The organism is Chryseobacterium sp. 2987, from assembly GCF_031456375.1.
In the GTDB taxonomy this organism is placed as follows: domain Bacteria; phylum Bacteroidota; class Bacteroidia; order Flavobacteriales; family Weeksellaceae; genus Chryseobacterium; species Chryseobacterium vaccae.
The window spans coordinates 1-57,671 of the sequence record NZ_JAVDUN010000014.1 but is presented as its reverse complement, the minus strand read 5'-3'; the positions used below and the strand labels follow the sequence as shown (position 1 = coordinate 57,671).

Sequence of the window (57,671 nt, the reverse complement as noted above, 5' to 3'; positions counted from 1 at the left end):
GTGAAAAATATAAGGTCCAACGATATGAATCTATTGACATGCTGATCAAGGCCCTGAAAGAAAAGACAGAATAAAAAAAATATAAAAAACCGGAGCATTTCTGTTCCGGTTTCTGTATAGTCAAACTAAAGGATTATTGTTTTGGTTTTGCAGCCAATTCTGTTTCTTTAGCTTTCATTTCTTTTACTTTCTCCATATTTTTAGTTACTACATAAATTTCTTTTAAAGCAGTAACAGCTTCAATATTTTGCGGAGATGCTTTGTACCATGCTTCTGCATAAGGTAAAGCTTTAGCAAATCTTTCTCTTCTTGCATCGATAAGTTTCGATGCTTCGTCCGGCTTATCTTTTCTTAAAGCATTGATCTGCTCTACCGTTTTAGAATCATCTCCAATTACTGTATAAACAAGGTTCTGGTGAGCATTATTCATATCAGGCTTAAGCTCAATTGCTTTTTTGAATGACGCAATAGCATCTTCTGATGTTGCAGGATTTTTAGACTGCATTACCCCAAGGTTGTACCAGTTTGTGGCATCAGTCGGGTTTTTAGCCAGCTGCTCTTTAAGGGTAGAAATAAATTTATCTGTATTTCCTGATGCATAATAAGCAGTTCCCTGAGCATCTTTCAGTTTCGCGTTATTAGGGTATTTCGCCAATCCTTTCTCAATGATTGCTAAAGCCTCATTCGGTTTTTTAGCATTTAAGAGAAGAGTGGTTAATGTTTCATACAAATCCGGTTCAACACTTGGAGTCTGTTCTGTTTTAAAATCTGAATAATCAGAATTTTTCTTCATAAGATCCCAGGTTGTTTTATCCAAAGGAACAACGTTTCCTGTTTTCTTTTCTTTAGCAGTATAAGTTGTCTGGATACCTGTAAAGCCTGAATTAATTAAATCTGTATAAATTTTAATCGCTTCATCGCTATTGTTTGCCAACGCATAGCTAAGCCCTGCATAATACATATAAATCTTGTCATCCTGCCCGCTTCCTTTCAGTAAGTTGTAAACTTCTACAAATTTAGGAGCTGCTGCGGTATAGTTTTTTGCGTTATACGCATCCATAGCAGCCTTATTAGCCGCCTGCAGTTGGGCATTTACATCGCCTTTCTGCCCGAAAACGAATGCAGAAGCAACGATAGCAATACCTAAAATGAGTTTCTTCATAATAACTATATTATATTAATTGTACAATTTATTCTTCAGAGTCAGAATTCTCATTTCCCTCTGCTGGTGTTTCATTTTCAGCCTGAGGCTCTGTATTATCGTTTTCCTGGTTATCGAAAAGACTTCCTGTTCCTTCTTCATTTTCTTCAGAATCTTCTTCTACATCTTTATCCATGGCTACTTTTGCAATGGCTGCAATTTCGTCATTTTTCTTGAGGTTGATCAGTTTTACTCCCTGGGTATTTCTTCCCATTACTCTCATTTCATCCATACCCATTCTGATGGCAACACCCGATTTATTGATGATCATCAATCCATCTTCGTCTGTCACATTCTGAATAGCAATCAGATTTCCGGTTTTTTCGGTAATGTTAAGGGTAATAACTCCTTTTCCTCCTCTATTGGTGATTCTGTAATCTTCTACAGCTGTTCTCTTGCCGTATCCTTTTTCAGATACTACAAGAACGGTTTCTTTCTCTACATCGTTCACAACAATCATACCAATAACCTCATCATTGTCTTCCATGGCAATACCACGTACTCCGATGGAACCTCTTCCTACTTCTCTTACTTTTTCTTCAGGGAAACGGATACACTTACCATTTTTGGTAGCAATCATAATCTGGGAAGTCCCGTTAGTTAGGTAAGCTCCCAATAACTGGTCATTATCTCTGATCTCAATAGCATTTACCCCGTTTACTCTTGGTCTTGAATAGGCTTCAAGTGATGTTTTCTTAATGGTACCATTCTTAGTCACCATTACTACACTCATTTGATTGACATATTCAGCATCTTTTAAGTTGTTGGTTCTGATGTATGCTTTGATCTTGTCGTCCGGTTCAATATTAATCAGGTTCTGTACGGCTCTTCCTTTAGCAGTTTTGGAACCTTCAGGGATTTCAAATACCCTTAGCCAGTAACATCTTCCTTTTTCTGTAAAGAACAGCATATACTGGTGGTTGGTTGCAGAAACAATATATTCAAGGAAATCGGAATCTCTTGTTGTTGCGGCTTTATTTCCTACTCCTCCTCTGCTCTGAATTTTATATTCGGAAAGGGAAGTTCTCTTCACGTATCCTGCATGCGAAATTGTAAGAACTACTGCTTCATTCGGGATGATATCCTCGATGGACATTTCACCTCCTGAAAAATCAATTTCCGTTCTTCTTTCGTCGCCATATTTTTCTTTGATCTCAATAAGCTCTTCCTTAATAATCTCGAATCTTCTGCTTTCATTAGCCAAAATCTCTTCCAAATTCAGGATCTCTTTCATGATCGCATCATATTCGTCGCGGATCTTATCAAGCTCCATTCCTGTAAGACGTGCCAATCTAAGATCAAGGATTGCCTGTGCCTGAATATCAGAAAGCTCAAATGCTTCAATCAGGCCTTCTTTTGCTGCCTGAGGGTTTGCACTGTGACGAATGATAGAAATTGCCCTGTCTAATGCATCCTGGGTTCCGATTACTTTCATGAAACCTTCAAGAATGTGGGCTCTTTCTTTTGCTTTTTTAAGCTCAAACTTGGTTCTTCTTACGATCACCTCATGTCTGTGCTCTACAAAATGATGAATGATATCTTTTAAGTTCAGCTGTTCCGGTCTTCCCTTAACTAAGGCAATATTGTTAACACTGAAAGACGTCTGAAGCGCTGTATACTTATATAAAAGGTTCAGAACAACGTTAGGAATCGCATCATTTTTCAGTTCATAAACAACACGCAGACCATTTCTGTCCGATTCGTCTCTGATCTCATGAATCCCCTGAATTTTGTCATCTTTAACCAATTCAGCAGTTCTGGCAATCATATCTGCTTTATTGACCTGGTAAGGAACTTCTGTAACAATGATTGCGTTTCTGTTTCCGATTTCTTCGAAATTCACCTTCGCTCTCAGCACTACTCTTCCTCTTCCGGTATGGAAAGCATCTCTTACCCCGTCATATCCATAGATAATACCTCCTGTAGGGAAATCCGGTGCTGTGATATGATGCATTAACTCATCAATGGTAATTTCTTTATTATCAATGTAAGCACAAATTGCATCAATTGATTCAGACAGGTTATGTGGTGCCATATTGGTGGCCATCCCTACTGCAATTCCTGAAGTACCATTTACCAGAAGGTTAGGAACTTTGGTAGGAAGAACGGTAGGTTCCTGTAAACTATCATCAAAGTTATTCTGAAAATCAACGGTTTCTTTATCAAGATCTGCAAGCACCTCATCAGAGATTTTTTTCAGTCTTGCTTCGGTATAACGCATTGCTGCAGGCGGGTCTCCATCCATTGAACCGAAGTTCCCCTGTCCGTCTACCTGCGGGTAACGTAAGCTCCAGTTCTGAGCCATTCTCACCATTGCATCGTATACAGAAGAGTCTCCGTGCGGGTGGTATTTACCCAAAACGTCCCCAACAATTCTCGCAGATTTCAAGTATTTTCTATTTGAAAAAACCCCTAGTCCATACATACCATACAGTACTCTTCTATGAACGGGTTTCAGGCCGTCTCTTACATCCGGAAGTGCTCTTGACACGATAACGGACATCGAATAATCGATATAAGACGACTTCATTTCATCAACAATGTTGATAGGAATCAGTCTTTCTCCTTCTTTTTGCATAAACAAATTTTATTATAATGACAGTCAGACCTTTAGCTGTGCGTCTGAAAATTATTTATTTCCAATTTTTATTAACGGGCTAATTTACGAAATTTTTACCGATTTTTGCCCTAGAATTTATCCACAAAATCTTAAAAATTCATAAAATATGAGCCTATTAAGTATAACTTTCCACTGCACGAAAAACAATATTGAAGAATGGGAAAATTATATTGATGAAACCCTGGTCCTGATGGCAGAAAACCTGATGGATGTCAATAAGTATATCCTGTCGGAAGTACACAGCGATTATATTGAAGAAGGCAAGAATTACAATCTTCTTCTGATGTTTGATAATGATGATCTTCGTGAAGATTTCATTAAAAGTGAGATGGTAAACATCGCTGAGAGGGTTGAAAAGAAATTCGGACAGGAGATTATGATCTTCAATACATTCCTGAATCCTAAAAAATCCAGAATGTAATACATATCAAAAGCCCTGAAAAATCAGGGCTTTTTAATTTTTTTTAATCTCTGTGATGTTTGTGGCCTTTGTGCTTATGACGGTGACCTCTATCGTCATTGTCATAGTAGTACACTCTTTTTTTCACATGTCCCGGTGCATAGTACCTTGCACTTCCCCCATACATTTTTTTAGCATGTCCCGGCGGAACTCTTCTTACCTGGTGGTCGTGAACAACACACGATGTCAGCATCAACATTACTGTTACTACTCCAGCCATTTTAATCAAACCTTTCATTTTCTCACTTTTTCAAATTTCGTAGTGGAAATAACAATGTTAATGCCAAAGTAGTTCAATTATTGAGATATTAAAAGAATTAACAATTAAAAAATTATTATTTACTACTTATAACTCATTTTCAAGGCATGATTATGATCTTTCTGCGACTCTTTATCATTTATCCGATATTTTCACTTCTTTTCTCCATCATGATCACGTCTTTCCATTGCCCATTGAGCTTTCCTATTTTCTTTCTTACTCCCACCGTTCTGAAGCCATTTTTCTGATGAAATCTTATGGATGCTTCATTTTCAGGGAAGATATTAATCTGCAGCGTCCAGAAACCATGATCTTCACTATCCAGAATCAGTTTTTTTAAGAGAACCGATCCTAAACCTTTTCCCTGATAATTATTATCGAAATAAATACTTACTTCAGCAACTCCTTTAAAGCATTCTCTTTTGCTGACAGGCTTTAAAGCGCACCATCCAACCACTTCATTTGTTTCATTCTCCAATACCCAACGGCAGTCATTGAAATATTCCATATTCCAGGCTTCAGCAGTAGGGATTTCTGTTTCAAAAGTAGCAATCCCTCCGTTTACACCCTGTCTGAAAATTTCCAGCACTTTAGCTTCATCAGCGGGAAGCATTTCTCTTAATTCGTAATTCATCTGTTTAATGGTATTTTCTTTTATTCTTTCTTTTGATTCTTGAATAATGGGTCTGTTTTTCCTGTTCATCTTCTGAAATCACACTGATGTTGCCATCTACTTCTAAAATAGACAGCTTTACATTCTTTATTTTTTCAACACCGTGCTCACGGATGGCTTCTTCAAGTTCATCACGGGTAATTTTCACTCTGTTTAAAGCCACCTGATCAATAATCCCGTCTTTAATCAGAACCACCGGATCTTCTTCCATAAATGTTTCAAATTTATGATTGGCAAACATGAAACGTTTTAAAATAAAGTTGGCAACGAACAGAACAAGCGCAGCAATTAGGCCGCCCTGAAGGGATGTATCGGGACCTACCATTGCATTCTGAACGGCATTAGAGATCAGAAGCAATAAAACAACATCTCCGGCATTCAGCTGTGAAAGTTGATTTTTCCCAAAAAGCCGTATCGCAATCACCATAAAAAGGTAGACGCACAGCGAACGGACAACTACGTTAAGAATAGGATCCACGAAAAGTTTTTTATATAATCAAATGTATTGATTTTTTGTTATTATACGGACGTATTCATGCAAAATACATTCATCCTAAAAATAAAAGTAAGAATGGTACTCTCCACGCTCTTTGGTACAGGTTTTGGAATTGAGTTTAAGTAATAAGCACTCTATGAGACGACTATTCTTCTTATCATTAAGTATGATCCTCTTTTTCACAGCATGCAATAAAGCCGGACCTTCACCTTCATCAGGCAATGGGAATGACGCAGTTACTGAAAAGGTGAATGATCTTTATACTCAATATGGAACTTCTAATGAAGCTTTATATCATCAGTCTTTTTCTGACAGCCTGTTTTCTCCTGATCTGAAAAGAACCCTGGAAACAGCGATCAATACATCAAAAGCAGATATTGAGAAAGTAAAGAACAGTGATCATCCGGATGAAAAACCTTTGCTATTTGAAGGGGCTGTTTTCTCAAGTTTATATGAAGGATATACCGGCTACAGGATCAAATCTACAAATATAAGTGCTGATAAAGCGACTGCTGATGCTGCCGTGGAGTTTGAATATACTGCAAGTCCGCCAAAAATGATCTGGACAGACCATATACATCTGGTTAATTCAAAACAGGGCTGGAAGATTGATAATATTATTTTTGATACCATTGCTCATTCTAAAGATCTTAAAACCACACTGAATGAGTTTATTAGAAACGCTCAATAAATATAAAGCCCTACCTTCTCAGAGCGAGATACTTAAAAAAAACCGCCTTATGATAAGGCGGTTTTTTTAAGGGCACTGAGAGAGACGAATTTCACTGCATATTGTTCTATTATACCTTTCACAATAAAAGCAGTAAATTTTAGGCTGTCCTCCATACACGGCTTTCAGATCTGTTTTTGTCAATTTTTTTAAGTTTTTCATATTTTAAAATTTTATGATTGTTGAATTTAAAACGAATATCATTATTAATTATTACATGATACTATTCAAAAATTTCATTATTTATAGATTTTAATAAAAAAAATGTAGCATTTAAAGCATAAATCGATGATAAAAAATCATTTGGTTTTAATTCCCTATCTTTAAAGCACCTAACAATCACATCAATACAAAATTAATATGGAAATTATTACACCCAAGGGAGCTCATATCGGGCAAATGGACTCTATCAGTAAAGCCAGGATCGGAAATTCTCTTATTGAAGGCAGCGATGACATCATCCATTACAATAAGGGAGTATGCCACGATGCCGTAGGTTATACAATGTATATGCTGGGAGCCAAAATTACTCCAGATGAACTTACGATGTATAGCGGACAGGGCTGGCTGAAGAAATTCAACTATCCTGAAGGAGAAAAATGGGACGGCTACTCTGTTATTCCCAAAGGAAAAGCAATCGGTTTTTACAGATTAAAAGATAAAACATGGTTTCATTCTGCTTTAAGTACCGGAAACGGAGCCGAAATCCGGTCTGTAAATGGTTTTAAACTGGGAACAACCTGGTCGGTTCCGGCCGATATGAAATGGGTTCTGGGCAAACGCAATACTGAGGATGGAACCTTTAATTATGACGGTACAAAAATAGAGGTTTATATTTCTTCTTTGTAACTTCAGAATTGGATATAAAAAAAGAATCTGCCCTGAAAAGCAGATTCTTTTATATTTTAAGTGAGACCTTCTACAATTCCCTTTTCAGAAACTTCCCAGTCAGACTTTTCTTAGACTTCACAATTTCCTCGGGAGTTCCCTGGGCTACGATCTGCCCGCCGTGTTTTCCGCCTTCAGGACCTACGTCAATAATATGGTCAGCTAATTTGATCACATCCATATTATGTTCGATGATAATGAATGAGTTTCCTAATTCCACCAATTGATTAATAGCATCCATCAGGATCTTTACATCTTCAAAATGAAGTCCGGTTGTAGGTTCATCAAGAATGTATAACGTATTTCCGGTCTGTCTTTTGGAGAGTTCGGTAGCCAGCTTGATACGTTGTGCTTCTCCTCCTGAAAGCGTTGTAGACTGCTGTCCCAGCGTAATGTATCCTAAACCAACATCCTGAAGAGTCTTTACTTTAGCAAAGATCTTAGGAATTGGCTGGAAGAATTCTACAGCTTCATCAATAGTCATATCCAGAACATCAGAAATTGATTTTCCTTTGTAACGAACTTCGAGAGTTTCTCTGTTGAAACGTTTTCCGTTGCAGGTTTCACAGTGTACATACACATCCGGAAGGAAATTCATTTCAATGACTTTAAGTCCGCCCCCCTGGCATGTTTCACATCTTCCGCCTTTCACGTTGAAAGAGAACCTTCCTGGCTTATAGCCACGGATCTTACTTTCCGGAAGCTCAGCAAAAAGGTTTCTGATATCGGTGAACATTCCTGTGTAGGTTGCAGGATTTGAACGTGGTGTTCTTCCGATCGGCGTCTGGTCTACATCTACAATTTTGTCGATATTCTCAAGACCTTCAATTTTTTTATACGGAAGAGGTTCCTGAACAGCTCTGTAGAAGTGTTTATTCAGAATCGGGTACAATGTTCCGTTAATCAGGGAGGATTTTCCGCTTCCTGAAATTCCGGTTACCACCACCAGTTTGCCTAAAGGAACATCCAGGGTTACATTTTTCAGGTTATTTCCTGTAGCTCCTTTTAATACTATATTTTTTCCGCTTCCTGCTCTTCTTTCAGCGGGAATTTCTATTTTTCTTTTTCCATTGATATACTGTGCGGTGATGGTATCTGCCTTCAGCAAATCTTTCGGTTTCCCCTGCCAAAGTATTTCTCCTCCGAATTTTCCGGCCCTTGGACCAATATCCAGTACCTCATCAGCTTCAAGGATCATATCTTTATCATGTTCTACCACCAACACGGAGTTTCCAATATCTCTAAGGTTTTTCAGTGAGCTGATCAATCTTTCATTATCTCTCTGGTGCAGCCCGATACTTGGTTCATCCAGAATATACAGTACGTTAACCAGCTGAGAACCGATCTGTGTAGCAAGACGGATCCTTTGGGATTCTCCACCGGAAAGGGTTTTAGAGCTTCTGCTTAAGCTCAGGTAATCCAATCCTACATCCAGAAGGAACTGAAGGCGGGTTTCTATTTCTTTTAAGATCTCGTGGGCAATGATCTTATTTTTTTCTGAAAACTTATCCTTTACATCAGCCAGCCAGTCTTTCAGATCTGCTAAGCTTAAAGCATTAACCTCAGCAATATTTTTTCCATCTATTTTAAAACTCAGACTTGAAGGCTGAAGACGTGTCCCATGGCATTCAGGACATATTTCCTCTGTCGTGAAGTGTCTTTCTAACAATACGGCTTCATAAGATTCTCTTTCTTCAATGATCTCTTCCATAAAAGAAATCAAACCATCAAAGCTGATCTTTATTTTCTTGGTAATTCCTGCGTATTTAAGATCTTTGTTGAATTCCTTATGACATCCGTTATAGATATAATCCAGCGCTTCTTCAGGAATATCCTGCATAGGCGTTGTCATACTTAAGCCAAAAATTTCAAGGATATTTTTAATCTGTGACAGGATCCATTTGTTCGATTTAATATCTTCCAGCGGCAACAATCCTCCCTGATTAATGGAAAGCTTAGGATTTTCCACAAAGTAATCGGTATTGATCTTTTTGATCATTCCCAGCCCTTTACAATCTGGGCAGCTTCCTTTCGGAGAGTTGAAAGAGAACGTATTCGGTTCCGGCAGTGCCAGTGAATGTCCTGTTTCTGCATCCATCAGGTTTTTTGAAAAATATTCAATATCTGTGCTTCCCAGTTTCTGAATACCAATAATCCCCTCACCCATTTCCATAGCGGTACGGAGAGATTTTTCCATCCTTCCTTCAGAAGCATTTTCACCGATAATCCAACGGTCTATCACAATATCAATATCGTGGGTTTTATAACGATCCAGTTTCAGGTCGTATTCTATATCCTGTAATTCTCCGTCAATTCTTGCCTGCCCGTATCCTTTTTTGGCCATCTGAACAAAAAGTTCGTGGTAATGTCCTTTTCTGGAACGTACAACAGGAGCCAGAAGCATTATTTTTTCACCTTTATAGTTTTCCTTGATTGTTTCCAGAATCTGTTCTTCCGTATAGCTTACCAGTTTCTTTCCTGTAGATAAGGAATAAGCATCAGAAACTCTCGCATACAAAAGACGCAGAAAATCATAAAGCTCAGTAACTGTTCCTACTGTTGAACGTGGATTTTTATTCGTTGTTTTCTGTTCAATGGCAATTACGGGAGAAAGTCCTTCAATTTTATCTACATCAGGTCTTTCCAGCCCGCCCAGGAACTGTCGTGCATAAGCCGAAAATGTCTCGATATAACGGCGCTGCCCTTCTGCAAAGATGGTATCAAAGGCCAATGAAGATTTTCCGCTTCCGGAAAGCCCGGTAATAACAACCAGTTCATTTCTCGGAATTTTGACATTAATATTTTTCAGATTGTGTTCACGTGCTCCGTAAACTTCTATATATTCTGTTGATTTACTCATAATCTGGTGTGATTCTACCTGAAAATCACGATGTGCAAAATTACGGAATTTTATGCAATTGTATAAACCGGAAAGTTTTATTAAAGTTTAATTTTAGTTAAATTTTTTAAGTTACAATTTCTATCTCACGGAATCACGCCTGTAAGGGATAAATGGAGTTATTTTTCAGTTTCCGTTTAATATACTTTGATCAGGCATACGTAATTTTTTAATACTTTGACCTGATCCTGTAGTTCACTGGTTGAAAGTTTAGAAGGAGGCTGTACAGCCTCTTTTTTTGAAATTTTTCTATATAAATTGAGTAAGTAAGAAGATTTTAAAGCATAATTTACATTCTCCGTTTTGGTTCCGGCAGCTTTTAATTTAGCGGTTGTTATCCCCACTATATTACCATCTTTATTAAAGAGCGGACCTCCACTGTTTCCGGGCTGCAGCGGAACGGAAATCTGGTAATAACGCTCATCATCGGCAATACCGGATGTGGCACTGATAATACCGTCGGTAACTTTATAATTGCTTCCCATGATATCATTTAAAGGATACCCCAGCGTAAAAACCCTTGAGCCGACCTCCTGGGTCTGTGCAATGCTGTATGGAATGGTTTCCATGTTTTTAAATTCACTGTCTGTTATCTTCAGCAATGCAACATCATTAGGTGAATCAGCGATTAATAGTTGGGCTTTATAAGTGGATACCCCGGATTTACCGTTTACCGTAACTTCAATATCAGACGCGTCTGCTACAACATGGGCGTTGGTGGCAATAATCCCGGTTGTGGTTAAAAAAAATCCACTACCCGATGCTATTGAATTATCTTTTTTAAAAATAGTCTCGTTTCCGGCAACAGGGTATGTTTTAATAAAATAATCGAGGCGTTTGCGCAGCGTTTTGGTATCTTTTAGTTCTATTGAAAGTAAAGTTTCGCTTTCCATATCTACACTCGAAAAGGTTTCGTAGGGTGTTTTATCACTCATATACCATTTAGTAGAATACATTCCCTTTACAGCACCGGGTTCAAATACAGCTTTAACCTCTCCGGTTTTCCATCCGGGTACTTCGGTTTCAAGAATAATGGCTTTATATACAGAACCATCTTTTATAATTCCTATTTTGTAATGCGGCATACCATCCCGCTGATAGCTTTTATAAATACCTTCTATTGGGTCAAACTTTCGGGATGACATCGCAGTTCTGATGGATTCGTCTGTCCATTTCGTAAGTTCTGTTATGTTCTCTGCAGGCTGAGCTGATATCACAAATGAATAAAGCAGGAACAATAACAATAGAGTCTTATTTTTCATTCGTAAATTTTTAGTTTATACTTTCGTAAGACAAAGGATAAAATCCAAAACAACTGCTTTTTGCTAACGGGTCAGAATATAAGTCTGTTTGTAGGTAGTATTTCCTTCAGTTGCAGTATTGCTGAATGTAAATTTGTTTTGGGTCAGTTCCAGGATTTTATGTTCCTTTTCCCATAAAATCATCGTGTTATTGACCTTCAATTCATAGGAGTATTCTGCTTCCCCTTCGACATTCGTCTTTACTCTTCCGTTGGCAAAAAATTCAAAATAAATATTATGAGGATCATTGTTGATGATTTCAGGAGGCTGGTTGCCCACTGTTGTTTCTTCTATAAATTCCACTAAATTCCAGTAGCCCAGTATTTTTTGCTGCGTCACTGATATCATGTCATCTTCATCATCTCCTGAACTGCTTTTCTGACAGCCAAAAGTGGCCATTAAAACGGCTAGTAACAATGGCAGGATGGGTAAAAATTTATTTGTTTTCATATCTGTTCAATTGTATGTTCATATTATCTGCCCAGGCTATAGGTTTGTTTACTGGTATAATTGGCATTTGCTTTTACAAATTCAAAAACCAGTTTTTGCTGGGTAAGTTCTTTTATAACACAGACATCGTTATTAATTTTAAGGGTGGTTTCGTTTTCAATGCTGTACGGTTCTATCTGCTCTTCATTTCCACCTAAAGCATAGTATATATTTCCATCATTACGAAAATCAAAATAGTCGCCTTCCGCACCCGGTTTCGTGACGATCTCAACAGGTTCCGAAGGTCTTGTGGTTTCAGTTACTAACGAAATGAATTTCCATTTAGCCAGTATTCTTTCTTTTGCGGGGGCTTCTGAAGAATCTTCTCTGGAACAACCTGCTGTAATAACAAGTGATATTATTGTAAGCAGGATTAATATTGCTTTTTTCATAGTGTTAAAATTTAAAATCAGGACTATTATTTCTCTTACAAAGATGATGTCTGATGGATAAATTTTCCAATAAAAGAGATCTACAAAACATCTACAATCACAGATAAACGCTTTATAAAGAATATACAGCCCTATTTTTACTCTCATTCAGGATCATTTCAACGATGGAAACATACCTGTAATTAAATGAACAAATTGTATTTTTGTTTTATTCAGTATGATGAAATTCATTGAATCTGAATTAAGGTTAAGGTATAGCTTCCTTAAACCACTACGCCAAATCAAGCATTATGAAGCATCCTATAAAGTTCATAATTATTCTGTTCCTGTTTTTCGCCGGATCTGATAAGGTTCGCTCACAATCTATCATGGTTGATTCTTTGAAAAGCCTGCTCCGAAACCCGGGACTGAAACCGGAGAAGAAAGCAATGGCTCTTTCTCATCTTGGCCGTAACATCTATGAAACAGATCTTCCATCTGCCTTGAACTCCGCCAATGAAGCACTGAAACTAAGTCGCCAATTTTCTGACGGCCAGTACAGCGCTTTCGCTCTGGCTACATTAACGTACCTGAATGTACAACGGGACAGTTTGGTGCTGGCTCAAAAAAATATTGACAGTGCTTTAATTTATACGGTAAAATCTACAAACAGGGTCGTCAACGGGTATGTGTGACTCCGAAAAGGATGGCTTGAATACACGGTTAATAATACTCCGAAAGCTACGGCCAGCTTTTTTAAAGCCCTGCAATTACTTGAAGGCCAGAAAGCATATGCTTATGAGAGTCTTGTCTATCATTATTTAGCGAGTATTTATGCCGATTTAAAAGATCCTGAAAAATTGAAGAAATACACCCATCTGAGCCTGAAATTCGCTAACCAATCCCGGGAACCGGATATCATCTGCAATGCTTACCTGGCCACAGGGTCTTCATTCTTACAGGGTTTCAGAAAAAATCCCTCAGAAAAAAAACTGCTTGATTCTGCCCTTTTCTACAATCAGAAAGTGCTGCAGCTTGCACAGGCACAACCCAGAAGGATTGTTAACCATATCAACATAGCCGCTGCAGCTTTAAATACAGCCAATATTTATTGGGAGTTCTTTCCAAAAGAGTATAAAGACAAAGCTCAAAATTATATTAATCAAGCTTTAACCATTGCCCGAAAAACCAGGCATGAAGAAGTGATTGCCAATTGTTATGGTATCTTAAGCGAATATGCCCTGGCAGAAGGTAATTATGCAGAGGCAGAAAGACTGTTCCTGTCTGGATTTTCTGAGGTAGAAAACAGTCTGGGCAGCAGTATTGGGGTGAAAGCTTCCATGATGAAGGGGCTTGCAACCGTAGCTGAGAAAAGCGGTGATCAGATCAAAGCATTAAATTACTATAAGCGGTACATGCAGTACGAAAAGGAAGCCTACAATGCTGCAAAACTGTCTATAGCCCAAAAGCTTGAAGTACGATACGAAGCAGAAAAGAAAGAAAAAGAACTTGCAACGCTGCAGGAAAGGGCCACTTTTAACAGAAAACTTAATTTTATTTCTATCGGCCTGATCATAGCGGGTTTTCTTACCCTTGTATTCATTTTCCGTTCTTATCATTTCCGTTTAAAATCCTCTATTCAACAGCAGAAACTGCGTGCTGAGGAAGCCGCCCGCCTAAAGGCTGAGCAGGAACTGCTGGAGGAAAGACAGGATAAATTACAAAAAGAACTGCTGGCGGGCAGCTTACAGATGGAACAAAAAAATGATCTTTTACAAACGATGCGGGACAAATTAGCAGATCAGCAGGAAAACGGGATGCTCAAAAACCAGATAGAGCGCATATTAAAAGAAGATCTACGGATGGACGAAGATTTTGAGCATGCCAAAGCCAGCCTCACCAACATACACCCGGAATTTTTTAACCGATTGCAGCAACAAGCCAATAATAAGCTTACCCGGCTGGATTTGAAACACTGTACTTACATACTCATGGGGTTTTCCAATAAGGAAATTGCCAATCGTTTGGGTGTGGACCCTAAAAGCATTATCATGGCAAGGTACAGGATAAAACAAAAATTAAATCTCGACAAAGAAGCCAGCCTGGATCTTTTGATACAAAAACTAAGTTGAAAATACCAGGCCAGGTTTTCAGATAAAAAAAGACTGACACACAGCGTCAGTCTTTCTATAAGTTTTCTTTGATCTTTATTTCACAAATGAATTGTAGGCATTCAATACAGATTCATAAGAGGAATCAATCTGCTGGATATCAGTGTCTGAAATTTTCCCGGATGCTTTTGAATCCCGGATTAGTTTTCTGTAATTATCCAAAAAGCCGGATGCATTTTTATTAAATTGGTCAAACTGAGATTTTTTGTAAGAATACTGTGGATCTTTAACATTGAATTCCAGTTTTGCATTGGCTTCTGCAGCTTTAGCAAATTCATCATATTTTTTCTGGGCTTCAGCTTCGTCAAATTTTCCTGCGTATTGCTTATCAAGAACATCCAAAACAGCATCCAGTGAACTCATCACACTTTTTGAAGAAATGATGTATTCTTTCATTGGATGATCTTTAAGAACGACTGCTTCAGCTGCATCTGTTGCCGGTTTTATTTTGGTTATAATGTTTTCTCCAGCTGTAAAAAAAGCCTGTGCTTCTGTCTCCAGATCCTTTTTTATCGCTTCAGCTTTCGCTCCTTTGTCGTCTTTATAGTCTTCGGAATTCATATAAGACTGCAATTCTTCAAATTTTTTCCCTATGCTCTCTTTTTTAGCTTTATAGGTATTAAAATCAGTTTCTATAGCTGCTTTATCCTTATCAAAACCCGAAGGCACTTCTTTGATTTTTGAAAAGCTGTGATCCATTGAACTTAATACAATGGGCATTATCAGCACATTTTCTCCTTTTGATTTGGCTACAGCTGCATCAGCATAGTTAAGAATTCCATCAATATGCTTGGATGTGCTTTTATAGGAATCTAAAAAATTATTATTGAAATCAATAATAGCGTTTGCATTGTCTGTACCTCCCACATCCAATACTGATTTGCCCAGTTTACTGAGGTCCTTCTTGCAGCTTATAACAGTGACTGAGGTGAAGGTCAGTGCCATGGCAAGTACGATAATCTTTTTCATATTTTTTTGTTTTGGTTTACATATCCTGGTAGTCTGTGTCTTCATTGCTGATTTTCACAACATATTCAATACCGTCTATGGCTTTTGCTATGATCTGATTTCTGAGAATATTGGCCATGTTTTCCCAATACGCTCTTCCATAGAACGAATAATTCTGTGGAATAATCTCAACTTCCACAGTTCTTACAAAGCCTTCTTTTGGTCTGTTGCTGATCATGGTTCCTCTTCTTACCCTTACTTCCTTCAGCTCATCCTTAAGAATCATTCTGCAGTAGTTTTTTACATCTTCCAAAGAAATTATTTTGTCTCTGGTTGTTAATGCATATTTATACGCCTGAATACTGTCTGTTCCTTTCTGCTCTTCGGAACCTCCGATGGCTTCGGTAAGCAGGATCACGGTCTGGGATTTTAGCTGATTGGAAAGTTCTGTTCCTGAACGCATATGATTGGCCAGTGTGCAGTGAGTGATCCAGAAAGAAGCATAAGTATGATCTGTTTTTTCTACAGGCTCCATAATTACATAATTCAGTTCCTGTCTGATGCTTCTTTTGGCATTGTTCACTTTCTGCACCATCGATTTCATTTTATCGGACATCTCGCTTAATACCCCTTTCACATTATCCCTGTTTAAAAGGGAAAAAGCAGCAATCTCATCCCTTGTCAGTTCCAGTACATTGGCAATCATATCTACTGCATTTCTGTTGGTGAATCGCTCCATACCTCCTTTTCTTACGGTATACAAGCCTTTTTTAAGATCATCCGCTGGAGTGAATGGAATTTCGGTGTATTTTCTCCCGTCTCCATCCTGAACCTCATCTACATACAGAAAATGTTCACCTTCATCAGTTACCAGAGGAATGTTATTTCCCATGATATCAAGGCTATATTCTGTTTTCTTCCAGCCTCTGTTATAAACAGGGAAAGCATTCATTACGAATGAAAAGTTATCGAGAATCTCTGCTGAAAACTGTGGTGGAAACTCGAAAGTAAGCCATAGATAACGCTTATCTCCGATCTGTTTTGTAATTTCTTCTTTTCCTGCCAGAAAATCAAGATTCTGCGGAAGTTTTCCAGGTTCTGAAAATAAGCTGCTTGAAATACCTGTAATTTCAATGAATTTATGACGGTAAATACTTTTTATGTCTTCAATAACTTTATTTCGGATAGACTGTTCTCTGAACATCTGCTCATATCCGTCCTGCTGATTATTGGAAAGATAACTTAACCCTTCTCTCACAAACAACGGATTCCCATTACTGGAAACGGTAATATAAGGTAATAGTTTATAGACGAAATCCAAATGTTCAAAAGCTGGGTTTGAGCAGAATATGCTAAGGTATTTAGGAAAGTTTTCACTGGCGTATTTACTTACATCCACCCCTATTGTAACCTTTCTATAGTCTTCCGGTCTTCCCTGAAATCTTGCGACAGGTATTTTATTCAGTCTGTCATCAACACTATAACATGTATTTCCTACAAACATCACCGCAGTCTGCGCTTTATTAATACGGACATTTCCAATGGGGGTAAAAGGAATATTCAGCTGTTTATCTGATTCTGATTTCACCGTGGAAGTCATCTGCTTACGGAAGAAAAACTCGGAATGTTCTAAAAGAATCTCCGAAGATTCATAAGGCTGGGTATAAGCAACAGCATGAGCCGGAATTGGATGGGTATAAATAGAAGGGGTCAGAAGTTTAGCCAGTTTTTCAAGAATTCTGGCATTAACGGTCTGAATTTCATTATTAGCTTTAAAAACTTCCGTACTGAATGCATCAATCAGAAGCTTTACAAAAGGATCCAGAGACTGCGGACTTTTCAGCCCCCATACTTTGGTTGCATTCTGAAGCATCCTGGCCTTTACAGATTCTTTGGAATATATATTTTGATCTAAGTTCATAAGTTTTGTGGTGGTTAAAAGATTTAGTCAATAGACATCGGGCTTAAGAATAGTTCTGTGGAAAAGCTGAAGCGCTCTCCTGTTTCCTCCATTTTGGCATTAATGGCAATTCTTACTTTCTTTTTGATTTCTGTATGTTCTTTGGTATCGTAGCTATGTTCTACAATCTGGATATGGGCATCAATCTGAGGCTGCACAATCCGTGGTTCATATTCCAGGATCTGTCTTCTGAGACTTTTAACAAAGACGTTCTCCCAAACGGCGCTGGTAACTCCATTATCGAATTCCAGGTTCCAAACGTCGTTTCCATAATTTTCATCATATCGGTTTTCGCCTTTTTTTGTGGTGATCAGCAGCATGATATTGTGGGCAATGCTTTCCCCCATATCGCATGTATCAATGCTTCCGCCCTCCGTCATTAATGTAGACGGGACAAAAGGCATTCTGTAATTTGGTGTATCCATAATCAGCTTCTTAATTTTTTTACTCCATGGTCTGGTTTACGTAAAACGAAATACCAAAATACACATTTTCACTAAATAATTGTTACAAGATTTTAAAAATATTATTCGAATTCATGGTTGGAAGCAGGAAGACGGGGACCTAAAGTTGCTGTTGGACTGTTATTTCTTATTATTATAGCAAAATTTATATTTTAGGGACAAAAAAGGCTCTTCAACGAATTGAAAAACCTTAGATTACTGTAGATATTATTTATATTATTCCTGTTGGCTCTCTGTCTTATTTTTCCGGTTGATAAAATAGTATACCGGAAGTCCTAGCAGAACCATGATAAATCCTGGCCAGGTATACTGCTGTTTATAGATCAATAGAAGTACACAAAATCCTGTTCCTATCAGCAGATAGATAACGGGAGTTACCGGATATAACCATGTTTTGTAAGGTCGTTCCAGATCCGGTTTTTTGAATCTCAAATAAATTACCCCGAAAACAGTAATCATATAGAATAAAACGATTACAAAAGAAATCATATCCAACAGGTTGCCGTATTGTCCGCTAAGACATAGTAAGGAAGCCCAAACTCCCTGCATCCATAAAGCATTGGCAGGTACCTCATTTTTATTATTTTCAACTGCTGATTTAAAGAACATTCCGTCTTTTGCCATCGTCTGGAAAACACGTGCTCCAGCCAGAATCAGTCCATTATTACACCCAAAAGTAGAAACCATGACCAGCAAAGCAATAATAATAGTTCCTGCGCTTCCGAAAATATTCTGAGATGCTGCCACCGCTACTCTATCATTGGCTGCAAAAGCAATACTTTCCCTGTCCAAAGCGTTCAGATATACAAAATTAACGGCCAGATAAAGGATCATTACAGCTGAAGTTCCGTAAATCATTGCTTTTACTACATTTTTCTTAGGGTTTTCAATTTCTCCGGAAACAAATGTTACACTTTCCCAGGCTACAGAACTGAAAACGGAACCTACCATGGCTGCTGCAATTCCGCCCAGAAGGGTCATTCCGCTAATCGATTCCCAGCCTTCTTTAAGAAAATTACCACTAAGATCTTTTTTAAGATTGTTAAATGATTCCATCCCCAAACTGAAATTTTCGGATAAATGAGAAATATTCACCAGAATAAATCCAGCTGCAATCAGTCCGGCCAAGGCAATGATTTTCGATCCTGTAAATACATTCTGGAGCAATTTTCCACTTTCCACTCCTCTTGTATTGATATAAGTAAGAAGAAGAATAACCGCTATCGCCAGAATCTGTATCCAGGTAATTTTAAATTCTCCACTCTGAAAAATGGGTGCTGCATCATTTAATGAAGGAACGAGATAGGCTGTAAATTTACCAAAAGCCATGGCTACTGCTGCAATCGTCCCGGTCTGAATCACTGTAAAAAGTCCCCAGCCGTAAAGAAATCCCATCTTTCGGCCAAAAATTTCTTTAAGATAAGTGTACTGTCCCCCGGCTTTAGGAAACAGAGCCGACAGTTCGCCATAGCTGATTGCTGCTGCTACCGTCATAATTCCTGTAATAATCCATACGACAATCAACCAGAACCCGGAGCCTAAATTCCGCATCATATCTGCGCTTACAATAAAGATTCCGCTTCCGATCATAGACCCCATCACAAGCATAATGGCGTCCCAAAGTTTCAGTTTTTTCTGCATAGTCAAGTATAGGCGTCAAATATAAACAAATATGCTATTGATTTTGAAATTTGTTTATAAATTCCCGAATGACCTGTTTTTTATCAACTTTTTATCCTTATTATATTCAATTTTAATTAGTACTTTTGAAAAAAATATTAAAAATGAAATTCAAAGTTATATTATTGGCTGCTGCTGTAAGTGTATCTACTTTAGCTTTTGCACAGGAGACAAAAAAATTTGGTCCACCTGCAGGAAATGCTGTTGTTGGTGATGCTTACGGAGCAGGAGTTGCTTCTTCTTCTGAATCTAAGGCAATATCTGTAGAAAAATTAAGCAAAAAGCTTAAAAAAGATAATAAGAAAGTAGAAAACGTAGCCATTAAAGGTAAAGTAACTGATGTATGTGAGAAAAAAGGATGTTGGCTTACCATCCAGACTGAGGATGATTCTCAGTTTTTCGTAAAAATGAAGGATTATGCTTTCTTTGTTCCTACTGCTTTAAAAGGAAAGAATGTTGTGCTTGAAGGTAATGCAGAAAGAAAAGTAACTTCTATAGATGAGCAGAAACACTATGCAGAAGATGCTAAAAAACCACAGGCTGAAATTGATGCGATCACTAAACCTAAGGAAGAGATCAGATTTGTAGCCAACGGAATCAAAGTGGTTAACTAGTTCTCTTTGAAATATATAAAATAACGTCCTCAAGCTTTTTGAGGACGTTTTATTTTATGTCTTAGATACATGAATGATTTTTATTTGCTGATGGCGCAGAGTTTTTTTAAATTTACTTTTGTTGGATTTGCGCAAAGACGCTATTTTTCCATCAGCTTTATGGGCATAAGGCGCAATGATTTTATCACTGATAAAATTTCATACTGGAAAAGACTGCTGAAAATCTTTGATTTTCTTGCGTCTTAAAAGTGGCATACTTTGTTAAAAACCTTGCAACATTGCGTTTTCCAACATCATCTTTCAGACAAAAAAAGAGAAAGTCAACTTTTCTGATTATTTAATCTTCAATCGTAAATTCCACGGGTGCATCCAGCTTCGGGTATTTGGTGTCTGCTATAAATTTTTTTCCTGTACAGTCTATTTCCAACCAGCCTTTTCTTTTTTTCACATCGCCTACTTCCATAACGAAAGGTACAAAGGAAATTTCATCTTTACCATCTTCAATAACCTCTCTATACTGAACCGCAACATCTAAGATACACTCATGTTCGGTATCCAGTTTTACATTTCTGTAGATGATATCATAATGGGTTTCCTTATTCTCCGGAATTTCGAGATAGTTCTCCCATCCTTCGATATCTGAATTTAGGTCGCTTATCGCTTTTAAGGCATAATACAAGGCTATTGTATAATATTTTCTTGTTCCTTTTCTTGTATAGTCATCTATGAAATGTCCTCCTTCAAATAAAATAGTCGGCATTCCGGCTTTGATAAAATTATCTCCCGTGGAAGTCGGATAGAATTCATCTGAGTATCTGCCAATCTGGTCAGGGATCATTTCCTTTAAGTGTTCATATACTTTACCAATGACAGCCATACACTTTTTTCTGTTGTCTGTTACGGTACGCTCTACATTTTCTGAAGGTGCCAGAAATGAAAGTGTTGCCGGATGAATTCCGTCTGTAGTAAATATGGTACGCTGTTCATGGAGATTTAATGCATAATCATATTTTTTTCCGGCGACGGCAGCTTTCAGATATTTGATCTCTTTACTCGCTTCATTATGAAAATCTCTGTTCAGGTCAACATCTGATGCATTAAGTCTTGTCCATCTTTCTGAACCGTCCGGATTAAGCATAAAAATAAAATCGAGGCTGATCTTACTGAACAGCTCATCCTTCATTTCCGGAGCCTTATCTAAAGTTTCCAATAAGTCGAGTATGGCATGAGTAGCATTGGATTCATTTCCGTGCATCTGTGACCAGGCAAGAACATTAATATTTCCGGAACCGATGCTTAAACGGTAAATAGGTTTCTCTAAATATGACCTTCCAATCTCATGAATGTAATTGCTGAGATTAGTCTGTAGGTAAGAAAATAATTTTTCGGGGGAAATATAGCGGTTTGGGAAATCAGGATTCGGAATATAGATTTGTTCAAAGTTCATTATGAAGTAGTTTACAAGAGTCAAATTTAAGCATTTTTGACTAAAAAATAAAATTAACATAAGTAAACCAGCTAAACATTGTAAACTGTCATTTTGTCTGTGGATAAAATTGTGGATTGCGAATAATTCAAAACGTATATTACATTTTATTTATTTTCAGCTAGTTACATATTTTATTTCAACTATATTAGTAATATAACTTTAAGTGTTTAATTAAGAATTTTTCGGGAAAAGCGTATAGTTTTATTAAACAGTACTAATGTGGATAACTTTAGAAGTTACTAATATATACAAATGTAAATTTGTTATTTTGTTAGAATTTTAGTGAAATAGAGGTTTAAAAAGACAACATCCTGTACAAAATACTCCTCTATGGTATTTACAATTGAAAATAAGCTGATAATTAGCTTAAAATACAAATAAAGTATTGATAATTAGATTATTACGCTTTAATTTACTTTTGTATAACGTTAAAAATATTGATATTTAACGATAAAAGCTGTTATAAATCAATTGATCTTTAACTATGTAATCTAGTTAAATATATTACTGATAATTAGCTACTTATATTGTTTACAAACTTAAATTACCTATATCAGAAAGGATTTCTAGCAAAATAATACTAAGGTCAGATAATTAATGATTCAGAATAGCATAAAAAAGAAAATTTACTTTAGTTAATTGTACTTTGCCTTCTAAAAATGTAAATATATCATTGGTATTTAGCACATTACATTTATTTACATTTGTATATTCAAAATAATCACTCCCATTTACTTTTGTAATTTGCATTTGTAACTTTATTTATTTACATTTGTAAAATAATTAAAGACTTGTTTTTATGAGTTTGAACGAAAGAATTTCCAAAGTGATAGAGTATTCTGCTTTTACTCCTTCTGAATTTGCTGATGAGATTGACGTACAGCGTTCTTCTATTTCGCATATTACCTCGGGAAGAAATAAACCCTCTCTGGAATTTATCATCAAGATAAAATCCCGTTTCCCGGAAATCCTTTGGGATTGGCTGATTACGGGTGAAGGAGAAATGTTGAAATCTGAACTTCCGGAAACCATAGAAATTCAGACAGAAAAATTGGATGACCAGCCAAAGCCCACTCCGCTTCCGGATCTGTTCACCATGATGAGCGATGATGAAGATCCTGAACTTACAGAGGTTGCTTCTGAATCTCCAAAACTCAGCCCGCGAGAATCGTCTGTACCTGCCCAAAGTACGGTCCAGGAAAATTTAACCGATTCTCGGCGATTAGAAAATTCTAATGAACAGATAATAGCGCAAGCTACTGGAAATCAAAGCAATAAGATAAAACGTATTGTCCTGTTTTATGAAAATGGAAAATTCGAAAGTTTTGAGCCATAAAAAACCTGACTAAAGAAAATAGCCAGGTAAAAAATATTTGAAGAAGAAAACTAAAGCTATTGCTTTATTTAGTTTTTAATGGATAGGGATCTGCTTTTCCTTTTTAGCAGATAACGGATTGGATTCATAAGTTTGCTTTCATCCTATTTCTATTTAAAACTTATTATATAACCTGGTCACTTTATAGTAAAACCTGTTATGTATTAAATACTTTTATGATATTATCAAATATAGCAAAACACAATTAAATTAGCAATAATTTTTAAATAAATTTAAAAATTAATTAATATATAAAGGAACAATATAGATAATTGTTAATTTCGAAAAAATAAAAATCGCTGTCAGAGTGACAATAAAAACGGTTTTTCACCAATAAATGCATAAAAAAGACCTGCAGAAAACTACAGGTCGCTTTATATTTTGGATAAGAATCTTATTTCTTTCTTCTTTCCAGTTCCTTTTTAATAAGTCCTAGTTCTCTTCCGGTCTGTCCGGCCACAGAAGTATTCTCCTGAGCTCTTCTCGTAAGATATGGAACTACATCCTTCACAGGCCCGTATGGAAGATATTTAGCCACATTATAGCCTTTATCCGACAGGTAGAAGGTAATATTATCACTCATTCCGTAAAGCTGTCCGAAATAAACATGAGGGTTTCCGTTTTCAAGAGACTTGGCTTTCATTTTATCCATTACGAGTTCTGATGAAACCTCATTATGCGTTCCAAAGAATGCTGAAACCTTATCCAGATGATTCATTACAAAATCAATTCCGGCATTATAGTTTTTATCGGAAGCTTCCTTGTTCGGCTGGATAGGATCTGCGTATCCTTTCTCTGCTGCTCTTGCTCTTTCTTTCTCCATATAAGCTCCGCGAACAATCTTATACCCGATAAAATAATTCTTTTCTCTTGCTCTCTGAAGGTGCTGTTCCATGTACTCAAGTCTTCCCGTTCTGTACATTTGAATGGTATTCCAAACGATAGGTTTTTCCTGGTTGTATTTCTCCATCATTTCTTCACACAAATAGTCAGCCGCCTCCTGCATCCAGGTTTCTTCGGCGTCTACCATTACTTTTTTATCATTTTCGTGGCACAGGCTGCATACTTCATCAAATCTTTTTACCACTCTTTCCCATTCTTCTTTCTGGCTGGATGTCAGCTCTGCATTTTTGCCAACCGCCTCATACAGATCAATTCTTCCGAATGCTGTAGGTTTAAACACAATAAAAGGAATAGCCGGATTTCCCACTGAAAATCTTACGATATCCTTGATCTCTTTACATACGGCATCAAAGGTTTCTTCATCTTCTTTTCCTTCAATGGAATAGTCAAAAATACTACCTACTCCCCTTTTGAAAAGCTGTTTTACCACCTTCATACTTTCTTCGCGGGTTTCGCCTCCGCAGAACTGCTCAAACAATGTGTTTTTAACAATTCCGGTAACGAAAGGAAAATTATGATGTACGGTAAAATTAAGGACAGAGGTTCCAAGGCTTGTAAGAGCAGGCTGTTCAATCATTTTAAACATCCAGTACGCCTTTTTCAGTTGTGCATCAGACTTGTCTGCAAATGCAACTTTAGTATCATTAAAAATGGGCATTCCTTTTTATTAAATTTAGTTCTGCAAAGGTAATGAATACCTCAGTTTATTTAAAGAAATTTTTTCTATAATTTGCTTTCAATTCCATTCAAAAGCATTGCAATAATTCCTACAAAAACCCAGAATCTTAAAATATTGAGGGTGAGAAAAATTCTTCTTCGTGAGAAGTTCAGAAGGAGGTAAATACACAGAATCATGATGAAAAGTCCTCCTGCAAAATAGTACGCCATAAATCCGGATATTCCGGTTTTAATAATGATTTTCATGGATACTGCCATTGTTACAAGCAGCAGAGAGATAATGATAATCCTTGTATTTCTATTTTTAAAATAGTTCGGGATGGTGGTATAACCAAAGGTCCTATCAACACTTTTAGTCAACATATCTTTTACAATATCAATACATAAAAGAATCAGGAAAAGGAAAACAGCCATCAGCAGTACTTTCCATGAAAAGGTCTCGTAATAGACCATCATTCCGAAGAAAGGATATAAGGTAAGGCTAACGAAAGTAAGGTTATTAAGAATCAGAATCCTGCTCAGTTTATGACTGTAAAACCACATAAAAAACTGGTATACAAGAAAGAAAACAAAAACCCTGTGTGAAATCATCCACGCTACGCCCAAAGAAATGGCACTTAATGTGAGATAAGCATACAGGAAATATTTCTGCTTGATGAAACTCTGTATTCTGGTCCGGAATGGCTTTGCAATATGATCTTTTCCCAGATCATAGAACTGGTTGATAATTCCTCCTGCAAGAATGGTAAGAACGGTACAAAAGATGATCCCGTGAACTTTGAAATCGAAGACAAATTTTCTGAAGGTTTCATCCTGATTAAACAGAAAGAAAGTCGAAACATATAGGGCAAAAGTCAGAAGAACAGCTACGAAGAACCGCGCTCCGAGAAGAAAGCCCACCAGTTGTGAGAATCTGTAAAATATAGATTTAGAGACATCGTTTTTAGATTGGAAAGTTTCTTTTTCAGAATTCATTCCAGTGTGTTTAAAATCTGTAGATCACTTCTTTCTGGAAGCCGTCAAGCATTTTTTCTGCCTTTTCATAATCTTTGGTAAAGCCCAGAATATACCCTCCGCCTCCGCTTCCGCAAAGCTTAAGATAATAGGCATTGGAATCCAGTCCTTTTTTCCAGATCTTAAAGATACTTTCAGGAATCATTGGACGGAAGTGTTCATACGCCCAATGGGACAGTTTTTTCAGGTTTCTGAAGAATGGGTTCATATCTTTTTTCAGGAAAGCGTCAATACAAGCGTTGTTGTAACGGATAAACTCTTCTTTCAGTGTTTTACGGAAACCTTCTGTTTTCATTTTTTCAAAGAAGATCTGGATCATTGGACCTGTTTCTCCGGTGATTCCGCTGTCGATAAGGAAAATTGCTCCTTTTCCGGCTTCTCCTTCCGGGATATTTACCCTGTCTAAATTTTCTTTGTTCTCAATAAGAATCGGCAGGTTCATGTAACAGATCAAAGGATCCATTCCTGAACTTTTGCCATGGAAATAGCTTTCCATTTCTCCAAAAACGGTTTTTAATTTTTTCAGATTGTCTTTTGAAATATGTTCAGAATCTAGTTTACTGATTGAATATTTTTCAAAAATAGCCGCTACCAGAGCTCCGGAGCTTCCTACTCCGTATCCCTGAGGAATATTGGAATCAAAGAAGAGCCCTTCTGCAATATCACTTTTAAAGCGATTGATATCTAATTCAAAATCATCAGAAAGATCAAGCGTTGTAAGGAAATCAGCATATTTCTGCAGATGTCTGTTGGAATTAAGTTCAAATTCAGAACCGAGATCTGAGAATTTCAAAGTTCCTTTATAGAAGCTGTAAGGTACTACAAGCCCTTGGGAATCTTCAATCATTCCATATTCTCCAAACAGGATTATTTTTGCATAAAATAGAGGGTTGGTCATTTTGACAATAAATCTTTTGACAAAGTTAAAAATTATTCCGCTGAATATAATCAAAATTCACGCCGAATTCCATATTTAATGTAAAAAGCAGACTTTTTTATCGAATCTCAACCGGATGACCCATAAAAAAGCTGTTTCAAAAGTGAAACAGCTCTGTATATTTTACAAGGTATCTCTGTCTTTCCGCATCTGAACTTTCAGGAACCGGATCAATATTAATCCGGTTGCGAAGAACAGTGTCATGGAAAGCGCTGCAATACGCATATTGTTGAAATGCTCAATGAGTGTTGCAAATATAAAGGTTCCGATGATGATGGCAATTTTTTCCAATACATCATAGAAACTGAAAAATGTTGTATTTTCCATAGAATCTTCAGGAAGCAATTTGGAATAAGTAGACCTGGACATCGCCTGAAGACCTCCCATTACAAGTCCGACAACTGCTGCCACACCATAAAACTGGTATTCCACTGTAGGATTTTCTTTATTTAGGAAAAACGCCCAAAGACAGGCAACAATCCATAGTATAATGGCTATAGAGATTACATTTCTGTTTCCGATTCTTTTTGATAATCTTGAGAAGATTACCGCTCCGATAATGGCTTCGATCTGGATAACCAGAAGCGTGGCTATCAATTTATCCTGAGCCAGATTGATTTCACTTTTTCCGAACAGGGTAGCCATCAGGAAAATAGTCTGCATTCCTACACTGTAAAAGAAGAAACTGGAAAGGAAAAATTTCAGGTTTCTGTCTTTAAACAACTCTCCTCCTACTTTGAATAATTCATGGAAACTTTCTTTAGCAATGTCTTTATAAAAGCTTAGATTATCTTTCAGAACTTCAAAGAATCCGCCCTGCTCTTCATGCTTTTTAAAAATATTTTTATAGTTTAAAAGTACCAGATCTTTTGGAAGTTTATCTTTAACATCTCCAAACTGAGGAAGGTGCTTGAAGGTATACTGTGAGAACCCGAACCACCATGCTCCTGTCAACAAGAAGCTGATTCTTGTGAACAACAGCTGCTGGGCCGCTCCTTTGGCAAATACCTGAATCAATACTAAACAGATCACCACCAATACTACCGATCCGATATATCCATAGACATATCCTTTAGCCGAAAGGGCATCCTGCTTATCCCGGGTTGCAATATCCGGCAAGAAGGAGTTATAAAATACAAGACTTCCCCAAAACCCGACACTTGCCGTAATACTGAAAAGAAGCCCCAGAAATACATTATGCATCCCTGTAAACATAGCAAGCCCCATACATGAAGTTGCTCCCAGATAACAAAAGAACTGAAGGAATGATTTTTTATTGCCTATGGTATCTGCCAATGATGATAAAAATGGAGACAGCAGTACCACAATAAAGAAAGAGATGGTGAGTGAATATCCATATACCGCATCAGGCTGGTATTCTTCTCCGAAGATTTTAATCATATGCCTCACCGGGACATCAATCCAGGATTTGGTTTCTTCTACATATTCTTTTTTCTCATACGCTGTGGTAAGAATGGAATAGTAAATAGGAAAAATGGTGGAGGTGATTACCAGCGAATATACGGAATTCGCCCAGTCATATACCGCCCAAGCCTTCATAATCCTTGGATTATTTTTTATATTTTGAGGCTGTTGATTCTCAATTTCAGACATTTCAAATAAATATTAGTAGCACAAAAATAAAAAAACCATTAAGAAATGGATAAGATTTTAAAAAAATTATCGATTCCTTAATGGCAAATACTCTCAAAGAGAATATTATATGTTTTCAATAACGATCGCTGAAGCACCACCGCCACCATTACAAATGGCTGCAGCACCATATTTTGCGTTATTTTGCTTCAATACATTAATCAGGGTAACAATGATTCTTGACCCTGAACTTCCCAGCGGGTGCCCAAGGGCTACCGCTCCTCCGTTAACGTTTACTTTGGAAGCATCCAGCTTTAAGATTTGGTTATTAGCCAATCCCACTACAGAGAAAGCTTCGTTAAATTCGAAGAAGTCGATGTCTGAAATCTCAAGACCTGCTTTTTTAAGAGCAATCGGAAGTGCTTTTGCCGGAGCAGTCGTGAAGTTTTCAGGCTCCTGGGCTGCATCAGCATAAGAAACAATCTTCGCTAAAGGTTTCAGTCCTAATTCTTCCATTTTTTCTTTAGATACAAGGATCAGGGCAGAAGCACCGTCATTCAGTGTGGATGCGTTAGCTGCAGTTACTGTACCGTTTTCTTTTTTGAATACAGTAGGAAGTGTTGTAATTCTATCGAAATTTACAGCTTTGTATTCTTCATCTTCAGCGAAAATAACAGGTTCTCCTTTTCTTTGTGGAATTTCAACAGGAACAACCTCATCATTGAATTTTCCTTCGCTCCATGCTTTTGCTGCTTTCTTATATGATTCAATAGCAAAGTTATCCTGATCTTCTCTTGAAATGCTGTAATCTGTTGCACATTTTTCTGCACATACTCCCATATGCACTTTGTTGTACACATCGGTAAGACCGTCCAATACCATTCCATCCTGCATTTTGATATCGCCTAATTTGGTAGCAATTCTTGCATTATAGTAATGAGGCACTGAAGACATATTTTCCATACCTCCGGCAACGATTACTTCAGCATCACCGGCTTTAATCGCCTGTGCAGCCATAGTAACCGCTTTCATTCCTGAAGCACATACTTTATTTACCGTAGTAGACGGAGTTTCAATAGATAATCCCGCTCCAAGGGCAACCTGACGTGCCGGCGCCTGGCCTTCTCCTGCCTGAAGCACATTCCCCATATAAATTTCCTGAACATTTTTAGGATCAAGACCAATTTTATCTAATGCTCCTTTTACTGCTGCAGATCCCAGTTTGGTAGCCGGAACTGTTGAAAGGCTTCCCATAAAGCTCCCCATAGGAGTTCTTACTGCGGAAACGATGAATACTTCTTTCATGTGTATTATATTTTACTTTTTTTAATGGATGAAGCCTTCCGGCTTCGTATAATATCTGTTCTATTTTACTTTTACGTAGGTAAGTTCAAACTGATTGTTGTCAATCTTTGTCTGAACTTTCAGGAAATTATCCTGAGTTTCCATAATTTTAACGCTGAAAACATCTCCTATCTGTACAGGATCGTTTTTATCTGATTTTTCAATGACAATTGCCTTATAGTTACAGTCGTCCACAAAAACCAGTGTTGATTTTATAAAATCTTTTCCGTTATTGAAATACTCGGTCTGAACATTATCTTTCACGATCATATACCAGATGCCTTCCGGATAATTCTCACGTAGGAATTTACCTTCTTTCAGACTTTTACATTTAGCTGGTTTATCCGGTTTGCTGAAATCTGTGCTCTGAGCTTCGGCTTTTGAAAATGCTAACATCAGTATTCCAGCGCAAAATACTTTTATTAATTTCATATCTGTACTCTGTTGTTTACTTTTTTACTGCTCCTGGCCAAAATCATCATGAATGCACCCAGAAACTCTACAGCCCAGCCCCATTTAAGCTTTACAACCCCTGCGAAAGTTTCCCGCCAGGATTTAAAAGGCAAAAAGCTGAAATACTCCAGCGACTGCATTTTGACAGCTACCAGGGTAAATGCAAACAAAATGATCAGCAATACTCCAAAAAATCTTACGATTTTCGCACTGTTATTAACAATACCAAAAACGGCACATGCAGCAAAGATCCAGCACGCAATGGCCAAATAGTGGTCCAGTTTCCAATAGTTCCAATTTCCAATGATGGGAACATGAACAAGGGGCAGAAAGCTGCCTACAACCACTAATAACAATCCTAATAACTGAATATTTCTCATATTTACTAAAGTGCCAAAATACAAAAAAAAACACACTTAAAAAAAGCGTGTTTCAAATTCAGATTATTACCGAACAAACGTTAATAAGTTTAAAAAAAATCAATTCAAATTAGCAATATAATAAATAATCATTATTTTTATTAACAATTTAAAAATAGATACTTGCAATCTCCAGACCGATCTGAAGTCCGTATTTCTTTGTAAACTGTGCGTTATTGTTAAATGTCGGCGTAAAATCTTTCTGAACAAATAAATTGAAACCTCCGTAACCGATCCCGAATTTGCCACCAACCACAAGATCGTTCATTCCATATCCTACTCTTTCTCTTTCTACAATCCTTGATGAAAATTCATTGGAGTACTTATTATAAATAACGGTTCCAACCCTTACCCCTCCATATACTCCTAAAACAATGCTCAGCTGGTCTTTTTTGTTATCTAAATAGGTATTTCCTTCAAATTCAACATATTTAGGATTCAGAACAAACCGGAGATCTACCGGAACAAAAATATAGGTATTATTAAATCGGGTCTGTTTCAGATTGCCTTTGGTAAATTCCTGTACAGACAGCGTATGCCCTTCCTGTGAATATACTTTTCCGTATTTTGCAGAAAACTGATCTGAACGGAATCCCAGTCCGAATCTGTAAAACAACGGGCTTTTAAAACCACCGACCTGGCTTTCGTATCTGAGCGTAAAATTATAGGAATTATAGACTGTATTTTTCACTTCAGAATCTTTGCTGTAAAACCTGAACGGCTGATCTTTAGAGGTCATATTGGTACCAACAAAGCTGAACGTCATGGCTAAAGAATTTAAAAGCTCTTTAGGTGTTGTTCGCCTTCTCGGAAACATTTCCATTTTGAATCCATTAGAGCCAAGCTGTAACGAATATCTGCTGGGAGGAGCAGGGTTTTTCCCTTCAAAAACAGCGTCTCTTACCATTTCTTTGGTAGCAGTTTCCAATTCTGATTTTTCTGCGTCTATTTTATCGTTAATGATCTGCTGATATTTTGAAGCTGTTTCGGTACGTTGTTTCTGCTTTTCATCGAATGTGATTTTATTTTCACTGAAGCTTTTATCTATGGCATTTAGTTCTGTATTCAACTTTGATTTTTCAGAGAGGACAATGCTGTCCACTTTTTTTGAATACAGTTCCATTCTTGGATTTATCGGCTGATTTTCCTGGGCAAAACTGCAGGTAAAAGCTGTTACTGCAGCCATTAAGGTTATTTTAGTTCTCATATTCTTATTCATTTTCAGACATTATTTATACTCTGTCCTCGTTCAAAGGGCAGTATTTTTTTATATTAAAGACTGGTTTTATTTTGAATCGATGTAGACGGTCACACCCAGAACGGTTACGTTCCCAACATTCGGTACCATTCTGTCAAAGTTGAATGTTCCTACTTTCTTATCATTTTTAGCTGCTTTTGCACGATTTTTATCATATTCATTTCCCAAAAGAAGATCATCGGTGCTGATGTAGCTTGTTTTCGTCTGCTTTACTTCTGCTATAACAGGAAGGTTAGCTGTACTGATTTCTGTTTTTTCCGGGGTCTGCGTTACTTTTTCCGGTTGTTTTACTGCTATCTGAGGTTCTTTATATTCAATGGTTTCAATACTTTGTGGCTTTACTTTTTTTGCAGGCGTTAAAACTTCCTGTGAGTTTACTTTTTCATGAGATTTACTCACTATTTTTATTTCATTTTCCTGAACTGGTTCTTCATTTGGATGTACAGGAAGATCCTGAGTATCGGAGTTTACAGGTTTGGCCACCTGTTCAAGCGTTTTTTTAACGATATAATCTGTTTTATGATTAGGTTTACTTTCCCGGCTGCTATAAAAAATAAATGTTCCCGCTGAAATCAACAGTAATGCAACAGCTGCATACTTCCACCACTGAAAAGAGGGTTTTACTGCCGTTTCAGGGTTTCCGTCCAACTTCTGGTCCAGTTTTGCCCAAAGATCTGCAGAAGGCTTTATTTCGAGCCTTTCATAGTCAGATTTTAGCTGTTTCAGTATTTCTTTTTTCATTGTTTTCGGTTTTTAAAAATTCTGTCAGCCATTTTTTTGCCTTGCTAAGCTGGCTTTTGCTGGTTCCTTCTGAAATATTGAGCATTTCTGCAATCTCATGATGTTTCTTGTCTTCAAAAACATACAGATTAAAAATCAGTCTATATCCTGCAGGCATTTGGGAAAATAGGTCTTCAATATTGATTTCCGCCATCCTTTCATCTATATCTTCTTCCGGGTGATCATCTGCAATTTCTATATCTGCATAAAGAATATTCCGGTTTTTTCTGAGAAAGCTTACAGAATCATTCACGACAATTTTTCTGAGCCAGAACGGAAAGCTTTTCCAGTCTCTGCATTCATCCAGTTTTGTAAAACATTTCAGGAAGGCACTGCTTAAAATATCTTCCGCATCATGAAGGTTGTTGACATAAGAATTTGCAATGGCAAGCATTTTAGATGAAAACATCTCATACAATGCTTTCTGGCCTCTCCGGTCCCGTTTTTTTGCCAGTAAAAAATTCTCTTCTAAATTCTTCATGTATTGGTTTCTATCTATAAGACGGAAATTCTTTAAAATGGTTGCCTGAAAATAAAAAAAACTGCACTTTTTTCCAAAGTGCAGTCTAATATTTTAATTTTCAGTATGATAAATTTAATGATTTACTGAAGAAACCTCATCAGGATTATGTTTATGCCTGAATAGAATCGCAAAGAATATAGCAAGAACCAGAGCATAGATTGCAAAAGAAAGCCATATCTGATGCCAATCTTTTACCATAACAACAGATGAAAGGGTCCCATCCGGATTTACTGCAGCATTAAAACCGCTTTTCAAAATCTCAAGGAATGTAGGATTATCCGGTGTTGTTTCCAGGTAGGTGGAAAGATCCGAAGCTGTTGTAAACTTGTGTGTAAAAAATTTATCAATGGCCCAACCTGCTATATAACTTCCGAAAACAGCTCCAAAACCATTGGTCATCATCATAAATAACCCCTGAGCAGAAGAACGTATTTTTTTATCAGTAGTTGTTTCTACGAAAAGAGAACCTGAGATATTGAAGAAATCAAATGCCATTCCGTATACAATACAGGAAAGAATAATCAGTGAAAGCCCAAATCCGTCCGGCACACCATAGGCAAAGAATCCGAATCTTAAAACCCATGCAAGCATAGACATCAACATTACTTTTTTGATCCCGAATTTCTTCAGGAAAAAAGGAATCGCTAAAATGAACAAAGTCTCTGAAACCTGAGAAATTGACATAATAATGGTAGATCTCTGAACAACAAAAGAGTCTGCATATTTTGGAAAATGTGAAAATTCACTTAAGAAAACATCTCCGTAGGCATTAGTTAATTGAAGTGCAGCTCCCAAAAGCATTGAAAACAGGAAGAATAAGGCCATTTTGTAGCTCCCGAATAGCTTAAATGCATTCAGACCTAACTGCTCTGATAATGGAGCGCTTTTATCAATTAGTTTTTGTGGCGGACATTTCGGAAGCGTCAGTGCATAAATTCCCAATAGGATCGCTACCGCTCCTCCAATATAAAACTGTCCTTCGGTTGCTTTGTTTCCTGTAAGATTGGTAATCCACATGGCTACAATAAATCCAATTGTTCCCCATACCCTGATTGGCGGGAAATCTTTTACCACATCCAGATTACTATTTTTCAAAATAGTATATGAAATAGAGTTGGCAAGGGCAATGGTAGGCATATAAAAACACATGGCTACAAGCATTACCGAAAAGAAAGAATTAGGATCTGCCGAATGAGGCAATATGAAAAGAACAGCACCATAAAGAATGTGCAGCACCGAAAAAATTCTTTCAGCATTTACCCAGCGGTCAGCAATAATTCCGGTGATGGTTGGCATAAAGATAGAAGCAATTCCCATTGTTCCGAAAACGGCTCCGAACTGGGTTCCATCCCAGTGCTTTGTACCGAACCAAAAATTAGCCATCGTAATCAGCCAGGCTCCCCAGACAAAAAACTGAAGAAAACTGAGGATGGTCAGTCGTAATTTTAAATTCATAGTTTATATAAAGTATCTCTTTTAGTCAATTTTCTTTTTCCTCCTTTTAATTTCTTCCTGAATTTCCAGAGCGGTGTCATAATCTTCTTCTCTTACGGCTTCATCCAGCATTTTCTGAAGTTCTTCCATAGACACAGATTTTAAGTTATCTTCAGCCTGTACTGTTTCTGAAAACGATTGTTCTTCTTTTGAAACATCTTCCAGCTCAAGAAGGATTCCTGCTTCATTCAGCACTTGTTGTGTAGTAAAAATCGGTGCATCGAATCTTACAGCCATTGCAACAGCATCAGAAGTCCGGGCATCAAGGATCAGCTCTTCGTCATTGGCTTTATTCTTAAAGTTGATATTGGAGAAAAATACACCGTCTACAATTTGATAGATAATTACTGAAACCAATTCGTAATGGGTAGAAACTATAAATTTGGTGAATAGATCGTGGGTAAGGGGTCGCGGTGGATGGATATCTTTTTCCAGTCCGAGAGAGATGGACTGTGCTTCGAAATTTCCAATGACAACAGGTAATTTTATGTGTGTCTCTTCATGTTCCAGTAATAGGGCGTACGCGCCTGATTGGGTCTGGCTGTACGATATTCCGCGAATAATTAGCTGTTTATAATCCATAACTACAAATATAGATTAATTTTTTATTGTGATTTCACTTTTTTACGCAAAAATAAAAGCCCGGAAAGCCGAGCTTTTATTTGTATTATGAAGAATTGTAAATGGCTGATCGTCAATGGTACTCCGTAAGTGAATTTTTAATTTATCAAAGATTGACAAGCGAAGCGAACTGACTGCTCACCATTAACTTTTTTATCCTTTTATTGCTTTGATTTTCTCTGTTAAAGCCGGGATGATCTGGAAAGCATCTCCTACTACTCCATAATCAGCAGACTTGAAGAATGGTGCTTCAGCATCATTGTTGATTACTACGATTGTTTTAGAAGAGTTTACCCCTGCAAGGTGCTGAATAGCCCCGGAAATCCCTACTGCAATGTAAAGATTAGGTGCAATTGCTTTACCGGTCTGTCCTACGTGCTCTGTGTGAGGTCTCCATCCGATATCAGAAACCGGCTTAGAACATGCGGTAGCAGCTCCTAAAACGTTAGCCAGTTCTTCAATCATTCCCCAGTTTTCAGGACCTTTCATCCCTCTACCTGCAGAAACAACCACCTCAGCTTCTTTAAGATCTAATTTACCTGAGCTTTGCTCGTGAGAGATCACTTTTGTATCTTCGTTAGCTACTGAAAGATTTTTCACCTCTTCTGAACCTGATACTCCGTTTTCTTTAACACCGAAAGCATTTTGAGAAACAGTAACAATTACTCCGCTACCATCTGCTTTTGCATGCATGAATCCTTTTCCTGAGAATGCTTTTCTTTTTACCTGGAATGGAGAAAGGTTTTCAGGAGCTTCCAAAGCGTTTGTAATTAAAGAATAGTTCTTCATTACAGCCAGCATAGGTGCAATAGAAGAAGCATCTGTTGTATGAGGGAAAACAATAATATTTCCGTCTGCTACTTCATTTACTGCCTGTGCATATGCTTTTGCAGAGAAATTCTTAAGACCCTCGTCTTTGATATTGATTACGTTTGACGCTCCATATTTGTACAATACATCTGAAGCATCTGTAGGGTTTACAGAGATTGCCGTAACGGTATCTCCTGCTTTGTCTGCAACAGCTTTAGCATAAGAAACTGCCTCAAAAGCTGCTTTTTTGTAAACTCCGTTTATATTTTCTGCGTATACGAATACTGCCATTTTTTTAAATTTAAAGATTAAAAAATTAAAGGATTAAAGAATTAGATCACTTTAGCTTCTTCGTGAAGTAATCTTACCAATTCATCAAGGTTATCAGGAGAAACCATTTTTACAGCAGCTCTAGGCGGCACACTGTCATAAGATACACCCTGAACTTTTACTTCTGAAGAAACTGGTTCTACAACCTGCAAAGGTTTTGTTCTTGCAGACATAATCCCTCTCATGTTTGGAATGATAAGGTCTTTTTCATCCACTAATCCTTTTTGTCCTGCAATGATGGCCGGAAGTTTTACAGAAATAGTTTCTTTCCCTCCTTCAATTTCTCTTACTGCAGTCGCCTCGCTTCCGTTTACGTCTAAACCTACCGATGCATTTACGAAAGGCTGGTTCAATAACTGAGCTACCATTCCCGGAACAGAACCTCCGTTATAATCGATAGATTCTTTTCCACAAAGGATAAGATCATATCCCCCATTCTGAGCTACTGCAGCAATTTCTTTTGCTGTTGAATAGCTATCCTTAGGATCAAGGTTTACTCTTACTGCATCATTAGCACCAATTGCCAATGCTTTTCTGATAACAGGTTCTGTAGCTGCATCTCCTACATTGATCACAGTTACTGTTGCTCCCTGAGATTCCTGAAGTTTAACCGCTTTTGTTAACGCAAATTCGTCTAAAGGGTTGATTACCCACTGAATTCCGTTTTTGTCGAAAGCAGACTTATCTGCTGTAAAGTTAATTTTGGAAGTAGTATCCGGAACACTACTAATACAAACTAATATTTTCATGTGTACTATTTTATTATTTCCCTTTAGTGCCTAAACCCATGATGATTTTAGCAGAGATTTTGTTTGAATTAATTTTTGCTAATATAAGCAAAAAATATATTATGCATGCATAATATATATTGATTTGTTATTCAGAGCATTAAAATTAACAAAATGTCCTAAAACAGAGCGTTTTTGTATTAATAAAGAGATCATTAATCTTATTTTCTGATGAATTTTTTAGAAAATTTGTTTCCCTTAATTTCCATGCTAATGGTATAAATTCCGGGGGTAAGATTTCGAATATCTATTTTATTGTGGTCAGGCTGGGTATTCATGCTTCTTCCTGTATTATCAAAAATTTCAACTTTGGAGACTGGTGATGCAGATTGTATATTTATAAAATCAGTCGCGGGATTCGGATACACTGAAATATTACTTTCTTCCTCAATAGTTTCTTTAGTTCCCAATGTTGAACTATTTACGGCTGTCACCATATAATCATCAAAAGATGTGATATGAGCTACTGTATTCCCTGCACCAACTACTGAAACAAAATCCAATTCAAAAGGATCTACACCTGCGGCGGCTGGTGTATGTGTTGAGGCAGGACTGTAAGCAGTACCTCCAGGGGTTATCCATGTAACAATTCCTGTCGTTTTGTTGAATGTACAGTTCAAAGTAATCCATGTATTGGGTGGATAAGTATTTGTAGCAGGTTCAAGATAAAAAAGATAATTTCCGGTTACCGCTGTTGATACTTTAGTATAATATGCAATTCCTACAATTCGTTGTGTATCATATTCATATCCGGCTCCCAGCAACGTTTTATGGGTGGTCCCGTCATAAATCAATACGGTTGCTCTTCCCACACCGCCTATGACGCTTCCTGTGTATAATTTGAAGCTTAGTTTAAGGATATCATTTCCAGCAGTTCTTGCCGCCCAGGATGTTCCCAGCCCGTTCTTCCACATATACTTTGTGCCCGTAGATCCAGCACTTCCGGTAAGCTGTAAAGATTTTCCGTGGGAAACATCTACATTCACAATCTGTGCTTCCGAATTGGAACCTCCGGCAAAATCCGTATAAAAGCCACCTTGCCCGGGAGTTGATGCAGTAATATCCGTTCCAATATTTCCTATAGTATAACTATTAAAATTATCACTTTCCAGAGTCTGGGCATTCAAGGTTTGAAATAAAACCCATAGAAATGCATTAATTGATAGAAAATTTTTCATAATATATTTTTAATTCAATGTCAAACTTACTTCAGTTAAAAAGTGGAATCAATACCAGTTATTAGGTAAATTTTATACTTTAAAGAAAATTGATTCTTATTTTAACATCAATTGAAGAAGGATTAGCTCCTGTTAATAAGACAGCAGAAATCCTGAAAGGTTGTCTGTGAAATAAAAATATCTATTGATTACTACATTAAAATTTAATTGATTTTTGAGATTTATAAAAAAATATTCAATCTGGATTCCCAAAAAGCATCATTTATAAAGGCTTTGTTGCCCTGAATTCTATTTTACTCGGCAAAACTCTTGGATTCATTTTCAAAATATCCAGTACAAGATTTCCCATATCTTCGGGCTGGATCTTCCAGCTGTCTTTTTCTGAAGGAATATTTCCGTTGAAATGAGTCGCCACTGATCCGGGCATAATCACGGTAGATTTGATATTGTATTTTCTAAGATCGATCATAGCCGCTTGGGTAAACCCTACAACACCAAATTTTGAAGCGTTATATCCTGTTCCGTTCTCAAAGAAGTTGGCACCTGCCAGACTGGAAATGGTGATATAATATCCTTCCGTTTTCTTTAATTCTTCCACGGAGGCTTTTAAAGTATAGAAAACACCGGTTAAGTTTGTTTCGATCATATCATTCCATTCCCCGGCTGTGAGCTCATCCACCGGTTTAAATATTCCCAGTCCTGCATTGGCAATTACAAAATCCAGTCTTCCAAATTTTTCTACTGCATATTTTATGGCTTCCTCTTCACTTTCTAGGCTTCTTACATCAGAAACAATTCCCAGAACATTTTCCGAATACTTCCTAAGCGTTTCTTCAGCTTTCTCTACCTCTTCTCTTTTGCGTCCCGAAAATGCTACGGAAATTCCGTTTTCAAGCAATATTTTTGCGATCCCGAAACCAATTCCTTTGGTCCCTCCCGTTATATAGGCTACTTTATCTGACATGTTCCTTAATTTTAATTCCCTAAAATAATAAAAACGCTCCAATTGGAGCGTTTTATATAGCCTAAGATTTTGTCAGGTTATTTTTTGATGAATTTTTCGGTAAAATTTCTGTCGTCAGTTTCAATATTAAGAAGATAGACTCCTGCAGATAGGTTTTTTACATCAATCTTGTTTCCGTTCAGCTTAATTTGAAGTTCCTTCCCCTCCATATTGTAAACCTTAACTGCTTTTACCAAATGTGAATCAGTCAATTTGATAAAATCTGTAGCCGGATTGGGATAGATGATGATCTTTTTCTTAGGACCAGTTGTCTCTTTTGTAGATAACCCGCTTTGATTATTTAACTGAATATTATCAATATAAGCTGATCCTTCTGCATTATTATGCACAAAACGCACCTGATCAATATTAATAGGCTCTATAGTCCCTGTATAGATCAGGATATTATCCAGATAATATTTGACTTCTGAGGAGGAACCTATTATTGAAAACCTGTGCCAGACATTGGGCTGCCATGATCCGGAAGCAGACATTAACTCCGGACTTACAAGCTTATCTAAAATTTTAACTGAGCCTGTATTTTCAAAATCAACACGGATGACAAATTTTTCTTCTGCATTATTTACTCCCTGAAAGCCGAATATTGATCCGTTAAGCTGAGACATATTAATATCAAATGAAACAGAAAACCCAGTGGATGGCTGAATCTGAATATTATTAAAAGCTCCAATGATGGGAACTGATTGAGTTCCGTATATATTCTCTTTTACAATCCTGAGAGAGTTGTAGCCATCTGTCGCATCGTCGATACAGATTGTCTGGTTTAATATGTTGGGGGGCTCATCACCGGTAGGCGTACTTATCCAAGTCCCCTGAGCGTGAATATTTCCTGTATAAAATCCTTCGTAGTCCTCAAATGAGGTTCTTTGCTGAGCAACAGAAAGCACTGATAACAAACAGATTGTGATTGAGTAGATTTTTTTCATAGTCTTTTTTTTAGTCAGAACTAAAATTAAAAACATCTGAGAGTTAAAAAAATATCATTCGTCAAGCAGAAATCCGATTATTGTTATTAACTTGAAGCCGGACTGGCAATAAAAAAGACCTCGCGCACAGGATATACCCAAAAGTTGAGACAGTCCAAAAATAAATCCAGCGCTTCTTTTCAGAAACGCTGGATGGTAAGGTATATTAATTTCAATTATTTTGAATAATTTTCAAAAAACAACGGAATACTTTCAATTCCTTTATAGAAATTAAATAATCCGTAATGCTCATTCGGTGAGTGAATTGCATCAGAATCAAGACCGAAGCCCATCAGAACTGATTTTGCTCCCAACACCTTTTCAAACATCGCCGTAATAGGAATACTTCCTCCACTTCTATAAGGTAATACCTCTTTTCCAAATGCGGTTTCCATCGCTTGTTTTGCAGCTAAGAATTCTTTTGTATCACTTGGCAAAACATATGGCATTCCTCCGTGATGTGGTGTAACTTTTACTTTTACATTCTCAGGGGCAATTTTTTCAAAATGCTTTGTGAACTTTTCTGTAATTTCCTCTGGTGTTTGATAAGGAACCAGACGCATAGAAATTTTAGCAGAAGCTTTGGAAGGAATTACTGTTTTCGCTCCTTCTCCTGTATATCCGCCCCAGATCCCATTACAGTCTAAGGTAGGACGAATAGAGGTTCTTTCCAGTGTTGTATATCCTTTTTCGCCTTCCACTCCGTTCAGTCCGATTGATTTTTTGAATTCTTCAGGATTATCTTTCAGTTTATTCATTTCTGCTCTGTCTACATCAGACACCACTTCCACATTGTCATAGAATCCGTCAATCGTAATATGTCCGTTTTCGTCAATGAGCTGGGCAATCATTCTTGACAGCACATGGATCGGGTTGGGAACAGCTCCTCCGTAAAGTCCTGAATGTAAGTCTCTGTTAGGCCCTTCCACTTCTACTTCCACATAGCTTAATCCTCTTAAACCGGTAGTTACCGTTGGCTGCTCATTGCTGTAAATATGGGTATCTGATATTAAGATACAGTCGCAGGCTAATTTTTCTTTGTTTTCATTAACGAAATCACCAAGACTTACCGACCCTACTTCTTCTTCCCCTTCCAAAATAAATTTCACGTTGCATGGAAGCGCATTGGTTTTCATCATCGCTTCAAAAGCTTTCAGATGCATGAAAAACTGGCCTTTATCATCTGCAGAACCTCTGGCAAAGATGGCTCCCTCCGGGTGAAGTTCAGTTTTTTCAATATAAGGTTCGAAAGGAGGTTTTCTCCATAACTCCAACGGATCTGCCGGCTGTACATCATAATGTCCGTATACTAAAACCGTAGGAAGGCTTTTATCTAAAATCTTTTCTCCGAAAACGATAGGATAGCCTTTTGTTTCACACACTTCCACATTATCTGCTCCTGCATTCTTAAGGTACCCTGCACAAACGTCTGCACACTTCAGTACATCATCTTTATAAGCCGGATCTGCAGAAATAGAAGGAATTCTCAGTAACTCAAATAATTCATCCACGAAACGCTGTTTGTTTTCGTTGATGTAATTTAATGTCTCTTGCATTGTAAAAATTTATTTTGTTAAAAGTAAAAAAAATGGTCTGCAGACGCAAACAAAAAGGGAGAATTTTCTGAATAGCTTATCATTTTAAATCTATACGTCTTTAACAAAAAATGTCCTACACAATGGCAGGACATTTTATATGGTATACTCGTAATTAATGTTCAGCTTTTGGAGCTTTTTCAGCTTCAGCAGGTTTTGCCGCGGAAGTACTGTCTTTTTTAGGAGCTTCAGCTTCATGTTTTTCAGCCGGAGCCGCTTCTTTGTGACCTTCAGCAGCGTTATGACCATGTGCTTCACCTCCGCCCTGTACATCATCAGAATATCTTTCTACTCCTTCTTCCAGTTTCAGTGTATTTTTGTTTCCTCCTGCCTGGATCTTTTTACAGCTTACAGCTACAGCAGCAATAGCTAAACATATAACTAATTTTTTCATATGCAAAATTTATTTTTTTAAAGGTCATATGGAATCGCATTATTTTAGTCTGTCCTGATTATCCAAACAGCGGGCGATTTCATGCTTACATTTTTAATTGCCCAAAATTAAGAAATCCTGCTTTTTTCGGCAACATTTTTATACTGATTTTAAAATAATTTTCCCTTTTTTGGATTGTGTAAAAATAAGGTAGTCTTCGCCTCCATCTTTTATTCCGTATTTCTTTCTGATCTCTTCCGGTTTTAACGGATAGTTTTTCGAAATAATATTGAATTGTTCTTTCTTTTTAATACTCTTAGATTCAACAGATTCCATCTCTAAGATTCTTCCCGGAAAGTCATCCTCTCTTTTATCCGAGGTATAAATATGGGTATTGGGATGAAGCTTTTTTAACTCAAATCGTTGAGAGATCAGATTGAATGTTCCACCTTTTAAAATGGAATTATTTGGGATATAAATGAATTTTTCCGGCTCAGCGTATAAAGCCTCCGCATCATCTTCCTCTCCAAATCTGAATATAAACACAGGTTCGCTGCTATCCAGATTAACGCAGTTGCAGGTAATTCCTTCATGAGGTTTACCGGAAAGGAAAGCAACCACTTCCTTAACATCATTTTTTAAGGCTATAATTTCTATTCTGAAAATACCGGGAAGCACCGAAACCAAATATTTAAGATCAATCAACGGAGAAAGCTTGATGACCACCTGATCTGAAGATGTCATAAGTGTGTCCTGAATTTCGAGAATATCGGGCGACAGGTCTTCCAAAAGAAATACTTTATTTTTACTACTGTCTCTTCTTGCCGGATCTAAGTAAATAACATCGAAATGCTCTTTATTTGAATTTAAAAAGTCTTCCAGTTTCTGATTGACAAAGACGGCTTTACGTTTCAGGATATTCCAGTTATGTTCTACAGTATTTAAAAGTTCAGTATTTTGCTCTACCAGTGTAATTTCCTCAAAATTCTGTGAAAGATAATAGGCATCAATCCCGAATCCACTTGTCAGATCTGCAAACTTTCTGCCTTTTAACATTTCTGATTTATAGGCAGCTGTCTTTTCTGATGACGACTGCTCCAGACTCAGCTGGGGCGGAAAAACAATTCCTTCTTTCAATAGGAACGGAAATTTCTTTTCGGCTACCTGTTTTCCTTTGATCTGCTGTACAATTTCCTGTATAGAAACATCAGGAAACGGGGATTTTTTCAACAGTAATGCGTGTAAATCTGTATTTAGATTTGTATTGATGTACTTCTGAACTTCTTCATTTAAAATTTTACTTACCACGAATCTCACTGATTTTTTTATATGCTCGCTGATTTTGCAGATAACGCAGATTTTTTAAATATAAATATCATTAATTAATACTCAATAAAGTAATCTGGTAATTTATGGAAATGTTAAAATGGCTTCCCAGAGATCTCACAAATTTCACAGATGATAATTGTACATCATCTGTTTAAGATGATAACGACTTAAAAATTCCGAATTTGTGGGAAATTAAAATTATTCAAACATTTCAGCCCAACGTACGGGCTTTATTTCATTTTCGCTGTAAAGTTCTTCCGCTGACTTTTTAACGTCTAATTTAGGGTATAAATTAACCCCGATCAGCTTTATTTTTCCTTCTTCCACCCATTTCTGTTCTTCAACAGCATGGTTATAGATCTTTTTTTGTACTATTCCCTGCTTTAAAAGCTGCAGATAACCGCCGGCCTCTTCTATTTCTACAAACAGATCCCATGATTTTTCTGCAATCTGGCGCGTGATATCTTCAATGTAATAACTGCCGTTTGATGCATCTTCAAATACATTGATGATACTTTCGTAGGCTAAAACAATCTGCTGTTTGAAAGAGATCTCTTCTGAGTTTTCCGTGCTTCTTTCCACCAGATAATTGTTGCTGAAAACAGCGTCTGCACCGCCTATCATGGCAGAAGCCAATTCTAAAGTGGAACGGATCAGGTTATTTTCATTATCAGCAACAGCTTTATTTCTAAGGGAAGTTTCTGCAAAGATGTAAGGAATCTCATCCAGGCCATATTCTTTGGAAAGCTGGTTGAAAACAATTTTAAAGGCTCTTAACTTGGCCATTTCAAAGAAATAATTTCCACCAACAGCAATTCTGAAGATCAATTGATTTAAAATTTCAGCACCATAAACTTCAGTAAGTTCTTTTGTCTGAGCCAATGCTATTCCCAACTGCTGGTATATAGCTGCTCCGGCATTCTGATGAAGGGAAATATCAATACAAATATTTCTTTTGAAGTTCTTTGCCAAAAGCTCTTTAGCCAATTGATCGTTTATAACAGACTGTTTTTCATCAATAATACTGATCAGTGAAAAATACTGGTCTTCTTCTTTAGGGCTGATATGCCCCGCAAGATCTTTATTATTAACAAACAGGGCTTTCTGTTCAAGATTCTCTACATTATGTTCCAGAACAAATGCAAATACATCTTCTTCCAGACTTTCGTGGTAAGTAGCTACCAAATGGGTATTTTCTTCCACTTTCGGCAGGTTGGCCAATGGTTTCCGAACTTCGCTGTAAAACGGTTTCACTTCAATTCCTTCAAGGTTTTCCTTTTTTAAAATTGAATAAATATCTTCTGTTTTAAGCTGTTTCTTAACTAAATTTTCCCAGTTTGGAAGTATTTCTGACATTGGAGATGGATTATTTGTGAATTGTGAATCGTCAATAGTGAATTTTAATTTAGTTTAAGATTCACTATTGACGAATTTTATTCAATTTGTATTATTTTTTCGCAATATTACTGCTGTCTACCACCAGAATAAAGATCTCTTCATCCGGTTTTTTCATAAAGTAATTTTCTCTTGCGTATTTTTCTTTTTCCGATTTATTGTTCATCAGTTTTTTATAAAAGGCATCATTTTTTTCATATTCCTTTTTATAATATTCCAACTGATCTTCATATCGGCTGATTTCGCCGTTCAGTTCATTGATTACGAGAAAAGAGGTTTTATCAAAGAAAATCATCCAGACCAGAAACAGGCAAATGGTAATGGTATATTTATTCAGAACATATTTCTGAATGAGTTTGAGTGTTTCGGACTTCGGCTGGATGTCTTTAATAAGTTTGTTTTCTTTCATTTTAATGTTTTCTCAACGAATTTTTTATAACAGTAGTTAAAAAATCAATCGCTACGGAATTCTGCTTCATGTTCGGAATGATAAGATCGGCTTCATTCTTTGATGGTTCTATGAATTCCTGATGCATTGGTTTTAAAGTAGTCTGGTAACGGTGAAGAACTTCATTTAAGTCTCTTCCCCTTTCCTGGGTATCTCTTCGGATCCTTCTGATGAGTCTTTCGTCTGAATCGGCATGAACAAATACTTTCAGGTCAAATTCTTTTAACAGTTCTTTATTGGTAAGAACCAGAATTCCTTCTACCACCAATACATTCTTAGGTTCTACAGTGACATGATCTCCTGTTCTGGAATGGGTAACAAAGCTGTATATCGGCTGTTCAATAGGCTCGTTATTTTTTAAAGCTTTTACGTGTTTCAGCATCAATTCAAAATCTATGGACTTTGGGTGGTCATAATTTAACGCCTCCCGTTCAGTCAGGGTAAGATTCGGGTTGTCATGATAATAATTATCCTGTGAAAGGATGTTCATTCCTTCAATATCAAGCTGCTGGAGTATCTTGTCAACAACTGTAGTTTTGCCGGAGCCTGTACCTCCTGCAATTCCTATTACAAGCATTCTTTTTTGTTTCTTTATAGTTTGTACAAATATACTATTTTAGATAAAAATATGACAGCACAGACCAATAAATTGAACAATTAAGGGGACAAAGATATTCTAAGGTGAAAAAGATAAAACCGTTTTGCCGGCAAATCCCCATTATTTCAAATAAAAAATCCGATGCTTAGCACCGGATTTAAAAGTTTTTACTATTTATTTTTTTATAAATTTTGTGGATATTTCCAATCCTTTTATAGTTAAGATATAATCACCCGTCTGAAGACCTGAAACGTTGATCTGGCTTCTTCCGCTTCCTACTGTGGCATCCATCACTTTTCTGCCCTCCATATTGTAGATTTCTGCTTTTTGCTCTTTATTTCCTTTCAATGATATGTTTAATATATCAGAAACCGGGTTAGGATAAACTGAAATCTGCTGTTCTTTAGTAACTTCTTTGGTACTTAGCTGACAGGTATATGCCGGAAGTGTATACCCTGCAGCCGTAAACTCCTGGGTCATTATGGTAATATCATTACAGGTAAACCCAAACTGGCCTACCATATCTATTGCAGCCTGTCTTACCGCAATAGCTGCATTCTGTTGATTAGTTGATGAAGTAGTTAAATCAAGCCCTTCTAAAAATGCCCTGTCTGTTTTTTCTCTACCTATTCTGTCATAGATTCTCATCAGAGCCGATGCCCAGATCTGGCCTTTGGTATGGATAGCTCCAGAACCAGGATACAAAACGGTATAATTGGTGATTCTTCCGGCCCAGATGGGGTTATGCCCATCCCAGCTAAACATCCAATTGTATTGAGGGGATGAAGAAGGCCATTGATTAAGGCTTCTGCTATAAGACTGTGCCCAGTAATCACCACTTCCTTCACTTAATCCATCAGAATTTGATACACCTCCTGAAAGCCAGTGATGAATTCCATGTCCTAATTCATGAAGCACAACATCGGCATCTTCAGCATCGTCTACACCACCCTGGCCGAATTCTAAAGTTCCGGCTGTAGTATATTGTGAATTATCGTCTCCGTTTAGTGCATGAGGATCATAAATAACCGCACCTCCGTTAGTAGTAGGTTTACAGACAATTCCTAATGTCTCATTGATATACCTTAAACTTTTATCGATGTGCCAGAAAGCATTTACTGCTTCAAATCCCAACTCGCTTCTGTTGAACAAAAACTGGTTGGTAGCCTGTGTAAACAAACCTGTATTAGGATTGCTGATATTTCTTATTTCAACATAAGAATTCTTCAGTTTGTAAACATTATTGGCAAATTCTATATCTGATAATGTTACCAAGCTTCTGGCATTATCCAGGCTGGCATTGGTGGCATCATTACCATCTACATAATTACCCCCATATGTTGATCCTGTCTTTGATAGCGGATCCGGATCGAATACATAACCAGATCCTGAGGCTTTAAAGCTGACGGTTTTATTCAGCTTTTTTGCTTTCTTTTTTGGAGATCGGGAAGTGTCACCTTCATGCCTATGGTGTACTGCGATGTTTTTAACGCTTATGACCTCTCCTGTTTTGGCATCAACAATGGTTTCCCAGCTTCCGGGATTGTCATAGGAGTTAATAACAGCTCTGTAAACAAGTTTAGTATTTCCTTCATCTGTAATATAGACAAACAACTTGTTTTCCTGATATGTGATCTCTCCTTTTGATTTAGATGCTTTGTATGCCTTATTAAATGCATCAGACGCAGAAACAGAAGGTACTATATCTATTTCTTTCAGGTTTTTCCTGAAACTTTCTGTACCCGTATAGCTTATTCTGCCTTCTTTATTGAAATGGACCAGAATTTCTGACTGAAAAACCGGTACATCTTTAATAAACTGCTGAAAACGGAGTGTTTCTCCTGTATTTCCTTTACGTACAGAATTTAAAGTAAGCTTACTAAAGCTCTGAATTCCTAAATCTCTCGTATTTTCCTTGATCCATCTGTTTGCAGAAGCTTCATAGGATGATTCCTGAGCCATTAATGTGCTACAGCACAGAACGCTGCCTAGCACCAGTGAAGTAATTTTTAATTTCATATATTGTTTTTTTGCAATTATTTAAATAAAAATAATAATAATTAATGAATTTTAAGTTTTTTTAACACAAAAACCTAAAAAACAAATATCAAAAATCTAACAAACCACTTTTTGACATAAAAAAACCGTTTCATTTTTCATGAAACGGCTGCTATTTATTTTATTTATACGATTTCGCTTGTTAATTCTCTTGAAAGCAATTTTTCGTGCATAGGCTTCAGAACATCCATTGAGCCCGTTTTTACAGTGCATTTGCCTTTGTAATGCACCAGAATGGTACACTGCTCTGCCTGTTCTAAGGTATGTTTGCATATTTCGATCAAACAGTTGATCACATAATCGAAAGTATGAATATCATCATTATGCAGTACCAATTTATACACTTCATCTGTATCGTCCAAAACAAGTACTTCTTCTTCATACTGCCGTTTCGGATCTTCATAATCTTTTATACTGTTATAAAAAATCATCTTTAATTATTTTAAACTTCTCCTATTTTATCAGCCAGATCGTTGATCATATTTGGCCCTTCATATACTAATTCTACAAGCTCTACGCTTTTATTATTCATTTTCAGGATTTTGAAATGATAGTTATCCAGATCAAACTCCTGATTTTCTTCCGGAATATCTTCTAATTCGTGAAGAATGAATCCTGCCAGTGAATTATATTCACTATCTTCTGACAAAGGAAGCTTTTTAGGCAGATATTCGTTGATTTCATCCAGTGGCTGGGTTGCCTGTACCCAATAAATATTATCTCCGATTTTATCTACCAGTTTATCTTCATCATCCTCTTCATCCTGTATTTCTCCTACCAGCTCTTCCAGAATATCTTCCAGGGTAATAATTCCTTCTGTACCTCCGAATTCATCAATTACAATGGCTAGATGCTGCTTTTTCTGCTGGAAGATCTTTAAGAGGTCTGAAATCTTTTTGCTTCCTACTACGAAAAACGCATCACGCATCAGTTCTTTAAGGTCTTCATGATTCAAATCTCCTTTTCTCTTAACAAATTCCCTTATAATCTCTTTGGTATAGAAAATACCAATTACATTGTCAATAGAATCAAGGTATACAGGAATACGGGAATACCCGCTGTCCATAATCTTATTGATAATCTCATTGATATCTTCTTCAAAATCAATAGAGGTGATATTCTGTCTTGGAACCATGATCTGCTTGGCAGAATGATCCGTAAAATCGAATGCGTTTTTGATGATCTCGTAGTTCTCTTCTTCAATTTCACCGCTGTCCGCACTTTGTTTTACCAATAACTGAAGCTCTTCTGTAGAGTGAATTTCCTGTTCTGAAGCCGGGTGAATTTTAACCAGTCTCAGGAAACCATTCGACATGGAGTTCATTAGCCAGATAAACGGTTTAAAGATGGTATAGAAAACTCTTAAAGGTACTGCCGTTGCCATAGTAGTCGCTTCAGATTTCCTGATCGCAATTGATTTTGGAATAAGCTCACCAAAAACAATATGCATAATTGTGATCAATACGAAACTGGTGACCAAAGAAATTGAAGTAACAGATGCCTCGCTCATTTCTATGCTCAGGGAATGAAAAATGTTTTCAACAATATGGTGAAGCGCACTTTCCCCTACCCATCCTAATGCCAGGGAAGCCAATGTAATTCCAAGCTGTGTTGCAGACAGATATTCATCTAAATGTTTGATGATGTGCTCCGCCTGCTTAGCCATAGAGTTTCCTTCTGCGGCTTTTAACTGAATTTGTGAGTAACGAACTTTAACAATTGAAAATTCTGCGGCTACGAAAAAGCCATTGAGTAATACAAGAAATAAGGCTAGCAAAAGCCTGACTATGTCCGAGTCCATTTAGAAATTGTGTAATTTTTATTTTTACAAAGATATGGAAAATATAAATAACTAAGGACTTTAATTTAGGAAAGGCGGATGGAAGCTGGAAGAGAGAAGGAAATGAAGTCACAAACAACAAAAGAATTTTCTTTTTTTGACGTTACTCAAAATCAATATTTTTCTAAAAATATCAGACTTTGATCTTCCATCTTTAATAAAAAAAGCACCGACTATATCGATGCTTTATGTATACTGTTAAGGTATTTCTTATGAATTTTTCAGGGCTTCTGCTCCGGAAACGATCTCTAAGATCTCGTTGGTAATGGCAGCCTGTCTTGCTTTGTTGTAGAAGATCACAAGATCATTCTTTAAAGCCTGAGCGTTATCTGTCGCTTTGTGCATGGCTGTCATTCTTGCTCCGTGCTCTGATGCTACTGAATCAAGAACGGCTTTGAAAACCTGAGTTTTAATTGATTTAGGAATCAAATGATCTAGGATCTCTGCTCTGGTTGGTTCAAAGATATAATCTGTTTCTACCGGTGCATCTGATGCATCTGCTTCAGGCATTGAGATCGGAAGAAGCTGTTCAGTCATTACTTCCTGAGTAGCGGCATTAACAAATTTGTTATAGATCAGATAAACCTCGTCAAATTTACCTTCTTTAAAGCTGCCCATTACACCTTCTGTAACGTGAGCAACTGTATCAAAGTTTAAATTATCAAAAACGGCACTTTCATTAGCATATACTTTACGGTTTTTTCTTACCGCATCAAATGCTTTTTTACCGATTGTAAGAACTTCAACTTCGTATTGAGATTTATTCTGAAACTGGCTGTTAAGTTCTTTTACAATAGATGAGTTGAAAGCTCCTGCAAGACCTCTGTTTGAAGTAACAGCGATGAAAAGAACTCTCTTCACTTCTCTTTTTTGAGCATAAACAGAAACCTGATCAGGATCAGAGCTAGAATTTACATTCTGGATGATTTCCTGTAGTTTTTCAGAATAAGGTCTTAACATTACGATTGCATCCTGTGCTTTTTTAAGCTTCGCTGCGGAAACCATTTTCATAGCACGTGTAATCTGCATCGTAGATGAAATTGACGTAATTCTGCCTCGTATTTCTTTTAAGTTTGCCATTAATTTGGGTTCAAAGTTTATGGTCTAAGTTTAAGGTTCAAAATTAGGTATTTCAAACCTTAAACATTGAGATTTTTAGTTATATTTAGAAGCTAGATCGTTAGCTGCCTGCTTAAGAACGCTGGTAATTGAATCATCAATTTTCCCTGCTTTGATAGCAGCCATTGTATCTGGGTGCTTAGATCTTAAGAATGCGATATACTCGATCTGGAATTCTTTTACTTTTCTGATAGGAACGTTTCTTAAAAGGTTCTCAGTTCCCGCATAGATCATAGCTACCTGGCTGTCCACCGGAAGTGGAGAGTTTACCGGCTGCTTAAGGATCTCTACGTTTCTTTCTCCTTTAGAGATTACTGCTAAAGTAGAAGCATCAAGGTCAGAACCGAATTTAGCAAATGCTTCCAATTCTTTATATTGTGCCTGGTCTAACTTCAATGTACCAGATACTTTTTTCATTGACTTGATCTGAGCGTTACCTCCTACTCTGGATACAGAGATCCCTACGTTGATCGCAGGACGAACCCCTGAGTTGAATAGATCAGACTCTAAGAAGATCTGTCCGTCTGTAATAGAGATTACGTTGGTAGGAATATATGCAGAAACGTCACCAGCCTGAGTTTCGATGATTGGAAGTGCAGTTAATGAACCTCCTCCCTTTACGATTGGTCTTAAAGACTCAGGTAAATCGTTCATTTGGCTTGCGATATTGTCATCAGCGATTACTTTAGCCGCTCTTTCCAATAGTCTTGAGTGAAGATAGAAAACGTCTCCAGGATAAGCTTCACGGCCCGGTGGTCTTCTCAATAGAAGGGAAAGCTCACGGTACGCTACAGCCTGCTTAGATAAATCATCATAAACGATCAATGCAGGTCTACCAGTGTCTCTGAAGAACTCCCCGATAGATGCACCCGCCATTGCAGAATATACCTGCATTGGAACCGGATCTGAAGCGTTAGCCGCAACGATTACTGTATATGCTAAAGCTCCTTTATCAGAAAGAGTTTTAACGATTTGTGCTACAGTAGAAGCTTTCTGACCGATAGCAACATATATACAATATACTGGTTTACCAGCATCAAAAAATTCTTTTTGGTTGATAATTGTATCGATAGCAACAGTAGTTTTACCTGTCTGTCTGTCACCAATGATAAGCTCTCTTTGTCCTCTTCCTACAGGGATCATAGAGTCAATTGCAACGATACCTGACTGTAAAGGCTCGGTTACCGGCTGTCTGTAGATAACTCCAGGAGCCTTTCTTTCTAATGGCATCTCATATAAATCTCCTGTGATAGGACCTTTACCATCGATTGGGTTACCAAGAGTATCCACTACTCTTCCTAACATACCTTCTCCTACTTTGATAGAAGAGATTCTGTTTGTTCTTCTTACTGTATCTCCTTCTTTTACTAATTTACTTTCACCAAGTAGAGCAACCCCAACGTTGTCTTCTTCAAGGTTAAGTACAATACCTTCTACATCACTAGAAAATTTCACCAACTCTCCGTATTGTACGTTTTCTAACCCGTATACACGAGCAATACCATCACCGATGGTTAAAACTGTACCTACTTCCTCAACGTTTGATTGAGTATCGAAGTTGGCCAATTGCTGTTTTAAGATCGCAGATACTTCTGCCGGATTTATTTCTGCCATTGTATGGTTGTTTTTCTTAATTTAATTGAAAATCTTTTTTAACTTGATTAAGTTTTGTCTTCACAGACGCATCTACCTGCTGATCTCCTACTCTAAGGATATATCCTCCAAGGATTTCAGGTTTCACATTCAAATTCAAATCAAAGCTAGAACCTGCTTTTAGAAGATTGCTGGCTTTTAAAATCTGATCGATATTTTCTTTTGAAAGCTGTGTTGCGGTAGTAAGAGTTACTCTCTGTACTCCGTTGATATCCTCAACTTTGTTGATGAACTCCTGAGCAATATTTTTCAATTGGTTTTCACGTCCATGCTTAATCACTAATCTGATTAAATTTTGTGAAGAAACTGAAAAATCTTTGAATATCTGGTCTGCTACCTCTATTTTCTTTTTTGCATCAATGTAAGGTGTAAGGAAGAATTTGTTCAAATCCGCAGACTGAATCATGATCTTCACTACATCTTTCATTTCAGAAAATACAGCAGCTGTGTTTCCTGATTCATTGGTGAAATCCAGGAGACCTTGTGCGTATCTTTTAGCTACTTTAGATGTAAGCATTCTTAGTTAAGGTTAGATTTGTTTAAATAATTTTGAACTAATTCGTCCTGAGCTTCGTTGTTATCCAACTTTTGCTTTAAGATAGATTCAGCGATGTTTACAGATAAAGTACCGATCTGAGTTTTGATGTCTGCCATAGCAGCATTTTTCTCAGCTTGGATCGTCTGCTTAGCAGCTTCAATCATTTTATCTCCTTCAGATTTAGCAGCATCTTTAGCTTCTCCAACGATTCTGTCTTTAATTTCTCTAGCTTCTTTCAGGATAGAATCTCTTTCAATTTTAGCTTCACGAATAATTCTTTCGTTATCAGCCTTAAGTTCTTCCATTTCTTTTTTAGCCAATTTAGCTTGGTTTAATGCATCAACGATAGAAGTTTCTCTTTCATTAACAGCATTCACGATTGGTTTCCAAGCGAATTTTGCTAGAAGAAATAACAGGATAACAAACGTAAGGGTCATCCAAAACAAAAGTCCAATTCCAGGTTCAATAATTCCCATATCTGTAAATTCTTTTTTTTAAAATGTTATTTATGGATTGTTTTTTTAAAAATTCTTAGCAGCTGCCAACCGCATGACTGCTAAGAATGTTTTTTTGAGGATAGATTACTTGATGAAAGCACCAAAGATGATCGCGATAAGACCAGCACCTTCGATAAGACCAGCAGCAATAAGCATTGCTCCTTGAATCTTACCAGCCTGCTCTGGCTGTCTAGCGATAGCGTCCATTGCGTGACCTCCGATTTTACCGATACCAAGACCTACTCCTAGTACTGCTAAACCGATACCTACGTAAACTAAACCTGTTCCAGTTGATAAATCCATAATAAATAAATATTTAGTTAAAAATTATTTTAAATTCTTTTTTTTAATTAGTGAGCGTGTTCTTCGTGGTGATCATGCTCGTGCTCAGCTACTGCGATACCGATAAATAAAGCAGATAATACTGTAAAGATGTAAGCCTGAAGTGCAGCTACCAATAGTTCCAGTACAGAAACGAATAAAGCTAATGGTACAGATGCAAACCCTAATAATGGAGACTTGAAGATGAAGATCAATGAAATGATCGCTAAAATCATAATGTGTCCCGCTGTAATGTTAGCGAAAAGTCGCATCATTAAGGCAAATGGCTTTGTGAAGATACCAATGATTTCAATAGGAACCATAATTGGGTATAACAATAATGGAACCGGCGGCATAAAGATGTGTTTCCAGTAATCTTTATTAGCACTGAATAATGTAATTAATAAGGTAATGATTGCCAGTACGCATGTGATTGCAATGTTACCTGTAAGGTTCGCCCCGAAAGGAAAGAAAGGAATCAATCCGAAAAGGTTGTTGAACCAGATAAAGAAGAACGCCGTTAATAAGTAAGGCATATATCTTTTATATTTTACTGATCCGATATTTGGGATAGCCACTTCATCTCTGATGAATACGATTACAGGCTCCATTACTTTACCGATTCCTTTCGGAAGCTGTGATTTTTTATAGTTTCTTGCCATTCCTATGAACACTACTGCCATAAAAATTACTGACAAGAACATTGAAGCTGCATTTTTTGTGATTGATAAGTCAAAAAATACTTCGTTTGATTTTTGCTTTCCGCTAATGATAGAGAATAAAGTTGCTTTTTGAACTCCTTTAGTGGAAACTACCTGTCCGTGCTCTAAAGTATATCCGTCATGTTCATGACCGTGAGCAATGCTGCTTGAAAGAAAAGTATGCCATCCTTCATTATCTTTAATGATCACTGGCAATGGGATTGAAACATGATGCTCTTCGCCACTGTCATCTTTTGTAGTCCATAAATGCCATTCGTTAGAATCGCCAATGTGTTCCATGATCACTTTAGTCGCATTGAAGCCCTTCTCGTCTTCTTTATGCTCTACTTTTTCAGCTACTTTTTCCCCTTCAGTTTCGTGCTGCGCAGTGGCTAAACCACTAATAAACACAAACAAAAATGCGAAAAATAATGAAGAAATTTTTCTGTTCATATCTCTTTTTTAATCGTGTGCAAATATATCGATTTTATTAAACTTTACCAATACTAAAAATTGATTTTTATCATCAAAAAAATCAAGATTTATTAATGAGTTTTATTATAGGCATATATATAAGGAATGACGCTACTACAAAGCATCCGAGCAAAAACAGAAAATTTTCGTTTGTTTTGTCAATAATTAGTAAAGATATCAGCAGCCAAATCACATCTTTAGGAATATTTACCGTAAGAAATCTGAGTCCCGCATTCTCTCTGCCATAAAAATACTTTTTAAATATTATATACACAGCTATGTTAAAAACCGCTACCAATGCTATAACAATAAAAACCTCTAAAAAATTCATGCTGCAAAAATAGAACTATATTTTTTAAGACGGAAGAGATAATAAGGAAGGAAGCTGGAAGTTGCTTTTTCTGCAAATTATAATTTATATTTGTTGGAATTTGCGCAACAGCGATATTCTTCACCAGTTGTATGGGTGTAAGGTGCAAAGATTTTTATCTCCGATAAGATTTTACAGTGCCAAATATTAAGAATTAAGTGTAAAAAATTTGTGCTTTCGGGGTTAAAAAAAATGCCACGGATACCGAATTTTTATTTACTGTGGATTAGCAGATTGGCTGTATATGTTTTGGCTAAAGCCAATGGATTGCTTTTATTATTTAGGCGGACTAAAGTCCACCTCTATTGAATACATTCTACAGACTACAATAAAAGATTTTAATTACACAGATATCTGTTGATGTTTTTCTCTCGCAGATTCAGCAGATTTTACAGCCAGATTAAACCTTATGGGTTTTGGAAACCTATAAGGTTGATCCGATATTTTTCCAAAGATCTTATTTTTCTTAATGTTTCCAAGAATTTCAGTTTCAAAGAAAAAATTCTTTATTAAAAAGACCAACAATTATATTTAATAGCCTTCACTACTTCCCTCTTCCCGCCTCTATCTTCCATTCCTTATTCAAAATCCTTATAATATTAAGCGTATTATACCTGCATTTCTTAAAAATTCCTTATTTTTGCAAACCTATAATTTACAATAAATATGTTTAATAGTTTACAGGATAAATTAGACAAGGCATTACACAATATTTCCGGAAGAGGAAAAATTACTGAAATCAACGTAGCGGAAACCGTAAAAGAAATCCGCAGAGCGCTGGTAGATGCCGACGTTAACTATAAAGTTGCCAAAGATCTTACGAAAAGAGTTCAGGATAAGGCTTTAGGACAGAATGTTCTTACTTCCCTTACTCCGGGACAGCTGATGACAAAAATCGTTCACGATGAATTGGTAGATCTGATGGGTGGTTCTCAGGAAGGAATTAATCTTTCAGGAAAGCCTTCTGTAATTCTTATTGCAGGTCTTCAGGGTTCAGGTAAGACGACTTTCTCTGGAAAACTTGCCAATTATTTAAAAACAAAAAGAAATAAAAAACCGTTATTGGTTGCCTGTGATGTTTATCGTCCTGCAGCGATTGACCAGCTTAAAGTATTAGGAGGTCAGATTGATGTACCGGTTTATACTGAAGAAGGAGCAACCAATCCTTCTACGATTGCAGAAAATGCAATTAATTTTGCTAAATCAAACGGCCACGATGTTGTGATTGTGGATACTGCCGGACGTTTAGCCATTGATGAGCAGATGATGAACGAGATCAAATCCGTACATTACTTCATCAAACCAAACGAAACGCTTTTCGTTGTTGACTCCATGACAGGTCAGGATGCCGTGAACACAGCAAAAGCATTCAACGATGCGCTGAACTTTGACGGGGTTGTTCTTACCAAATTAGACGGGGATACCAGAGGGGGTGCTGCATTAACAATTCGTTCTGTCGTTGAAAAACCTATTAAATTCATCTCTACCGGTGAAAAAATGGAAGCTCTGGATCTTTTTTATCCGGAAAGGATGGCAGACAGAATTCTGGGAATGGGAGACGTTGTTTCCTTAGTAGAAAGAGCTCAGGAGCAGTTTGATGAAGAGGAAGCTAAGAAACTTCACAAGAAAATCGCTAAAAATGAATTTGGTTTTGATGACTTCCTGAAGCAGATCAACCAGATCAAGAAGATGGGTAATATGAAAGACCTTATGGGAATGATTCCCGGGGTTGGAAAGGCGATTAAAGATGTTGAGATCAGTGATGATGCTTTCAAACATATTGAAGCGATTATCTACTCTATGACTCCGGATGAAAGAAGAAGACCTTCTATTATCAACACTCAGAGGAAGCAGAGAATTGCTAAAGGGGCAGGAAGAAAAATTGAAGATGTGAACCAACTGATGAAGCAGTTCGACCAGATGGGTAAAATGATGAAGATGATGCAGGGACCTCAGGGCAAGCAGATGATGCAGATGATGAGCAAAATGCCGAATATGCCTGGAATGGGCGGAATGTTCGGAAAATAATAAGTAATTTTATTTAAAATATAGAATCCGGTTCAGATGTAGACTGCACCCAAAAGTTTAGACAAAATTAAACAATATTATTATATGAAAGAGTTCGGTACTGTACCGGACTCTTTCCTTTTAGATTAAGTCTT

Annotated in this window: 56 protein-coding genes (1 of these 56 running past the window's edge); 9 read left to right on the top strand and 47 right to left on the bottom strand. The window is 37.0% G+C overall.

The genetic code is table 11. The features are described from left to right. On the top strand, positions 1 to 74 hold the 3' portion of the coding sequence (locus tag J2Y40_RS23380) for a nucleoside 2-deoxyribosyltransferase domain-containing protein (RefSeq protein WP_310001725.1). Its footprint begins 451 nt before the window's first position; only the last 74 of its 525 coding nucleotides appear in the window; its start codon lies off the left edge, out of view; its stop codon occupies positions 72 to 74. A 59-nt stretch (positions 75 to 133) separates the two neighbouring features. Here J2Y40_RS23380 and J2Y40_RS23375 read toward each other — a convergent pair whose 3' ends face one another. Both J2Y40_RS23375 and gyrA read right to left on the bottom strand, forming a co-directional pair. Then, the gene (locus tag J2Y40_RS23375) at positions 134 to 1,162 is read right to left on the bottom strand and encodes a tetratricopeptide repeat protein (protein WP_310001724.1); all 1,029 of its coding nucleotides are present in this window, start codon (positions 1,160 to 1,162) and stop codon (positions 134 to 136) included. A gap of 28 nt (positions 1,163 to 1,190) precedes the next feature. Further along, complete coding sequence (gene gyrA, locus J2Y40_RS23370; protein WP_153392574.1) at positions 1,191 to 3,779, bottom strand: DNA gyrase subunit A; 2,589 nt, start codon at positions 3,777 to 3,779, stop codon at positions 1,191 to 1,193. Positions 3,780 to 3,927: 148 nt separating this feature from the next. On the opposite strand from gyrA, the gene J2Y40_RS23365 reads away from it, so the two are divergent. Next, complete coding sequence (locus tag J2Y40_RS23365) at positions 3,928 to 4,242, top strand: DUF4286 family protein (RefSeq protein WP_310001721.1); 315 nt, start codon at positions 3,928 to 3,930, stop codon at positions 4,240 to 4,242. A gap of 43 nt (positions 4,243 to 4,285) precedes the next feature. Here the strand turns inward: J2Y40_RS23365 and J2Y40_RS23360 are convergent, their stop codons facing one another. The 3 genes from J2Y40_RS23360 to J2Y40_RS23350 form a co-directional block, all read right to left on the bottom strand. After that, positions 4,286 to 4,519 carry a hypothetical protein gene (locus J2Y40_RS23360; RefSeq protein WP_153392580.1) on the bottom strand — a complete coding sequence of 78 codons (234 nt, stop codon included), beginning with the start codon at positions 4,517 to 4,519 and terminating at the stop codon, positions 4,286 to 4,288. 160 nt (positions 4,520 to 4,679) lie between these two features. Then, a complete protein-coding gene (locus tag J2Y40_RS23355) occupies positions 4,680 to 5,174 on the bottom strand; it encodes a GNAT family N-acetyltransferase (RefSeq protein WP_153392583.1) in 495 nt (164 codons plus the stop codon). Positions 5,175 to 5,178: 4 nt separating this feature from the next. Next, entirely contained in the window at positions 5,179 to 5,691 is a 513-nt protein-coding gene (locus tag J2Y40_RS23350) for a DUF421 domain-containing protein (RefSeq protein WP_153392586.1), read from the bottom strand. 154 nt (positions 5,692 to 5,845) lie between these two features. On the opposite strand from J2Y40_RS23350, the gene J2Y40_RS23345 reads away from it, so the two are divergent. Next, entirely contained in the window at positions 5,846 to 6,400 is a 555-nt protein-coding gene (locus J2Y40_RS23345; RefSeq protein ID WP_310001716.1) for a hypothetical protein, read from the top strand. 66 nt (positions 6,401 to 6,466) lie between these two features. Here J2Y40_RS23345 and J2Y40_RS24045 read toward each other — a convergent pair whose 3' ends face one another. Then, positions 6,467 to 6,601 (bottom strand): bacteriocin-like protein, encoded by a 135-nt coding sequence (locus tag J2Y40_RS24045; RefSeq protein ID WP_409017740.1) that lies wholly within the window; start codon positions 6,599 to 6,601, stop codon positions 6,467 to 6,469. Between the two features lie 198 nt (positions 6,602 to 6,799). Between J2Y40_RS24045 and J2Y40_RS23340 the strand changes: the two genes are divergently transcribed. Continuing rightward, positions 6,800 to 7,288 carry a hypothetical protein gene (locus J2Y40_RS23340; RefSeq protein WP_153392591.1) on the top strand — a complete coding sequence of 163 codons (489 nt, stop codon included), beginning with the start codon at positions 6,800 to 6,802 and terminating at the stop codon, positions 7,286 to 7,288. Between the two features lie 70 nt (positions 7,289 to 7,358). On the opposite strand, the gene uvrA is transcribed toward J2Y40_RS23340, so the two are convergent. From uvrA to J2Y40_RS23320, 4 genes are all read right to left on the bottom strand, one after another. Next, the gene (gene uvrA, locus J2Y40_RS23335; protein ID WP_153392593.1) at positions 7,359 to 10,187 is read right to left on the bottom strand and encodes an excinuclease ABC subunit UvrA; all 2,829 of its coding nucleotides are present in this window, start codon (positions 10,185 to 10,187) and stop codon (positions 7,359 to 7,361) included. 176 nt (positions 10,188 to 10,363) lie between these two features. After that, complete coding sequence (locus tag J2Y40_RS23330; protein ID WP_310001713.1) at positions 10,364 to 11,488, bottom strand: serine protease; 1,125 nt, start codon at positions 11,486 to 11,488, stop codon at positions 10,364 to 10,366. A gap of 63 nt (positions 11,489 to 11,551) precedes the next feature. Beyond that, complete coding sequence (locus J2Y40_RS23325; protein ID WP_310001711.1) at positions 11,552 to 11,977, bottom strand: hypothetical protein; 426 nt, start codon at positions 11,975 to 11,977, stop codon at positions 11,552 to 11,554. A 23-nt stretch (positions 11,978 to 12,000) separates the two neighbouring features. Next, positions 12,001 to 12,408 carry a hypothetical protein gene (locus tag J2Y40_RS23320; protein WP_310001709.1) on the bottom strand — a complete coding sequence of 136 codons (408 nt, stop codon included), beginning with the start codon at positions 12,406 to 12,408 and terminating at the stop codon, positions 12,001 to 12,003. A gap of 290 nt (positions 12,409 to 12,698) precedes the next feature. On the opposite strand from J2Y40_RS23320, the gene J2Y40_RS23315 reads away from it, so the two are divergent. Both J2Y40_RS23315 and J2Y40_RS23310 read left to right on the top strand, forming a co-directional pair. Further along, positions 12,699 to 13,082 (top strand): hypothetical protein, encoded by a 384-nt coding sequence (locus J2Y40_RS23315; RefSeq protein ID WP_310001706.1) that lies wholly within the window; start codon positions 12,699 to 12,701, stop codon positions 13,080 to 13,082. Between the two features lie 165 nt (positions 13,083 to 13,247). Continuing rightward, positions 13,248 to 14,519, top strand: coding sequence for a LuxR C-terminal-related transcriptional regulator (locus tag J2Y40_RS23310; RefSeq protein ID WP_310001705.1), 1,272 nt, complete (start codon positions 13,248 to 13,250; stop codon positions 14,517 to 14,519). Between the two features lie 75 nt (positions 14,520 to 14,594). Here J2Y40_RS23310 and J2Y40_RS23305 read toward each other — a convergent pair whose 3' ends face one another. The 4 genes from J2Y40_RS23305 to J2Y40_RS23290 all read right to left on the bottom strand — a co-directional run bounded on the left by J2Y40_RS23305 (position 14,595) and on the right by J2Y40_RS23290 (position 19,571). Further along, positions 14,595 to 15,527, bottom strand: a complete 933-nt coding sequence (locus J2Y40_RS23305; RefSeq protein ID WP_185151931.1) for a DUF3829 domain-containing protein — start codon at positions 15,525 to 15,527, stop codon at positions 14,595 to 14,597. Positions 15,528 to 15,543: 16 nt separating this feature from the next. Continuing rightward, positions 15,544 to 17,427: a type VI secretion system baseplate subunit TssF gene (locus tag J2Y40_RS23300; RefSeq protein WP_310001702.1), complete on the bottom strand. Its 1,884-nt coding sequence runs from the start codon at positions 17,425 to 17,427 to the stop codon at positions 15,544 to 15,546. Positions 17,428 to 17,450: 23 nt separating this feature from the next. Next, positions 17,451 to 17,891, bottom strand: a complete 441-nt coding sequence (locus tag J2Y40_RS23295) for a GPW/gp25 family protein (RefSeq protein WP_153392613.1) — start codon at positions 17,889 to 17,891, stop codon at positions 17,451 to 17,453. 255 nt (positions 17,892 to 18,146) lie between these two features. After that, positions 18,147 to 19,571, bottom strand: a complete 1,425-nt coding sequence (locus J2Y40_RS23290) for an APC family permease (RefSeq protein ID WP_153392616.1) — start codon at positions 19,569 to 19,571, stop codon at positions 18,147 to 18,149. Between the two features lie 143 nt (positions 19,572 to 19,714). Here J2Y40_RS23290 and J2Y40_RS23285 point away from each other — a divergent pair, with 143 nt between their 5' ends. Further along, on the top strand, positions 19,715 to 20,224 hold the full coding sequence (locus J2Y40_RS23285) for a DUF4920 domain-containing protein (RefSeq protein WP_153392619.1): 510 nt from the start codon (positions 19,715 to 19,717) through the stop codon (positions 20,222 to 20,224). A 337-nt stretch (positions 20,225 to 20,561) separates the two neighbouring features. Here the strand turns inward: J2Y40_RS23285 and J2Y40_RS23280 are convergent, their stop codons facing one another. After that, positions 20,562 to 21,671 carry a M14 family zinc carboxypeptidase gene (locus tag J2Y40_RS23280; protein ID WP_310001697.1) on the bottom strand — a complete coding sequence of 370 codons (1,110 nt, stop codon included), beginning with the start codon at positions 21,669 to 21,671 and terminating at the stop codon, positions 20,562 to 20,564. 841 nt (positions 21,672 to 22,512) lie between these two features. Between J2Y40_RS23280 and J2Y40_RS23275 the strand changes: the two genes are divergently transcribed. Then, positions 22,513 to 23,049: a helix-turn-helix transcriptional regulator gene (locus J2Y40_RS23275; RefSeq protein WP_153392625.1), complete on the top strand. Its 537-nt coding sequence runs from the start codon at positions 22,513 to 22,515 to the stop codon at positions 23,047 to 23,049. 433 nt (positions 23,050 to 23,482) lie between these two features. Here the strand turns inward: J2Y40_RS23275 and J2Y40_RS23270 are convergent, their stop codons facing one another. The 32 genes from J2Y40_RS23270 to atpB all read right to left on the bottom strand — a co-directional run bounded on the left by J2Y40_RS23270 (position 23,483) and on the right by atpB (position 55,118). Next, positions 23,483 to 24,649, bottom strand: a complete 1,167-nt coding sequence (locus tag J2Y40_RS23270) for a proline dehydrogenase family protein (RefSeq protein WP_153392627.1) — start codon at positions 24,647 to 24,649, stop codon at positions 23,483 to 23,485. A 65-nt stretch (positions 24,650 to 24,714) separates the two neighbouring features. Next, positions 24,715 to 25,644 (bottom strand): UbiA family prenyltransferase, encoded by a 930-nt coding sequence (locus J2Y40_RS23265; protein WP_153392630.1) that lies wholly within the window; start codon positions 25,642 to 25,644, stop codon positions 24,715 to 24,717. Positions 25,645 to 25,654: 10 nt separating this feature from the next. Beyond that, the gene (locus J2Y40_RS23260) at positions 25,655 to 26,581 is read right to left on the bottom strand and encodes a mevalonate kinase (protein ID WP_153392633.1); all 927 of its coding nucleotides are present in this window, start codon (positions 26,579 to 26,581) and stop codon (positions 25,655 to 25,657) included. A gap of 162 nt (positions 26,582 to 26,743) precedes the next feature. After that, entirely contained in the window at positions 26,744 to 28,234 is a 1,491-nt protein-coding gene (locus J2Y40_RS23255) for an MFS transporter (RefSeq protein WP_153392636.1), read from the bottom strand. Positions 28,235 to 28,339: 105 nt separating this feature from the next. Next, the gene (locus J2Y40_RS23250; protein WP_153392639.1) at positions 28,340 to 29,518 is read right to left on the bottom strand and encodes an acetyl-CoA C-acyltransferase; all 1,179 of its coding nucleotides are present in this window, start codon (positions 29,516 to 29,518) and stop codon (positions 28,340 to 28,342) included. A gap of 60 nt (positions 29,519 to 29,578) precedes the next feature. Beyond that, positions 29,579 to 29,989 carry a hypothetical protein gene (locus J2Y40_RS23245; protein ID WP_310001692.1) on the bottom strand — a complete coding sequence of 137 codons (411 nt, stop codon included), beginning with the start codon at positions 29,987 to 29,989 and terminating at the stop codon, positions 29,579 to 29,581. Beyond that, entirely contained in the window at positions 29,986 to 30,390 is a 405-nt protein-coding gene (locus J2Y40_RS23240) for a hypothetical protein (RefSeq protein ID WP_153392644.1), read from the bottom strand. Before J2Y40_RS23240 ends, J2Y40_RS23245 begins: the two co-directional genes overlap by 4 nt. Before the next feature lie 148 nt (positions 30,391 to 30,538). Next, positions 30,539 to 31,636 carry a hypothetical protein gene (locus tag J2Y40_RS23235; RefSeq protein ID WP_310001689.1) on the bottom strand — a complete coding sequence of 366 codons (1,098 nt, stop codon included), beginning with the start codon at positions 31,634 to 31,636 and terminating at the stop codon, positions 30,539 to 30,541. 78 nt (positions 31,637 to 31,714) lie between these two features. After that, complete coding sequence (locus tag J2Y40_RS23230) at positions 31,715 to 32,428, bottom strand: hypothetical protein (protein ID WP_153392650.1); 714 nt, start codon at positions 32,426 to 32,428, stop codon at positions 31,715 to 31,717. Then, positions 32,394 to 32,948 (bottom strand): RNA polymerase sigma factor, encoded by a 555-nt coding sequence (locus J2Y40_RS23225; protein WP_153392652.1) that lies wholly within the window; start codon positions 32,946 to 32,948, stop codon positions 32,394 to 32,396. The genes J2Y40_RS23230 and J2Y40_RS23225 overlap by 35 nt, the downstream gene beginning before the upstream one ends. Before the next feature lie 114 nt (positions 32,949 to 33,062). Continuing rightward, entirely contained in the window at positions 33,063 to 34,445 is a 1,383-nt protein-coding gene (locus J2Y40_RS23220) for a nucleoside permease (protein ID WP_153392655.1), read from the bottom strand. A 21-nt stretch (positions 34,446 to 34,466) separates the two neighbouring features. Continuing rightward, a complete protein-coding gene (locus J2Y40_RS23215; protein WP_153392657.1) occupies positions 34,467 to 35,066 on the bottom strand; it encodes a bifunctional nuclease family protein in 600 nt (199 codons plus the stop codon). A gap of 192 nt (positions 35,067 to 35,258) precedes the next feature. After that, the gene (locus J2Y40_RS23210) at positions 35,259 to 36,206 is read right to left on the bottom strand and encodes an electron transfer flavoprotein subunit alpha/FixB family protein (RefSeq protein ID WP_153392660.1); all 948 of its coding nucleotides are present in this window, start codon (positions 36,204 to 36,206) and stop codon (positions 35,259 to 35,261) included. A 41-nt stretch (positions 36,207 to 36,247) separates the two neighbouring features. Next, positions 36,248 to 36,994, bottom strand: a complete 747-nt coding sequence (locus J2Y40_RS23205; protein WP_310001686.1) for an electron transfer flavoprotein subunit beta/FixA family protein — start codon at positions 36,992 to 36,994, stop codon at positions 36,248 to 36,250. Between the two features lie 200 nt (positions 36,995 to 37,194). Beyond that, positions 37,195 to 38,211, bottom strand: coding sequence for a T9SS type A sorting domain-containing protein (locus J2Y40_RS23200; RefSeq protein WP_310001684.1), 1,017 nt, complete (start codon positions 38,209 to 38,211; stop codon positions 37,195 to 37,197). Positions 38,212 to 38,473: 262 nt separating this feature from the next. Beyond that, positions 38,474 to 39,175 (bottom strand): SDR family oxidoreductase, encoded by a 702-nt coding sequence (locus tag J2Y40_RS23195; protein ID WP_153392669.1) that lies wholly within the window; start codon positions 39,173 to 39,175, stop codon positions 38,474 to 38,476. Positions 39,176 to 39,252: 77 nt separating this feature from the next. After that, positions 39,253 to 40,161 carry a T9SS type A sorting domain-containing protein gene (locus J2Y40_RS23190; RefSeq protein ID WP_185151932.1) on the bottom strand — a complete coding sequence of 303 codons (909 nt, stop codon included), beginning with the start codon at positions 40,159 to 40,161 and terminating at the stop codon, positions 39,253 to 39,255. A 215-nt stretch (positions 40,162 to 40,376) separates the two neighbouring features. Further along, entirely contained in the window at positions 40,377 to 41,756 is a 1,380-nt protein-coding gene (locus J2Y40_RS23185) for a dipeptidase (RefSeq protein WP_153392675.1), read from the bottom strand. A gap of 154 nt (positions 41,757 to 41,910) precedes the next feature. Beyond that, positions 41,911 to 42,189: a hypothetical protein gene (locus J2Y40_RS23180; protein WP_153392678.1), complete on the bottom strand. Its 279-nt coding sequence runs from the start codon at positions 42,187 to 42,189 to the stop codon at positions 41,911 to 41,913. A gap of 138 nt (positions 42,190 to 42,327) precedes the next feature. Beyond that, positions 42,328 to 43,476: a class I SAM-dependent methyltransferase gene (locus J2Y40_RS23175; RefSeq protein ID WP_153392681.1), complete on the bottom strand. Its 1,149-nt coding sequence runs from the start codon at positions 43,474 to 43,476 to the stop codon at positions 42,328 to 42,330. A 219-nt stretch (positions 43,477 to 43,695) separates the two neighbouring features. Next, positions 43,696 to 44,853, bottom strand: coding sequence for a methylmalonyl-CoA mutase family protein (locus tag J2Y40_RS23170; RefSeq protein WP_153392684.1), 1,158 nt, complete (start codon positions 44,851 to 44,853; stop codon positions 43,696 to 43,698). A gap of 91 nt (positions 44,854 to 44,944) precedes the next feature. Continuing rightward, positions 44,945 to 45,301: a septum formation initiator family protein gene (locus J2Y40_RS23165; protein ID WP_153392687.1), complete on the bottom strand. Its 357-nt coding sequence runs from the start codon at positions 45,299 to 45,301 to the stop codon at positions 44,945 to 44,947. A gap of 1 nt (position 45,302) precedes the next feature. Beyond that, a complete protein-coding gene (gene udk / locus J2Y40_RS23160; RefSeq protein ID WP_062700027.1) occupies positions 45,303 to 45,917 on the bottom strand; it encodes a uridine kinase in 615 nt (204 codons plus the stop codon). Positions 45,918 to 46,112: 195 nt separating this feature from the next. Beyond that, the gene (locus J2Y40_RS23155) at positions 46,113 to 47,957 is read right to left on the bottom strand and encodes a T9SS type A sorting domain-containing protein (RefSeq protein WP_310001679.1); all 1,845 of its coding nucleotides are present in this window, start codon (positions 47,955 to 47,957) and stop codon (positions 46,113 to 46,115) included. 164 nt (positions 47,958 to 48,121) lie between these two features. Continuing rightward, the gene (locus J2Y40_RS23150) at positions 48,122 to 48,427 is read right to left on the bottom strand and encodes an ATP-dependent Clp protease adaptor ClpS (protein WP_153392693.1); all 306 of its coding nucleotides are present in this window, start codon (positions 48,425 to 48,427) and stop codon (positions 48,122 to 48,124) included. Between the two features lie 11 nt (positions 48,428 to 48,438). Then, complete coding sequence (locus J2Y40_RS23145) at positions 48,439 to 49,797, bottom strand: hemolysin family protein (RefSeq protein ID WP_153392696.1); 1,359 nt, start codon at positions 49,795 to 49,797, stop codon at positions 48,439 to 48,441. A gap of 249 nt (positions 49,798 to 50,046) precedes the next feature. Continuing rightward, complete coding sequence (gene atpG / locus J2Y40_RS23140; RefSeq protein ID WP_153392699.1) at positions 50,047 to 50,916, bottom strand: ATP synthase F1 subunit gamma; 870 nt, start codon at positions 50,914 to 50,916, stop codon at positions 50,047 to 50,049. A 75-nt stretch (positions 50,917 to 50,991) separates the two neighbouring features. Beyond that, on the bottom strand, positions 50,992 to 52,569 hold the full coding sequence (gene atpA / locus J2Y40_RS23135; RefSeq protein ID WP_153392701.1) for a F0F1 ATP synthase subunit alpha: 1,578 nt from the start codon (positions 52,567 to 52,569) through the stop codon (positions 50,992 to 50,994). Positions 52,570 to 52,585: 16 nt separating this feature from the next. Then, positions 52,586 to 53,125 carry an ATP synthase F1 subunit delta gene (gene atpH, locus J2Y40_RS23130; protein WP_153392704.1) on the bottom strand — a complete coding sequence of 180 codons (540 nt, stop codon included), beginning with the start codon at positions 53,123 to 53,125 and terminating at the stop codon, positions 52,586 to 52,588. Between the two features lie 2 nt (positions 53,126 to 53,127). Continuing rightward, complete coding sequence (locus tag J2Y40_RS23125) at positions 53,128 to 53,622, bottom strand: F0F1 ATP synthase subunit B (RefSeq protein WP_153392707.1); 495 nt, start codon at positions 53,620 to 53,622, stop codon at positions 53,128 to 53,130. Positions 53,623 to 53,727: 105 nt separating this feature from the next. Beyond that, positions 53,728 to 53,946 carry an ATP synthase F0 subunit C gene (locus tag J2Y40_RS23120; RefSeq protein WP_034681712.1) on the bottom strand — a complete coding sequence of 73 codons (219 nt, stop codon included), beginning with the start codon at positions 53,944 to 53,946 and terminating at the stop codon, positions 53,728 to 53,730. Positions 53,947 to 53,993: 47 nt separating this feature from the next. Further along, positions 53,994 to 55,118 carry a F0F1 ATP synthase subunit A gene (gene atpB, locus J2Y40_RS23115; RefSeq protein WP_153392709.1) on the bottom strand — a complete coding sequence of 375 codons (1,125 nt, stop codon included), beginning with the start codon at positions 55,116 to 55,118 and terminating at the stop codon, positions 53,994 to 53,996. 1,057 nt (positions 55,119 to 56,175) lie between these two features. Here atpB and ffh point away from each other — a divergent pair. After that, a complete protein-coding gene (gene ffh, locus J2Y40_RS23110) occupies positions 56,176 to 57,537 on the top strand; it encodes a signal recognition particle protein (RefSeq protein WP_062700049.1) in 1,362 nt (453 codons plus the stop codon). Positions 57,538 to 57,671 lie beyond the last annotated feature (134 nt).

Excerpts from the sequence above, each read along its gene's own strand:
- J2Y40_RS23375 (WP_310001724.1), bottom strand. The coding sequence starts at position 1,162 with ATGAAGAAACTCATTTTAGGTATTGCTATCGTTGCTTCTGCATTCGTT.
- gyrA (WP_153392574.1), bottom strand. The coding sequence starts at position 3,779 with ATGCAAAAAGAAGGAGAAAGACTGATTCCTATCAACATTGTTGATGAA.
- J2Y40_RS23365 (WP_310001721.1), top strand. The coding sequence starts at position 3,928 with ATGAGCCTATTAAGTATAACTTTCCACTGCACGAAAAACAATATTGAA.
- J2Y40_RS23360 (WP_153392580.1), bottom strand. The coding sequence starts at position 4,519 with ATGAAAGGTTTGATTAAAATGGCTGGAGTAGTAACAGTAATGTTGATG.
- J2Y40_RS23355 (WP_153392583.1), bottom strand. The coding sequence starts at position 5,174 with ATGAATTACGAATTAAGAGAAATGCTTCCCGCTGATGAAGCTAAAGTG.
- J2Y40_RS23345 (WP_310001716.1), top strand. The coding sequence starts at position 5,846 with ATGAGACGACTATTCTTCTTATCATTAAGTATGATCCTCTTTTTCACA.
- J2Y40_RS24045 (WP_409017740.1), bottom strand. The coding sequence starts at position 6,601 with ATGAAAAACTTAAAAAAATTGACAAAAACAGATCTGAAAGCCGTGTAT.
- J2Y40_RS23340 (WP_153392591.1), top strand. The coding sequence starts at position 6,800 with ATGGAAATTATTACACCCAAGGGAGCTCATATCGGGCAAATGGACTCT.
- uvrA (WP_153392593.1), bottom strand. The coding sequence starts at position 10,187 with ATGAGTAAATCAACAGAATATATAGAAGTTTACGGAGCACGTGAACAC.
- J2Y40_RS23330 (WP_310001713.1), bottom strand. The coding sequence starts at position 11,488 with ATGAAAAATAAGACTCTATTGTTATTGTTCCTGCTTTATTCATTTGTG.
- J2Y40_RS23325 (WP_310001711.1), bottom strand. The coding sequence starts at position 11,977 with ATGAAAACAAATAAATTTTTACCCATCCTGCCATTGTTACTAGCCGTT.
- J2Y40_RS23320 (WP_310001709.1), bottom strand. The coding sequence starts at position 12,408 with ATGAAAAAAGCAATATTAATCCTGCTTACAATAATATCACTTGTTATT.
- J2Y40_RS23315 (WP_310001706.1), top strand. The coding sequence starts at position 12,699 with ATGAAGCATCCTATAAAGTTCATAATTATTCTGTTCCTGTTTTTCGCC.
- J2Y40_RS23305 (WP_185151931.1), bottom strand. The coding sequence starts at position 15,527 with ATGAAAAAGATTATCGTACTTGCCATGGCACTGACCTTCACCTCAGTC.
- J2Y40_RS23300 (WP_310001702.1), bottom strand. The coding sequence starts at position 17,427 with ATGAACTTAGATCAAAATATATATTCCAAAGAATCTGTAAAGGCCAGG.
- J2Y40_RS23295 (WP_153392613.1), bottom strand. The coding sequence starts at position 17,891 with ATGGATACACCAAATTACAGAATGCCTTTTGTCCCGTCTACATTAATG.
- J2Y40_RS23290 (WP_153392616.1), bottom strand. The coding sequence starts at position 19,571 with ATGCAGAAAAAACTGAAACTTTGGGACGCCATTATGCTTGTGATGGGG.
- J2Y40_RS23285 (WP_153392619.1), top strand. The coding sequence starts at position 19,715 with ATGAAATTCAAAGTTATATTATTGGCTGCTGCTGTAAGTGTATCTACT.
- J2Y40_RS23280 (WP_310001697.1), bottom strand. The coding sequence starts at position 21,671 with ATGAACTTTGAACAAATCTATATTCCGAATCCTGATTTCCCAAACCGC.
- J2Y40_RS23275 (WP_153392625.1), top strand. The coding sequence starts at position 22,513 with ATGAGTTTGAACGAAAGAATTTCCAAAGTGATAGAGTATTCTGCTTTT.
- J2Y40_RS23270 (WP_153392627.1), bottom strand. The coding sequence starts at position 24,649 with ATGCCCATTTTTAATGATACTAAAGTTGCATTTGCAGACAAGTCTGAT.
- J2Y40_RS23265 (WP_153392630.1), bottom strand. The coding sequence starts at position 25,644 with ATGAATTCTGAAAAAGAAACTTTCCAATCTAAAAACGATGTCTCTAAA.
- J2Y40_RS23260 (WP_153392633.1), bottom strand. The coding sequence starts at position 26,581 with ATGACCAACCCTCTATTTTATGCAAAAATAATCCTGTTTGGAGAATAT.
- J2Y40_RS23255 (WP_153392636.1), bottom strand. The coding sequence starts at position 28,234 with ATGTCTGAAATTGAGAATCAACAGCCTCAAAATATAAAAAATAATCCA.
- J2Y40_RS23250 (WP_153392639.1), bottom strand. The coding sequence starts at position 29,518 with ATGAAAGAAGTATTCATCGTTTCCGCAGTAAGAACTCCTATGGGGAGC.
- J2Y40_RS23245 (WP_310001692.1), bottom strand. The coding sequence starts at position 29,989 with ATGAAATTAATAAAAGTATTTTGCGCTGGAATACTGATGTTAGCATTT.
- J2Y40_RS23240 (WP_153392644.1), bottom strand. The coding sequence starts at position 30,390 with ATGAGAAATATTCAGTTATTAGGATTGTTATTAGTGGTTGTAGGCAGC.
- J2Y40_RS23235 (WP_310001689.1), bottom strand. The coding sequence starts at position 31,636 with ATGAGAACTAAAATAACCTTAATGGCTGCAGTAACAGCTTTTACCTGC.
- J2Y40_RS23230 (WP_153392650.1), bottom strand. The coding sequence starts at position 32,428 with ATGAAAAAAGAAATACTGAAACAGCTAAAATCTGACTATGAAAGGCTC.
- J2Y40_RS23225 (WP_153392652.1), bottom strand. The coding sequence starts at position 32,948 with ATGAAGAATTTAGAAGAGAATTTTTTACTGGCAAAAAAACGGGACCGG.
- J2Y40_RS23220 (WP_153392655.1), bottom strand. The coding sequence starts at position 34,445 with ATGAATTTAAAATTACGACTGACCATCCTCAGTTTTCTTCAGTTTTTT.
- J2Y40_RS23215 (WP_153392657.1), bottom strand. The coding sequence starts at position 35,066 with ATGGATTATAAACAGCTAATTATTCGCGGAATATCGTACAGCCAGACC.
- J2Y40_RS23210 (WP_153392660.1), bottom strand. The coding sequence starts at position 36,206 with ATGGCAGTATTCGTATACGCAGAAAATATAAACGGAGTTTACAAAAAA.
- J2Y40_RS23205 (WP_310001686.1), bottom strand. The coding sequence starts at position 36,994 with ATGAAAATATTAGTTTGTATTAGTAGTGTTCCGGATACTACTTCCAAA.
- J2Y40_RS23200 (WP_310001684.1), bottom strand. The coding sequence starts at position 38,211 with ATGAAAAATTTTCTATCAATTAATGCATTTCTATGGGTTTTATTTCAA.
- J2Y40_RS23195 (WP_153392669.1), bottom strand. The coding sequence starts at position 39,175 with ATGTCAGATAAAGTAGCCTATATAACGGGAGGGACCAAAGGAATTGGT.
- J2Y40_RS23190 (WP_185151932.1), bottom strand. The coding sequence starts at position 40,161 with ATGAAAAAAATCTACTCAATCACAATCTGTTTGTTATCAGTGCTTTCT.
- J2Y40_RS23185 (WP_153392675.1), bottom strand. The coding sequence starts at position 41,756 with ATGCAAGAGACATTAAATTACATCAACGAAAACAAACAGCGTTTCGTG.
- J2Y40_RS23180 (WP_153392678.1), bottom strand. The coding sequence starts at position 42,189 with ATGAAAAAATTAGTTATATGTTTAGCTATTGCTGCTGTAGCTGTAAGC.
- J2Y40_RS23170 (WP_153392684.1), bottom strand. The coding sequence starts at position 44,853 with ATGTCAGAAATACTTCCAAACTGGGAAAATTTAGTTAAGAAACAGCTT.
- J2Y40_RS23165 (WP_153392687.1), bottom strand. The coding sequence starts at position 45,301 with ATGAAAGAAAACAAACTTATTAAAGACATCCAGCCGAAGTCCGAAACA.
- udk (WP_062700027.1), bottom strand. The coding sequence starts at position 45,917 with ATGCTTGTAATAGGAATTGCAGGAGGTACAGGCTCCGGCAAAACTACA.
- J2Y40_RS23155 (WP_310001679.1), bottom strand. The coding sequence starts at position 47,957 with ATGAAATTAAAAATTACTTCACTGGTGCTAGGCAGCGTTCTGTGCTGT.
- J2Y40_RS23150 (WP_153392693.1), bottom strand. The coding sequence starts at position 48,427 with ATGATTTTTTATAACAGTATAAAAGATTATGAAGATCCGAAACGGCAG.
- J2Y40_RS23145 (WP_153392696.1), bottom strand. The coding sequence starts at position 49,797 with ATGGACTCGGACATAGTCAGGCTTTTGCTAGCCTTATTTCTTGTATTA.
- atpG (WP_153392699.1), bottom strand. The coding sequence starts at position 50,916 with ATGGCAAACTTAAAAGAAATACGAGGCAGAATTACGTCAATTTCATCT.
- atpA (WP_153392701.1), bottom strand. The coding sequence starts at position 52,569 with ATGGCAGAAATAAATCCGGCAGAAGTATCTGCGATCTTAAAACAGCAA.
- atpH (WP_153392704.1), bottom strand. The coding sequence starts at position 53,125 with ATGCTTACATCTAAAGTAGCTAAAAGATACGCACAAGGTCTCCTGGAT.
- J2Y40_RS23125 (WP_153392707.1), bottom strand. The coding sequence starts at position 53,622 with ATGGGAATTATTGAACCTGGAATTGGACTTTTGTTTTGGATGACCCTT.
- J2Y40_RS23120 (WP_034681712.1), bottom strand. The coding sequence starts at position 53,946 with ATGGATTTATCAACTGGAACAGGTTTAGTTTACGTAGGTATCGGTTTA.
- atpB (WP_153392709.1), bottom strand. The coding sequence starts at position 55,118 with ATGAACAGAAAAATTTCTTCATTATTTTTCGCATTTTTGTTTGTGTTT.
- ffh (WP_062700049.1), top strand. The coding sequence starts at position 56,176 with ATGTTTAATAGTTTACAGGATAAATTAGACAAGGCATTACACAATATT.